Origin of the sequence: Cryobacterium sp. TMT2-4 (genome assembly GCF_004402575.1) — a bacterium.
Taxonomy (GTDB): Bacteria; Actinomycetota; Actinomycetes; order Actinomycetales; family Microbacteriaceae; genus Cryobacterium; species Cryobacterium sandaracinum.
On record NZ_SOGE01000030.1, the window covers coordinates 113,331 to 170,059 of the forward strand.

Consider the following 56,729-nt stretch of genomic DNA (forward strand, 5'->3'; position numbering starts at 1 on the left):
GGGGCTCGGAACTCCCAGTCCGACCCCTTCATCGCCCACGGCTGGCAGGACCCGGGCAGCTAGTCGGCGGTGGCGGCCCGTTCCTCGGCGAGCTCCGCGAGGGCGCGGGGCCAATCCGCAGCGAACATGGCCGTGAATTCCTCGTCAGTGTCGACGGTCACCACGAGTGTGGTCACCCCGTCGGACTCGCTGAAGGAGTAGTCCTCGTGCGCGCCCGCGAACCGCCGCGCGTGAGCGCTCGTGGTGTCGTCGATGCCCCGGGAGACAGCACCGTGGATTTCCAATGAGATGAACTCGTCCGGCCGGTTTTCGACGACCGTGGCCACCAGCCCGCTGTGGGAAGCATCCTCGCCGGGGGCGAGGAAGCGGATCGTGCTGCCCTCCGCCCAGCTTCCGACGTAGTGGGAACCCTCATGGAACGCCCGGGTCCAGTCCCGGTAGGTCGACGCGTCCAGCATCGTGCTCCAGACGGCGTGTACCGGAGCGTCGATCCGAATCGTGAAGTGCAGCTGTTCCATGCGGGGATCGTACTCCGCTCCGGCAGATCGATCAGCTGGGGAAGGGCGCACCCTTGCGGGCGTAGTAGAACCAGGCGAGCCAGGTGCAGAACACGCAGAACACGGCGCAGCCGGCGAAGAACGCGGTCGGGCTGATCATGGTGAGCGAGATGCCCACGACGAACGGTCCGAAGGCCGCGATGGCGGAGGTCCAGGCGATGGCTCCGCCGGCCTGACGCTTCGGGAAGATCATCGGCATCTGCTTGAACGTGCCGGCGTTGGCCAGCCCGGCGAAGAAGAAGATGATCAACATGCCGGTGAGGAAGCCCCAGAACTCGTCCACGCTGGTCGGCGTGAGGAAGAAGGCGGTGAGGGCAGTTCCCGCCACCATGCCGAGGCCACCGATGAACGTGAAGATCGCGCCGCCCCACCTGTCGCAGAACGGGCCGCTCGCCGCCCGCACCAGGGCGCCGAGGACGGGGCCGATGAATGCGAAGGCCAGCGGGTTCGGGGCATCCGGGAAGTCGCCGTAGACGTTGAGGATGATCAGGCCCATCTGGGCGGCGAGGCCACTGTAGGCGCCGAAGCTCATCAGGTAGATGGCGGTCATGATCCAGGTGTGCTTGACCTGGAAGATGTCCATCTGCTGGCGGAAGTTCGCCGTGATCGGCACCCGGCGCAGGTACATCACCGACAGGACGATGGCAAGCAGAGCCCACGGGATGAGCACCAGCCCACCGTTGTGCAGCCAGACGAGGTCACCGTCGGCACTGCTCTGGGGGGTGAGGGCGGCGGTGCCGAGCAGACCGAATCCGACGACCCAGGGCAGGATCAGCTGCATCAGGCCGATGCCGAAGTTGCCGAGGCCTGCCTGCAGGCCCAGAGCCGTACCGGCGAGGCGTTTGGGGAAGAAGTAGCTGGTCGATGCCATGAAACCGGAGAAGGTTCCGCCGCCGATGCCGGCCGCGAACGCCAGGGAGAGCAGCACCCAGTACGGCGTAGACGTGTCCCGGGCGGCGAGGGTCCAGCCGAGCATCGGGATCATGAGCAGGGCCGACGACATGGCGACGAGGTTGCGGGTGCCCATCATCGGCGGCAGGAACATGAAGACCAGGCGCAGCAGGCCGCCGGCGAGCCCGGGGAGGGCGACGAGCCAGTACAGCTGGCTGGGTGCGAGGGAGTAGCCGATGTCGTTCAGACGCGGGGCGATCGCGCTGACGAGGTACCAGGCCGCGAAGCTCAGAGTCAGGCTGAAGGTGGTGATCCACAGGGTGCGCCAGGCGAGCCCCGGATCCCAGGTCTCGTCATTCTCCGGGTCCCAGTTGGACAGATCCGGTTTGAGTTTCGAGGCGAACTGCGGGGACGTTGCGACTGACATGGACTTCCTCGGCTGGTTGCTGCCGGGCACCAGGCCCGCGTAGCTTCCACCCTCGCGGTACAGCGGAAATGCGACAACGCGTGAACGCCGTGAAAAATGATTCGGTCGAACAGAACCGAAATCGGCGGGCGTCAGCCGCCGGCGAAGGGCGGCAGCACGTCGACGGTGTCGCTCCCGGAGAGCGGCACCGTGTCATCCGTCGCCCGCGTGCCGTTCACGAGCAGGGAGCACCGGCCGAGGATGCGCTCGAACTCGTCGCCGTAGAGGCTGGTGAGCTGGGCGCGCAAGTCGCCGATGGTGGCGGCATCGATCGCGGCCGCGTCGGCGGCGGCGGCTTCGGCTGCCGCGGCGAAGAAACGGATGGTCGCCATCAGCGTGTCGCCTCCGGCTGGTCCGGCGGCCAGGTGAGGGCGAGCCGGGTGGCCAGCGCACTGGCGGCCTCGATGGCGGCGGGTGTGCCGCCGTTCCGGGCGGCGGCCAGACCGACCAGGAACGTGCTCAGCGGGGCGGCGGGCCGGGCCACGTTGTGGGCCACGTCGCGGGCCACGTCGAGCAGCGTGCCCACGGGGATGTCGGCCGGATCCAGGCCGAGTGCGGCGGCGAGGGCCACCAGCCACTCGTCGAGAGCCTCAGGGGGAAGCGGGGTCGAGGCGCTCATTGGGTATCACTCCTCATCGGATTGCTCCGCGGTCGGATTGCTCCGCGGTCGGATTGCTCCGCGGTGGGGTGCTGGTCAGCAGTGCGGAACTCCTCTCCACATCCTGCCATGTGTCCACGTCGCTCCCCTTGCCGTTCTGGTCGCGGACGCCCCGCAGCTCGAGCGGGGCCAGCAGTCCGCGCATGCTGGCGCCGTGGGCGTCGGCGCCGAGCCGGTGCGCGGCCGCCCGCAGCGGCGCCAGGCGGTAGATCCCCGCGAGCCACTGCGCGCGGCCGCCCGCGTCGACCAGGTGCAGGCCGTGAACGGATGCCGGCAGCCCCGGGTCGGACGCCGCCGGCACCAGTAGGCGGGCGGCATCCGCTGCCCACGGCAGGTCGCAGGCCAGCAGGAGCACCCAGTCCGCAGGCCCGGACGCGGTCGCGTGCTCGAGCGCCGCGAGTCCCGCCACGATGCCGGCGACCGGGCCGCCGAACGGGGGATCTTCGAGCGTCCAGGTCAGCTCGGACGTGTCGTCGTCCGGGACGGCCGCACGGGCCTCCTCCGGCCCGACCACGACAACGTTCCGGGCGAGACCGCGGGCGTCCAGCACCCGGGAGAGCAGCGTGCGCCCGGCCACCTCGACCGCGGGCTTGACCGCGCCGTCGAGGCGCCGGGCGCGCCCGCCCGCCAGCACAATCAGGTCGACGCTCATGGCTGCTCGGGTCATCGCTACTCGTTCGGGCGGTGCCAGTCGCCGGACTTCCCTCCGGTCTTCGTGATGAGGCGCACGTTCTCGATCCAAACGGACTTGTCGAGGCCTTTGACCATATCGACCACGGCGAGGGCGGCGACCGACACGGCGGTCAGCGCCTCCATCTCGACGCCGGTGCGGTCGGCCGTGCGCACGGTGGCCGTGACGCGCACCCCGGTGTTTTCGATGACGAGGTCGACGGCGGCGCCGTGCACCCCGATCACATGCGCGAGGGGGAGCAGGTCGGCGCACTTCTTGGCACCCTGGATGCCGGCGATGCGGGCCACGGCGAGCACATCGCCCTTGGGGGTGCTGCCGTCGCGAAGGGCCGCGATGACCGTCGGTCCGCAGGCCACGAAGCCGGCGGCGGTGGCGCTGCGCACGGTGGGCTGCTTCTCGGTGACGTCGACCATGCGGGCCTGGCCGGAAGAGTCGAGATGCGTGAAGGGGTGTGCGGACAGGTCGCGGATGCTCATGTCAACAGCATGACAGTGACGCGGTCGCCCTCGGCAATCCGCGTCACGTTTTCCGGCACGATGGCCAGCCCGACGGCCTGAGCAAGCCCGGCGACGAGGTGGGATCCCGACCCACCCGCGGCGGACCGGCGGACCACTCTGCGGATTCCCACGCCCTCGAGGGTCACCGGCATGTACTGGGCACGGCCGGGCGGGGAGTCCCAGCTCTCCCCGGCGGTCGCCGAGATCGTGGGGCGAAAGAGGTCGATGTGCCCGCCGAGGCGGCGCAGGGCCGGCCGCACGAACACCTCGAACGACACGAAGGCGCTGACCGGGTTGCCGGGGAGGGCGAAGATGAGCGGTCCCTCGACTGCATTGTCGTCGGCCGGCCAGCGGCCGAAACCCTGAGGCTTGCCCGGCTGCATCTTGACCGGCCCGAACCGTACGGTGCCGAGCGGCGCGAGCACGGCCTTGACGATGTCGTAGGCGCCGACGCTCACCCCGCCGGAGAGCACGATGGCGTCGACCGTGCCGGCGAGGCTGGCCAGCAGGCTGCGGAGCGTGTTCTCGTCGTCGGGAACCGCGCCGAGCCGGATCGGCACCCCACCGGCGGCGGTGACGGCCGACGCGAGGAGGTAGGAGTTGGAGTCGGGGATCTGGCCGCGCCGGGCGGGTTCGCCGGGGGTGACGAGCTCGCTCCCGGTGGAGATCACGGCCACGCGCGGAGCCGGGTGCGCCCGGAGCGACGAGGTTCCGGCGCTGGCGGCCGCGGCAACCCGGGTCGGCCAGAGCACCGAGCCGCGGGTGAGCACGGTGTCGCCGGCGTGGGCGTCTTCGCCGGCGCGACGGATGTGCGCTGCCGGCTGCGGCGCCCGCACGACGGTGACCGTGTCGATGCCCTGATCGGTGTCTTCGATCGGAACCACGGCATCCGCCCCGTCCGGGAGCGGCGCCCCCGTCATGATCCGGGCCACCTGCCCGGTCTCCAGGTGCGGGTTCTGGCTGGTTCCGGCCGCGAGGTCGGCGACCACCGGCAGCGTCACCGGGTGCTCGGCGGAGGCCTGCAGCAGGTCGGCGCGCCGGACGGCATAGCCGTCCATGGCCGAGTTGTCGAAGGGAGGTGTGTCCGTGGCGCTCCGAACATCCTCGGCCAGCATCAGGCCCAGCGCCTCGTCAAGCGAGACCAGCACGGGCGGCAGCGGGGCGACCGCGGCGAGCACGAAGGAGAGCTGGTCGGCGACGCTGCGGGCCGAGACCGGTACGGCGCAAGCATCGGCGTCGTGCTCGTGGGTGTGCTCGTGCGTGTTCCCCGTCATGGTCAGTTCCCCGCTGTGGTCGTCGATTCGTTGGACACGGCGTCGCCGGCCCACTTGCTGCCCCGGCCGGGAGCCGTGCGTGCGGCGACGGCAACGTCCCAGGCGACGATCCCGCCGGCGAGCAGGGTGAGGCCGGTGAAGCCGGCCGCGTCCAGGGCCATCGCGGCGCGTTCGGCCCGCGGCCCCAGATGGCAGTGCAGCACCAGCGGCACGTCCCGCGGCAGGGTGGCCATTCCGGCCTCGGTGAGCAGGTCGCCGAGAGGCAGCAGGACGGCATCCGGGATGGCGCTCTCGGCGTGCTCGTCGGGCTCGCGCACGTCGACCAGCACGAACGGGTCGGTTCCCTCGGCGCGGGCAGTGAGCCGGGCCACGAGCTCCACCGGGGTGAGCGTCGACCAGGCCCCAGCGGTGGCGGCCCGAGCGGAGCCGCGGGCGGCGGCGAGGGTCGCTGCCGGGTTCGGGTCGGCGGCGGCGATGCCGGTGCCGATCAGGGGCACTTCGGTGAAACGGCCCGAGAGCGCGTCGATCACGAGCACGCGCCCGATCAGCGGAGCGCCGATACCGGCGATCAGCTTGATCGCCTCGGTGGCCATCAGCGAGCCCACCTGGCCGCAGAGCGCGCCGAGCACGCCGGCTTCGGCGCAGTTGGGCACCTCACCCTCTGTGGGCGGGGTCGGGAACAGGTCGCGCAGATGCACCCCGGTGAGGCCGCTCTCGGCCGGTGGGGTGGCCCAGAACACCGACAGCTGGGCGTCGAAACGGAGCACGGATGCCCAGACCAGTGGCAGGCCCAGGGCCGCGCAGGTGTCGTTGACCAGGAAACGGGTGGGGAAGTTGTCGGTGCCGTCGATGACCACGTCGTAACCGCCGATGATCGCGGCGGCGTTGCCGGCGTCGAGCCGTTCGGCGTGCTGCACGACCACGGCCTCCGGCGCGATCTGGGCGATCGATTCGGCGGCGCTGGCCACCTTGGGGCGTCCGACATCCGCCTGGCCGTGCACGATCTGGCGTTGCAGGTTGCTGGGTTCGACGTCGTCGCCGTCGACGATGCCGATCGTTCCCACGCCGGCCGCAGCCAGGTAGATGAGCGCGGGGGACCCCAGCCCGCCGGCGCCGAGCACGAGCACCCGGGCGTTGGCGAGGCGGCGCTGGCCGAGCTCGTTGAGCTGGGGCAGACGGCGTTGGCGGGCGGTGCGAACGGATTCGGCGCCGCTCAGGCGGGCGATCGGCTCGACAAGGGGGGGAATGGCCATGCTTCCACGGTAGGCGTTGGCAGCGCCCGATGTGTACCCAAAACAGTCATCTGAGCACACCCCTTGAATTTCAGGCCGCAATGTAGTCCTCTAGATGTGAAACAGGCACCAACTAGAAATTTCGATGCAGTCTCGCGCGGCCCGACGGGTCTCGCTGTGAGGGAAGCAAACAGGAACTAGGAAGGTACTTCATGACTGGGAACAGAGCAGTTGCCTACAAGAGCCCGGGCGTCGTCGAGGTCATCGACATCGACTACCCGACCTTCGAGCTGAAAGACGGACCGGGTGTCAACCCGGCGAACGTGGGCCGCAAGGTGCCGCACGGGGTCATCCTCCGCACGGTCACCACCAACATCTGCGGCTCGGACCAGCACATGGTTCGCGGGCGCACGACCGCGCCGTCGGACCTCGTCCTCGGCCACGAGATCACCGGCGAGGTGGTCGAATGCGGACCCGACGTCGAGTTCATCAAGGTCGGCGACATCGTCTCGGTGCCGTTCAACATCTCTTGCGGCCGGTGCCGCAACTGTAAGGAGCGCAAAACCGGAATCTGTCTCAACGTCAACCCCGACCGCCCGGGCAGCGCCTACGGCTACGTCGACATGGGCGGTTGGGTCGGCGGCCAGGCCGAGTACGTGCTGGTGCCGTACGCGGACTGGAACCTCCTGAAGTTCCCGGACCGGGACCAGGCGCTGGAGAAGATCATGGACCTCACCATGCTCTCGGACATCTTCCCGACCGGCTTCCACGGAGCGTTCAGCGCGGGCGTCGGGGTCGGATCGACCGTATACATCGCCGGAGCGGGCCCGGTGGGTCTGGCCGCGGCGGCATCCGCTCAGCTGCTCGGGGCCGCCGTCGTCATCGTCGCCGACCTCAATGAGGAGCGGCTGGCGCAGGCCCGCAGCTTCGGCTGCGAGACCATCGACCTGCGGAAGGGCGAACCGCAGGATCAGATCGAGCAGATCCTGGGTGTGCCCGAGGTCGACTGCGGCGTGGACGCGGTCGGCTTCGAGGCCCGCGGCCACGGCAAGGATGCCGGAACGGAGCGTCCGGCCACGGTGCTGAACTCGCTGATGACGGTCACGGCCGCCGGTGGTGGCCTGGGCATCCCGGGCCTCTACGTCACGGGTGACCCGGGCGGGGTCGACGAGGCGGCGAAGGTCGGCTCGCTGTCCATCCGGCTGGGCCTCGGCTGGGCCAAGTCCCTGTCCTTCGCTACCGGTCAGACCCCGGTGATGAAGTACAACCGGTCGCTGATGATGGCGATCCTGCACGACAAGGTGCAGATCGCGAAGGCCGTCAACGCTCAGGCGATCAGCCTGGACGATGCCCCGCGCGGCTACGCCGAGTTCGACGCCGGCAAGTCGATCAAATACGTGCTGAACCCGAACCAGTACATCAAGTAAGCGCGTTCGACCGGTAACAGGACATCCGGCCCGCGGTTCGCCCGGGCCGGATGCCCTGTTCTGCTGAGGCCGGGCATTTGTCACCGTCCCGAAGGACTGTTGCCGCGGAGGGCGGCGGTTAGTGTGGAGACATGATTGATCAGTTCCAACGCCCGCTGCACGATCTGCGCATCTCGGTCACCGACCGTTGCAACTTCCGCTGCGTGTACTGCATGCCCAAAGAGGTCTTCGGCAAGGACTTTGCTTTCATGGAACGCGACGAACTGCTCTCCTTCGAAGAGATGACCCGGCTGGCGCGGATCAGCGTGGCGCACGGGGTCGAGAAGATCCGCCTCACCGGCGGTGAGCCGCTGCTGCGCAAAGGGATCGAGGAACTGGTGGCGATGCTGGCGGCGCTCCGCACCCCGGACGGCCGCCCGATCGACATCGCGATGACCACCAACGGTTCGGTGCTGGCGCTGAAGGCCCGGGCTCTGAAGGACGCCGGGCTGAAGCGCGTCACGGTGTCGTTGGATTCGCTCGACGACGCCACGTTCCGGGCCATGAACGACGTGAAGTTCCCGGTCGCCAAGGTGTTGAACAGCCTGGACGTGGCCCACTCGGTCGGGCTCGGCCCGATCAAGATCAACATGGTGCTCAAGCGCGGGCAGAACGATCAGGACATCGTTGCCATGGCGCGCCACTTCAAAGGCACCCCGTACATCCTCCGGTTCATCGAGTTCATGGACGTGGGCTCGAGCAACGGCTGGGAGATGGGTGACGTGGTGCCCTCGGCCGAGGTCGTGGCCCGCATCAACGCTGAACTGCCTCTCGAGGAGGTGGCCCCCAACAAGACCGGTGAGACCAGCCGCCGGTGGCGCTACCGCGACGGCGAGGGGGAGATCGGCGTGATCTCCAGTGTCACCCAGTCGTTCTGCCATTCCTGCTCGCGGGCGCGGGTCTCCACCGACGGCAAGCTGTTCACCTGCCTGTTCGCGACCGAGGGGCACGACCTGCGTGCCCTGATGCGCGGCGGTTGCACCGATGAGCAGCTGACCGAGGTGCTGAAGCAGATCTGGCGCGAGCGCACGGACCGCTATTCGGAGCTGCGCAGCGCCGAGACCGGCCGGCTGCGCGCATCCGGCAAGAAGAGAATCGAAATGTCGTACATCGGTGGGTGAATCCAGATGAGCAGGATCACGGCCAGGCGCAAGGTCGTGCGACTGACGGCGGGCGAGAATCCCACCAGCCGGGAAGACGTGCTGGCGGTCGAAGAGCCACTCGAGATCCGCGTGAACGGCCGCTCCCTCGCCGTCACGATGCGAACCCCCGGCAACGATTTCGACCTCGCCGCCGGGTTCCTGGTGTCGGAGGGCGTCATCACCCGGAACGAGCACTTTTCCACGGCCCGGTACTGCGCCGGCGCCACCGTCGAGGGCGTTAACACCTACAACGTGCTCGACGTGTCGCTCGCGCCCGGGGTCACACCGCCCGACCCGAGCCTGGAGCGATCGTTCCTGACGACCAGTTCCTGCGGGCTCTGCGGCAAGGCCAGCATCGACGCCGTGCGAACGAAGTCGGCGTTCCCGGTGACGGCTGACCCGCTTCAGGTCGACGCAGAGCTCCTGACGAGCTTCCCCGAGGTCTTGCGTGCCGCCCAGGACGTTTTCGAGAAGACCGGCGGCATCCATGCGGCCGCCCTCTTCGACGGGACCACCGGGCGGATGCTGGTGCTGCGCGAAGACGTCGGCCGCCACAACGCGGTCGACAAGGTCATCGGCTGGGCGCTGAAGGAAGACCTGCTTCCGCTCACCGGCACGGTGCTGATGGTGTCGAGCCGGGCGAGCTTCGAACTGGCGCAGAAGGCGCTGATGGCCGGGATTCCGGTGCTCGCCGCCGTGTCGGCGCCGTCGTCGCTGGCCGCCGAGTTCGCGGACGAGGTAGGCATGACGGTGGTCGGGTTCCTGCGCGGCGACTCCATGGTGATCTACGCCGGGGCGGAACGCATCACGAGCGGCGAGCGGACGCCGCAGAGCGTCCCCGGCTAGCCGCGCTCCGCGGGTTCGACCACCCGCCCGGTGCGCCAGGTGTCGACCGTGATCACGCAGCCCACCACTATCAGGGAGATCGAAACGGAGGCCAGGGCATCCGTGGTCCAGTGGTAGCCGAGGTACAGGCGGCTGAGGGCCGCCAGCACGGTGCCGACCACGGCGATGCTGAGACCGAGGGTGGTGGCCCGCATGCTGCAACGGCGCGAGAGCAGAAGGTAGGCGGTCACCAGCAGGAAGTCGGATGCACCCAGCACGTGGCCGGAGGGGAACGAGAACGTGAGATCCGTGCCGTACAGCATCAGGTCGATCGGCGGCCGCTCGCGGCCGACCGTGCGTCCGATGACCTGGGCCAGCACCACGCCGGTTGCCATGGCACCGGCGAGCAGCAGGGGGCGCCAGGCGTGCCGGGTGAGAAGACCCCAGCCGACGCACACGACCAGCACGATCAGGGGCAGCGCGACCGGCCCGAATACGACCGCCAGCACCACCATCACGGTCGTCAGAACGGGGGACCGGGCTTCCAGCAGCCACTCCTGCACGGGGAGGTCGATGGCGGTGACGCCGCCGCCGCTCAGCACACTCAGCAGCGTGAGCGTGAAGACGACGGCGCCGAAACCCAGGCAGGCGATCGCGGTGACTTGGAGCATGCGGCGGGACCGGGCATTGCGTTCCCACGTCTCGACGACGTACCGGTCGTGGAACGTGCGCCACGGATGCGACGCGCGGCTGCGTCGGCGTTCGCGATCGAGTGTCACGGCCAGGGGAGCCCAGACCGCCACCGCGATCCCGATGCCGAGCAGTGCCGCCCCGACGGTGTCGGTCAGCCAGTGAGCGCCCAGGTAGGTGCGGCTGAGCATCATCAGCGCCGTGTACAGCGCCCCGGCCAGCCACACCCACCAGAACCGGAAGAGCAGCGCCAGGATTATCGCCAGCGTCGCCGCATTGGCGACATGGCCGGAGGGGAACGACCCGAAATCGACGCTGACCAACAGATCGTCGAGCTCGACCGGGCGGGCCCGGCCGAACAGCCACTTGAGGAGGTGCACGGCGGCACCGGAGACCACGGTTACCGCGAGGGCGAAGCCCGCGGCCCACGGGCGCTTGAAGAACAGGAGCAGGCCGATGAGCAGACCGGGCACGACGACGGAGGCGGTGAGACCGCCGCCCAGGCTGTTCATCACGAGGGCGAGGGAATCCCACACCGGTGCCCGATTGCCGGACACCGCGATCATCCACTCCGTGTCCAGGGCGAACGGCTTGCCGTTCCGGGAGATGACCAGGCCCAGACCCACCGCCAGCGCGACGGTGACCAGCCCGGAGAGCAGCGGCCACCAGTGGGTGACGCGCTGTGCCCCAGCGCCCGTGTTCACGCCTCGGCTCACGTCAGCGGTGCTGAATTCGCTGCCTCGTGGGCGATGAATCGCACGGACATGGCCTTGTAACCGGGGGTGTTCGACTCCCGGGCCACGAGCTCGCGGTGCATCAGGGCGTTCGCCTCGGGGAAATACGCGGCCGCGCAGCCCCGCGGGGTGGGGTAGACCACCAGGCGGAACTCGTTGGCGCGCCGCTCCTCGCCCCGGAAAGTGCTGATCACGTCGACCATGTCGCGGTCCGCAAAGCCCAGCTCGGTGACGTCGTCCTGGTGGATCAGGATGACCCGGCGGCCGCCGGAGATTCCGCGGTAGCGGTCATCCAGGCCGTAGAACGTGGTGTTGTACTGGTCGTGGCTGCGCATGGTCTGCAGGATCAGGTGGCCGGCCGGCGGGGTGAGGTACTCGAGCGGGCTGACCGTGAACCGGGCCCGGCCGATGTCGGTGGCGAAGCTGCGGGTGTCGCGGGGTGGGTTGGGCAGTACGAAACCGTTCTTCGTCTTGAGGCGCGCGTTGAAATCGGTGAAGCCCGGGAGAACCCGCGAGATGCGGTCACGGATGACGTCGTAGTCGTCGGCCATCGCCTTCCAGTCGATCACGTGGTCGTCGCCGAGGGTGGCGCTGGCCATCCGGGCGACGATGACGGGCTCGGCGAGCAAGTGCTCGGAGACCGGGTCCAGACGCCCCTGCGTGGTGCGCACGACCGACATGGAGTCCTCGACCGAGAGCACCTGGCGACCACCCGGGTGCTTGTCGTCCGTGTCGGTGCGCCCCAGCGTCGGCAGGATCAGCGAGGTCGTGCCGTGCATGATGTGCGACCGGTTGGGCTTGGTCGACACGTGCACGGTCAGGCCCACGCGCTGCATTGCCGCCTCGAGGGCCACTGTGTCGGAGCAGGCGAGGGCGAAGTTGCCGCCCATCGACACGAACACGTCGACGTCGTCGTTCTCGAAGGCCGCGACGGTGTCCACCGAGTCGAGGCCGTGCTTGCGAGGGGACTCGATGCCGAATTCCTTGTCCAGCGCGGCGAGCATCGATTCCTTGGGCTTCTCCCAGACGCCCATGGTGCGGTCGCCCTGCACGTTGGAGTGGCCGCGAACCGGGCAGGCGCCGGCGCCCGGCTTGCCGAAGTTGCCCTGCAGCAGGAGCAGGTTGATGATCTCCTTGAGTGTGTTGACCGAGTGCGGCTGCTGAGTGAGTCCGAGCGCCCAGCAGATGATCGTGGCCGTGGAGTCGATCATCATCTGCGCGACGGTGGAGATCTCCACCGCGGTGAGCCCGGTGGCCTTCTCCGTCTCGGCCCAGTCGATGGTCGTGCGGGCGGCGCGGTACTCGTCGAGGCCCTGGGTGTTCGCCGCGACGAACTCCGCGTCGACGACGGAGCCGGGAACGCGCTCCTCCGCTTCGAGCAGCAGGTGGCCGAGGGCCTGGAACAGGGCCAGGTCGCCGCCGACCTTGATCTGCAGGTACTCGTCGGCGAGTGCTGTGCCATCGCCGATCAGGCCGGAGACCGACTGGGGATCCTTGAAATTGAACAACCCGGCCTCGGGCAGCGGGTTGACGGCGACGACCCGGCCACCGTTGTCCTTGCACTCCTTGAGGGCCGACAGCATCCGCGGGTGGTTGGTGCCCGGGTTCTGGCCGACGACGAGGATCAGCTCGGCATGGTGGATGTCTTCGAGCGAAACGGTGCCCTTGCCGATGCCGATGGTGGCGTTCATGGCGCTTCCGGAGGACTCGTGGCACATGTTCGAGCAGTCGGGCAGGTTGTTCGTGCCGATCGAGCGGGCGAACAGCTGGTAGAGGAACGCCGCCTCGTTGGCGGTGCGTCCCGAGGTGTAGAAGACCGTACGGTCGGGAACGGTGGCTCGGATCCGCTCGCCGATGAGCTCGAAGGCTTCGTTCCAGGAGATCTGGGAGTAGTGCGTGTCGCCGGGACGGATGACCACCGGATGCGTGATGCGGCCCTGGTTGCCGAGCCAGTACTCGGTCTTCGTGGCGAGCTCCTCGATCGAGTGCTCGGCCCAGAACGCCGGCGTCACGGTGCGCAGGGTGCTCTCCTCGGCGACGGCCTTGGCGCCGTTCTCACAGAACTCCGCGGTCTTGCGGTGGCCCTGCGACTCCGGCCACGCGCAGCCCGGGCAGTCGGTGCCGTCGCGCTGGTTGAGGCGCAGCAGCGCCTTCGCCGTGCGGGGAACGCCGGCCTGCGCGAACCCGCGATCGAGCGCCACCAGAACCGCTTCCACTCCGGCCGCGGACTTCTTCGGCTTCGTGACGACCAGATTGTCTTCGTTGATGTCTTCGATCGGAGCGCGTCGTGTCATGTGACCATTTTGCTCCATTTCACAGGGCGTTCCGACATCGGCTACGTGTATGTTCGGATCGGACTGCTTGAAGCAGGAGACAGGGGGGCACCGTGGGAACTCACACGACGCTGGACACGATGCGGCAGACCCGGTCAATCCTGGACGGCATTCGCTGCGCCGACGACCTGACCATCGCAGCGAGCCGGGACGGCGGCATCCGCGCCGTGCGCCTGCTCGCGCAGGCGGCGACCGACCCTGGCGACCAGCTGACCGCGATCGCGGCCATTCACTCGCTCGGCCAGGTGTTCGACGAGTCCGCGGATGACGTGCTCGTGTCGCTGCTCACCCACGACTCCCTCTTCATCCGCGAACACACGGCCTGGGCGTTCGGCGCCCGGCTGCCCCGGTTCGAGGCGATCTCCGGACTGCTGAGCATGGTGGTCGACGGCGGCTTCTCCGGCATGATCGCCCAGCGCACGCTGGAGCAGTGGAGCTCGTCGGTGCCGGTGCATGTGGCGCTCGCCCTCGAGGGCACCCTGATCGGCGTGCATGAGTGCGGCGCCCGCGCCCGCCTGGTCGAAACGATGGGTCTCATCGCCGGGCGCATCCCCGAACGTCTGCTGCGCCGGGTCGCAGTCGACGGCTCCGAGCCGAACGCGGTGCGTGCGGCGGCGATCGCGGCCATCGGCGACCTCGGTCCGAACGAGGCCAACATCCGTATCGTGAGCGACCTGTCGCAGGGCAGCGGCGTGCTTGCCGACGTGGCCCGGCTCGCCCTGATCGACTTGACCGTGCCGGCCTACCCGCGCCCGCCGTGGAGCCGGGGGCTGACGGTGGCCCAACTCTTCCTGCACGCCGACATCGACCGCGAACTCAGCCAGGTGGGAGCCGGCGATAACGGCGGCATCGCCACGCTGCTCGTGCGCCTGGGCGACGCGCTCGTCTCCGGCGGCAGCGGCAGCGGCGGCAGTGAGCGCGGCGGCTCCGTGGAACGGGTGCTCACCCTCTCCCGCGGCAGCTTCGCCGGCGCGCTCACCTCTCTCTCCGAGGTCGGGTCTTCCCTCGCGGAGCACGCCTTCGCGACCGTGCCCTTCCTGGGCGAACCCGTCGCCTCGGTCGATGCCTGGCCGCGGCGGATTGCGACGCAGCGCGGCATCCGTCGCATTCTGCGCGCCGCCGGCACCGTCGACGCGATCCACCTGCGAATGGCCGACATCGGCACGCTGGCCGCCTCCACCGTCGCCCGCGAGCTCGACATTCCGATCGTGTTCACGGTGGCCCCCGACCCGCACAGCGTCATCCACTCCCTCGACAGTTCCGGGGTGCTCACCCGGGCGAACTTCGGCACGGTCGACGAGACCGAGCACTTCTGGTTCCGGGCCCGGCTCGTTCAGCGGCTGGCCGCGGATGCCGCGCACACCGTTCTCTTCCCGAGGCCCGAGCTGCGGCGTGACATGCGCGACCTTGTGGGAATCGATATCCGGCAGCATCCGGAACGCCACTCCGTGATCGCGGAGGGCATCGACCTCGCCGTGATCGAGCGTGCCCTGGCGGATGCCCGACTCGCGGCCGACCCGCCCGCCGCGCACGCGACCGGCGCGACCGGCGTGACCAGCGCGGCGGGCGCGGCGGGCGCAGCGGCGCTAGCCGAACTGGACGACCTGCTCACCACCCTCCCGCCGAGCCGGCGCGGGCTTCCGCTCGCCGTCACCGTCGGACGCCTGCACCGCGTCAAGGGCATGGCTGCCCTGGTTCAGGCGTGGGCTGCGGATGCCGACCTGCGCGCCCGCTGCAACCTGCTCATCCTCGGCGGGGACCTGAATTCTCCCTCCCTCGACGAGAAAAGCCAGCTGGACCAGATGGCCGCGGTCGTCGACCTCGCCAATGCGGCCGACCAGGGCCTACTGCTCGCCGGGCACCGCACCAACGACACCGTGGCGCACTGGCTGGCCGCGGCCCGGTACGGCCGGCCCGGACTGGCGGCCCCCAATGGGGCGTATGTCTGCGCGAGCATGAAGGAAGAATTCGGCATCGCCCTGCTTGAGGCCATGGCGACCGGGCTCACCGTCGTCGCCCCGAATTCCGGCGGCCCGGCCACCTATGTGGAGCACGCAGTGACGGGTTTCCTCGTCGACACCGGCAACCAAACGGCCCTGGCGGGCGGGATCATCGCTGCACTCGAGTTGGCTGCCGGCCCTCTCGGACCTGAGTACGCGGACCGGGCCGGGGAAATGGTGTCGCGTTCCTTCACGATCCAGGCCATGGCTGAGACGCTGACCCGGGTCTACCGCGACGTCGCCGACACGAACGAGTCGGGCGCGTACCTGGTGAGCGTTTCATGACGCTGCTGATCATCAGCCCGGACTACGCCTCCCACCTGTTCCCGCTGGCCACTCTGGGCTCCGCGTGGCTGGAGGCCGGCGAACGCGTCGTGGTGGCCAGCGGTTCGGCCACTGCCGACATCGTGGCCGCGTTCGGATTCGAGCGCATACCCCTGCAACTGGGCCGCGGCTCGAACCCCGGCACGATCCGCGCCGAGGAACAGCCGACGGGCGAGGACGACGCGCTCCGCGGGTTCTTCGACGCCACCCGGCTCGGAATGGTGGAAACGCTCTGTTTCCAGGCCAAGGCACGCAGCAGCGACCTGCTCTGGAACCCGGTGGAGGTGGCCCGCGCGGTACAGCTCATCGTGGCCGAGGTGCAACCCGACCACGTGATCGTCGATCACCTGGCGTTCAGTGCGCGCCTCGCTTTGGTGAGTGCGGGCATCCGTCACGCCGATGTGGTGCTCGGTCACCCGTCGGCGCTGCCCGTGGGCGCGGAGGTCTACGGTTTCCCGCCGGAGTGGCCGCTCGCCTTCGCGCCCGACAGCGACGACCTCGGCGCACTCCTGACGATCTGCGAGAGCGTGCGGGATGCGTTCACCACCCAGTGGAACGACGCCCTGCGGGTTCTCGACCCGGCCGCGCCGCCGAGCCCGGATGCGTTCATGGAGTCCGGAGACATCCTGCTGCTCAATTATCCGGCCGAGCTGCACGACGCCGCACGTGGCGAGTTGCTGCCGGCGCACGCGTTCCTCGGCTCCGCCGTGCGCAACGAGGCCGCCGACGACGAGGTGAACGCCTGGCTCGCCGCCGACAGTGACCGGCCCATCGTCTATGTCAGTTTCGGCAGCTTCCTGTCGGTGCGCGGGGATGTTCTCGCCCGGGTGGCCGAGGCGCTTGCCGCACTCGACGTGCGGGTGGCCGTCGCCACCGGTGCCACCGACCCCGCGGAACTCGGGCCGATCCCCGACTCCTGGCTCGTGCGCGCGTTCCTGCCGCAGGTCACCGTGCTGGCGCGCTCGGCTCTGGCGGTGTCGCACGGCGGCAACAACAGCGTCACCGAGGCGATGACCTCGGGGGTGCCACTGCTGCTGCTGCCCTTCTCCACCGACCAGTTCGCCGGGGCCGCCGCGGTCGAAGCGGCCGGATTCGGGCTGTCCCTCGCGCCCAACACGGCTACGGTTGAGGAGCTTCGGGCCGGAATAGCCGAACTGCTCGCGCTCGACGGGGACGCCCGGCGAAGCCTGGATCGGTTGAGTTCCTCGCTGCAGGGCGGGGCCGGGCCCAAGCGCGCGTACGCGGCGCTGCTGGCGGTGCCGGTCGAGCTGTAGGTTGCGAGTATCCGGGGGGTCAGACGTCGATCGCGTAGACCAGGGATTCCTGCACCATACCGAACCAGTCGTAGATGTCGTTCAGGAACGGTGCCGCGTCGGCGCTCCGCGCCGGCACCCCGTCGGGCCCGATCTCAAGGCGTTCGGCAAGGGTGAGGCGCAGGTCGGTGAGCGTGCGCAGCCAGGACTGCACGTCGTCGGCGTCGAGGTCGATAATCACGGGCGCCTCGGCGGATGCGGCCGCGTCGGCGGTCGCAGGTGGCTCGGCGTCGTTCGGTTCGTCGGCGATGTCGGCGAGCGGTTCCTCGCCGAGCGTCGCAAGCATGCACCGGGCGTTCCGCACCTTGCGCTCGAGCAGGTCATCGGCGGTGAACCGGCGGAATTCCGCGGCGGCCTCGGGGTCATCGGCGTAGGCATCCGGCAGCAGCCGACGCAGGGCCGGGTCACCGGATGTGCCGAGTGCGTGGGTTTCGGCGCCCTCCAGCAGGTCAATCAGCTGGCTCGCGGCCAGGCGCAACAGGCCGATCTCGACGGGTTCGAACCGGGCGGTCACGCTGCCGGCGTTCTCGCTGCCCGTCATGAACTGCATCACGCGTCGGCCTTGGCGAGGGTGGCCCACAGCCCGTAGCCGTGCATGGCTTCGACGTGGCGTTCCATTGCTTCCCGGTTGCCGGAAGCGACGACGGCCTTCCCGTCGTTGTGCACCTGCAGCATGAGGCGCTCGGACTCCAAGGCGGAGATGCCGAAGTAGCTGCGGAACACGTAGGAGACGTAGGACATCAGGTTCACCGGGTCGTCCCAGACGATGGTGATCCAGGGGCGATCGAGGGACACGGCGTCTCGCAGATCGAGTCGTTCGTCAGTCTTCGGCACGGGTTAAGCCTCACACGGAGGGGGGGGCAATTCCAACCCGGTGTGGCCGGTGTCCGGGGGCGTGGTGCGGTGCGGTTTCGGTGCTCAATCGCGCGTGTCGACGTCGAGCCCGGTCTCGAGGTCGGCGCAATCGACCAGCCGGGTGTTGTGAGACTGCAGGTAGGGACGTGCGCCGGTGTCGCCGGTGGCGGAGTCGATGAGCGCGCCCCAGTGTGCTCGCCCGATCACCACCGGGTGTCCCGGACGGGCGTCGAAGCCTGCCTGCCGGAGCGTGAGCGGGCCGACGGGGTTCGCGTCGGCATCCGTGGCACCGGGCACGGTGTCACCGGGCAGGGTGTCGATGGGCAGGGTGCCGATCAGTCGTGCGACCGTGCCGGGCAGCAGACCCGGGATATCGACCGGGACGATCGCCACGGCGACCGGAGCAGGCAGGAGCTCGGTGGCCTGCAGCTCGGTGGCTTGTCGCAGGCCCGCCCGCAGGGACGCGGAGAGTCCCTCTGCCCAGTCTTCAGCCTGCGTGAGGACGACCGACGGGGTCATGCCGAATTGGTGGAGCAGTGCCCGGACTTCTGCGGTTTCGGCGCCGAGCACGACGATCACCGGTGAGCAGCCGGCATCCGTGAGCGTGCGGATCGTGCGCACCAGCCAGGGGATGCCGTCGTCGCCTCGCGCAAGTGCCTTCGGCATGCCGTAACGGGAGCCGGCGCCGGCTGCGAGCACGAGGCCGGCGATTGGTGCGGAGGAAGTGGCCATGCCTGCCATCGTAGGGCGGTGCGGGTGTGGGCACGGGTGTGAAGGTCGGTCGGGCACGGCCCGCACGATTCTCACCTTTTAGTCCATCAACCCCTGACGAATTCGACGGAGATTTTACCGATTTCGCGCCCAAATGGATGCTCGGGGCCGGTTCTAAGCAAAATCTCCGTCGAATTCGTTCGGCCAGGGCGGGATTGAGGGCGGGACTGGAAGGCGGGAGGGCGGCTCAATCGCCGGGCGGCTCAACCACCGGTCGGGGCGAGCACCCGGCGGCCGCGCACGAAGACGCCGGCGATCGCGGGCTGGCGGAGGGCCAGCAGAAGCGCGAAGAGGGTCTGGTCGGTGGCCATCTCCTCGTCGTCGGCCCGGATGCCGCGCTCGAGCACCGTGGCAAGGGGCTCCCAGCGGTCCGGCTCGATCAGGAGGAAGTCGGCGTCCTTGCCCACGTCGAAGTTGCCGAACCGGGCCTCCATGTCGAGTGCGCGCGCGCCGGCCAGGGTGCCGGTGAAGAGCAGGGCGGCCGGATCCAGCGACAGGCCCGCCTCTCCGGGCTCGGAGAGGTGCACCTTGAAACAGTCGTTGAGCACCCGGGAGATAAGCCATTCGTCGCCCGCGCCGACATCCGACCCGATCGCCACATTCACGCCGAACGACGTCGTGCGCAGCCACGGCATGGTGCCCGATCCCAGGAACTGCTGCGACGTGGGGCAGTGCGCCACGCTCGTTCCCGTCTCGGCCAGGCGAGCCAGCTCGCTGTTCTCGCAGTGCACGGCGTGGGCGAGGATGCTGCGCCGCCCCAGCAGGCTCGACCCGCCTCGCGCCGAACCCGGCAGGAAGCGGCCGTCGTAGGTGTCGAGGTAGGTGTCGACCTGGTAGACCGACTTCACGGCCTCGATCTCGCCCGTGCCGGGCCGGTTGTTCTCGTTCAGGTGGCTGTGGAAGTAGACCCCCTGGCCGCGCACCGCGTCGTAGAGCTCGCCGAGCCCCGCCAGGGTCGTGGGGGTGACGGAGAGGCTGAATCGCGGCACCACCGCCACCTGAAGCAGCGCGGTGGCGGCGTCGCCGGTGTCGACCGCGTGCCAGCGGGCGATCTCATCCGTCACAAGCTCCAGGGCCCTGGCCTCGCTCGTGAGCAGCGCCTGCGAGGGCTTCGAACCGACCGTCTGGATTCCGCGTCCGCTGACCAGGCGCAGTCCGGCCCGGTGCGACTCCTCGAACAGGGCGTCCTGCGCGGGAGGGAACGCGGAGCCGAAGACCAGGGCGCTGGTCGTGCCCGCGGCGACGCGGCGACGGGTGAAGTCCCGGGCGATCTGCTCGCCGAACCCGGGGTCGGCCAGGCGAGCCTCGGCCGGGAAGACGCAGTTGTCCAGCCACTCGAGCAGCTGGCCGCCGCCATAGGAATCCGTGGAATAGGTCTGCGGGAAGTGCACGTGGGTGTCGACGAAGCCGGGCAGGATGAAACCGCCCCGGTTGTCGGTGACCGCCAGGGTTTCGTAGACGGCAGGGAGGTCGACGAATGAGCCCACCCAGGCGATCCGGCCCGTGTCGGTGGTCACCAGGACGCCGTCGGGCAGGGACACGAGGTGCCGGTGCGCGGCGGCCACGGTGGGGGAGCCGGCAATGTGGAAGATGTGGCCGCGGTAGACCCGGCTGGACGGTGTCACGTGAGAGCCCGTTCTCTGTTCGTCGTTCTCTTCCACTGGACTCGTTTCCACCGGACTCGTTCAGTGTATTGGGGGTCGTCAGGCTCGACCGCCGCGCGATCAAGTAAACGCTTGCAGCAAACGCTTGCATGAGCGGTACGCGACGGAGTAGCGTCACATCTGTTGTTCTCAGCGCCACCGGGCGCGAGACAGGGGGAGTCACTGTTGACGAAACGCACCGCTACACGCCGCCCGGCCATCCGCCGCATTGTGGCCACGATCGGAGCCGGCGCGATCGTTCTCTCCGGTCTCGCCTTCTCCGAGGTGTCCGCGGCCGCCGCCACCCCGACGGTCGCCCTGGTCGGCAGCCTGCAGAGCGAGTTGGGCTGCACGGAGGACTGGCAGCCGGCCTGCGAGTCCACCGAGCTGGCCCCGACGGGCGTCGACGGGGTCTGGTCCGCCGAGTTCACGGTGCCGGCCGGCAGCTACGACTACAAGGTCGCCCTCAACGACGCGTGGGACGAGACCTACGGGCTGGTCGGTGGCGCCGACAACATCCCGCTGACCATCGCCGGTGAAAGCCGAATGAGCTTCACCTTCGACCTCGGCCGGAAGCGCGTCGGCCTCGAGGTACTCTCCCTGGCCGGTGCCTACTCCGCGGAGGACGAGGCCGTGGCGGCCGCGCCCATCCGCCAGCCCGGCAGCGACGAGCAGTTCTACTTCGTGATGACCGACCGGTTCAAGGACGCCGACCCGGCCAACAACACCGCCGGCCTCGGCGACGACCCACTGGTATCCGGCTACGACCCCGCGAACAAGGGCTTCTACAACGGCGGCGACCTCGCCGGGCTCCGTTCCCAGCTCGACTACATCGAGGGTCTCGGCACGAGCGCCCTCTGGCTCACGCCGTCCTTCAAGAACCGGGCCGTGCAGGGCGAGGGCGCGAACGCGTCCGCGGGCTACCACGGCTACTGGATCACCGACTTCACCCAGATCGACCCGCACCTCGGCACCAACGCCGAGCTCAAGGCGCTCATCGACGACGCGCACGCCCGCGGCATCAAGGTGTACTTCGACATCATCACCAACCACACCGCCGACGTCATCGACAACGAGGAGAAGCAGTACTCCTACATCGACAAGGCGACGTCGCCCTACACGACCGCGGCCGGCGAGCCCTTCGACCCGGCCGACTACGCGGGGACCGACGAATTCCCGACCCTCGACGGGACATCCTTCCCCTACACGCCGTTCGTCGCGGCCGCCGACGCCACGGCCAAGGTGCCGGCCTGGCTGAACGACCCGACGCTTTACCACAACCGGGGAGATTCGACCTTCGAGGGTGAGAGCAACCTCGACGGCGACTTCTCCGGCCTCGACGACCTGATGACCGAGAACCCGGCCGTCGTGAACGGCTTCGTCGACGTATACACGGACTGGGTCGACCTCGGTATCGACGGCTTCCGCATCGACACGGTCAAGCACGTCAACCTGGAGTTCTGGGACACGTGGTCCACGCAGGTGCTCGACTACGCGCACGCCGCGGGCAAGCCCGACTTCTTCATGTTCGGTGAGGTCTACGACGCGGATGCCGCGAAGACGTCCCCGTACGTGCGCAAGACCGACCTCAACTCGGTGCTCGACTTCGGATTCCAGTCGCAGGCGACCAGCTTCGCCGCCGGCAACTCCGCGAAGGGGCTCAGCCAGCTGTTCGCCTCCGACGACCTCTACACGACTCCCGACTCCAACGCCTCCGCGCTGCCGACCTTCCTCGGCAACCACGACATGGGCCGGATCGGCTACTTCCTAAAGAACACCGATGACCCGGTTGCCCGCGACGTGCTCGCCCACGAGCTCATGTTCCTGACCCGCGGCCAGCCGGTGGTCTACTACGGCGACGAGCAGGGTTTCATGGGCGCGGGCGGCGACAAGGACGCCCGCCAGTCGCTGTTCGCCAGCCAGGTGCCCGAGTACGCGAACCAGCCGCTGATCACCGGCGAGACCGCCGGTTCGATCGACCGGTTCGGGACGGATGCGCCGCTCTACAGTCGGATCGCTGAGCTCTCCGCGCTGCGGAGCGACCACCCGGCCCTCGCGACGGGCGCCCAGATCGAGCGCTACGCCGACACCGGGGCCGGCGTCTACGCGTTCAGCCGGGTCGACCGCACGGAGAAGATCGAACACCTCGTCGCCGTCAACAACTCGGCCGCGGCGAAAACCGTGACGATCCCCACCCTCACCACGGGTGCGTCCTACTCGGTGCTGTTCGGCGACACCGCTTCCGCGGTATCCGGCGACACCGGGGATCTGGCCGTCACCGTGCCGGCCCGCGGCTCGGTCGTGCTCGTGGCCGACCGACCCGTCAGCGCTCCGGCCGCGGCCGCCGCGATCACGGTCGCCGCCCCGGCAGCCGGAGCCGGCGTCACCGGCGTCTCACCCGTCGGGGCCACCGTCGACGACGGGACCTGGCAGGAGACCGGCTTCGCCTGGCGGGTCGTGGGTGACACTGCGTGGACCAGCCTCGGCACCGCCGAAGACACCACTCCGCGGGTCTTCCACGACACCGCCGGCCTCGCCACGGGCACCCTGGTCGAATACCGCGCCGTCTCCACGGATGCCGCCGGACAGCGGGCCGCCGCGTCCAGCTTCGCCTCCGTGGGCAACACGGTTTCGCTCGCCGATACCGGCACGCCCGACGCCGCGATCGACCTGGTCACGGTGGCCGGTAGTCACAACTCCGAGATGGGTTGTGCCGGGGACTGGCAGCCCGGCTGTGAGGCCGCGAAACTGACCCTCCGGGCCGACGGCATCTACGCCGGCACCTTCGACCTTCCGGCCGGCGACTACGAGTACAAGATCGCCGTCAACGGCTCCTGGGACCTCAACTACGGTTCCGGCGGGGTTCCCGGCGGCGACAACGTGAGCTACACGACCGACGGCGGCCCGGTCACGTTCTACTTCGACCCGCGCAACAACTTCTTTCAGGGCACGGCCGAGGGCGATATCGTCGTCGCGGCCGGTTCCTTCCAGGAGGAGGCCGGTTGCCCCGGAGATTGGAAACCGGACTGCCTCGCAACCTGGCTGCAGGACGTGGACGGCGACGGCATCCTCACCCTGAGTTCGAACACCCTGCCGACCGGCTCGTACGAGGCGAAGGTCGCGCACAACCTCGGCTGGGACGAGAACTATGGCGCCGACGGCGTGCCGAACGGAGCGAACCTGTCGTTCACGGCCACCGAGGGCAAGGAAACCCTGTTCAGCTACGACCTCGCCGCCCACGTGCTCACGATCACGGTGACCGACCCGCCGCTGGCCGGCACCGGAGCGCAGCGCGCGCGCTGGGTGAGCGAGAAGACCCTCGCCTGGCCGCGTGACCTGTTGCCCGCGAATGCCGACCCGGCCGCGCTCGGTTACACGCTGCACTCCTCGTCGTCCGCCGACCTGGCGGTCGTCGACGGAGCGGTGACCGGCGGTGACACGGTCGCCCTCGAGTACGACCCGGCCGGTCTCTCCGACGCGGAGAAAGCGCGTTTCCCGGCCCTCGCCGGGTCCGTGGCCCTGCGCCCGGTCGGTGTGGACCGGGTGGAGCTGGAACGGCTGCTGACCACCCAGCTGGCGGTGGCCCAGTCCGGCACCGACACCGGCACCGACACCGACGACACCACAGGCATCCTCACCGCGTTCACGGGCGTGCAACTGCCCGGCGTGCTCGACGACCTCTACGCGGATGCCGCAGCGGACCGGACGCTCGGCGTCACCTGGTCCAAGAAGCGGCCCACGATCGCGGTCTGGGCTCCCACGGCGCAGAACGTCGACGCGCTCGTCTGGACGGCGGGCGACACGGCCGACCCGGAGCGCATCGCGTTGACGCGCCAGGATGACGGCACGTGGACCGCGACCGGCGCCAAGAACTGGACCGGTGCATCCTTCGTCTTCGAGGTCACGGTGTTCGCGCCGACGACGGGGAAGATCGAGGTGAACCAGGTCACCGACCCGTACTCGGTCGCCCTGACGCAGAACTCCACCCGGTCGGTGCTCATCGACCTGGCCGATAAGGCTTACCGCCCCAAGGCGTGGGAGAAAGCGAAGGCGCCGGTCATCGAGAAGGCCGTGGACCGGTCGATCTACGAACTGCACGTGCGCGACTTCTCGATCTCCGACGACACCGTGCCGGAAGAGCTCCGCGGCACCTACGGCGCGTTCGGGGTCGACAGCGCGGGAACCCGGCATCTGTCCGAGCTGGCGGCTGCCGGGCTCAACACCGTGCACCTGCTGCCGACCTTCGACATCGCCACGATCCAGGAAGACCGCGCCCTCCAGGCCGTTCCGGCCTGCGACCTGGCCTCCTTCGGACCGGCCTCGCCGGGCCAGCAGGCGTGCATCCAGGCGATCAGGGACCAGGATGGCTTCAACTGGGGCTACGACCCGTTCCACTTCTCGGCGCCGGAGGGGTCCTACGCGGTGAACGCCCACGGCGGCGCCCGGGTGGCCGAGTTCCGCGGCATGGTGGGGGCCCTGCACGAGGACGGCCTGCAGGTCGTACTCGACGAGGTGTTCAACCACACCGCGCAGAGCGGCCAGGGGGAGAAATCGGTGCTCGACCAGGTCGTGCCCGGTTACTACCACCGTCTCAACCCGCAAGGCTCCGTCGAGACCTCCACCTGCTGCCAGAACATCGCCACCGAGCACGAACTGGCCCAGAAGCTCATGGTCGACTCCGTCGTGCTCTGGGCGAAGGAGTACCGCGTGGACGGGTTCCGGTTCGACCTGATGGGCCACCACTCGAAGGCCAACCTGCTGGCCGTGCGGGATGCCCTTGACGCGCTCACCCTGAAAAAGGACGGCGTGAACGGCCAGGCGATCTACCTCTACGGTGAGGGCTGGAACTTCGGCGAGGTCGCGAACAACGCCCTGTTCGAGCAGGCGACGCAGGGCCAGCTGGGCGGAACCGGCATCGGCACGTTCAACGACCGGCTGCGCGACGCGGTGCATGGCGGCAGCCCCGTCGACGGCAGCACCGTGCAGCAGCAGGGCTTCGGCACCGGGCTCGGCACCGATCCCAACGGCGTGGCGATCAACGGCACCCCCGAGCAGGCGCTCGCCCGGCTCGGGCAGGCCAGCGACCTGGTGCGGCTCGGCCTGGCCGCGAACCTGCGCGACTTCAGCTTCGTCACCAGCGACGGCACGGTGAAGCGCGGCGACGAACTCGACTACAACGGGTCGCCGGCCGGGTATGCGGACCAGCCGGACGAGGTGATCAACTACGTCGACGCGCACGACAACGAGACGCTCTACGACCTGCTCGCCCTCAAGCTGCCGGCCGACACCGGGATGAGTGACCGGGTGCGCATGAACACCCTGTCTCTTGCCACCGCGACCCTGTCGCAGGCGCCATCGCTCTGGCACGCCGGAACCGACCTGCTGCGCTCGAAGTCGCTCGACCGCGACAGCTACAACTCGGGCGACTGGTTCAACCGCATCGACTGGACCGGCCAGACCAGCAACTTCGGCGTCGGTCTGCCGTCAGCGGCCGCCAACGAGGACAAGTGGGCCATCATGCGCCCGCTGCTCGAGGACCCGGCCCTCAAGCCGACGCCGGACGACATCAGCTTCGCGTCGGCCCAGGCCCAGGACCTGCTGCGCCTCAAGCAGTCGACCGAACTGTTCCGGCTCGGCGATGCGAAGCTGATCAACCAGAAGCTGACCTTCCCGGCCAGCGGACCGGACGCCACCCCCGGCGTCATCGCGATGAGCGTCGACGACACGGTGGGAGGCGACGTCGACAAGAAACTGGACGGCCTGCTGGTGCTCTTCAACGCCAGCCCCGAACCTCAGACGGTTCTGCTCAGCGAGTTGGCCCGGCGCGGCTACGCCCTCAGCGGCATCCAGGCCGCCGGGATGGATGCGCTCGTCAAGTCGACGACCTGGGACGCGGCGACCGGCACGGTAACGGTTCCCGCCCGCACGGTCGCGGTGCTCGTCGACGCGCAGGAGCGGACGGCGAAGAAGCGGTAACCCGCGGATCGCACCCCGTTCAGGAGCGAACGGGGTGCAGCAGCCGCCAGATCCGGTCGCGCGACATCGGCAGTTCGGTGGGACGGATGCCGATGGCGTCGCGCACCGCGTTCGCCAGGGCGGGTGCCACCGGGTTGTAGGGCGACTCGCTCATCGACTTCGCCCCGAACGGGCCGAGCACGTCGCTCGTGTCCGCGAAGTACACCTCGGTCACGGGCAGGTCGGCGAGCTGCGGGATGTGGTAATTCCGCAGCACGCTCGTGGTCACGGTGCCCGCCCCGTCGAGGATGACCTCCTCGTAGAGCGCGGTGCCGATCGCCTGCGCGACCCCACCCTCGATCTGGCCGCGGCACTGCTCCGGGTTCATCACGACCCCGGCATCCGCCGCCTGGATCGACTGCAGAATGCGCACCTCGCCGGTCTGCGTGTTCACGGCCACCCGGAACGCGTGCACGTTGAACGCCACCGAGCGGCGGGCGCCGTCTTCGGCGCCGACACCGCGGAGAGCGGAGGCCCCGGGCGCGGATGCCCCGGTTACGGATGCCTGCCCGGCCAGTTCGGCCAGCGTCACGAACACCGCTCCGCTGCGCAGCCCGTCGGGTTCCAGGGTCCAGGCGGCGGCGGGGATCTCCGGGTGCCTCTCCGTGGCGGCGGACCGCAGCGTGTCGGCCAGGTCGTTCGCCGCCGCGAGCACGGCCTTGCCGGCGATGACGACGCCCGCGGAGCCGAACGCGCCGGTGTCGTAGCCGATGGCATCCGTGTCGGACTGCAGGATCTCGATCCGGTCGGGAGTCGTGTGCAGGGCCGTGGCGGTGAGCTGCGCGTGCACCGTGGTGGTGCCGTTGCCGAACTCGGCCGTGCCGACGCGGACGGTGTAGCGGGTGGGGGATTCGAGGACCGCGTTTTCGAGGGTGACCGAGGCCTGCGCGTAGTGCCCGCGCGGCGGGGTGGTCGCAATCATGGCGGTGGCCATGCCCTCGCCGGTCTTCCAGTGCTCGCCGAGCGGCACGGTGGCGCCGTTGCCGCGGGCCAGGGCCGTCTGGGCCAGGTCGAAGCACTGGTCGAGTCCGTAGCTGCCGAAGATGAGGTCCTCGCCCTCCACGTGGGTGACCACGAGCGGGTCGTTCGGGCCGACCGAGTTTCGCCGGCGCAGGTCGAACGGGTTGATGCCGACGGTGCGGGCGAGCTCGTCGAGTGCGGACTCGACGCCGAAGATCACCTGGCCGAGGCCGTAGCCGCGGAAGGCGCCCGAGGGGAGATTGTTCGTGTAGACGCTTCGGGCATCCACCCGCTTGTTGGGCACCCGATAGAGGCTGACCGACTCGGAGCTGCCGTGGAACATCACCCCGGGGCCGTGGTTGCCATAGGCGCCGGTGTCGGCGAGCACACCCAGCTTCAGTGCGGTGAGGCGGCCGGCGTCGTCGGCGCCGAGGGTGACGTCGATGCGCATGGGGTGACGGGCCGGGGAGAGGGTGAACTCGTCGGAACGGCTGAACTCGTATTGCACGGGGCGCCCGGTCTTCAGCACCGCGAGCGCGACGATGTCCTCGGTCAAAATTTCCTGCTTGCCGCCGAAGCCGCCGCCGACCCGGGCTGTGAACACGCGCAGCCGCCCTGGGTCGAGGGCGAACAGGCGGCAGATCTCGCGGTGCACCAGGAACGGCACCTGGGAACTGGTGCGCAGGATGAGCCGGTCGCCGCCTGCCGATGCGTCTGCCGTGCCGGGCTCCAGCCAGCCGATGGTGGCGTGCGTCTCCAAATGGGTATGCGCCACCCGTTGGGTCTGCCAGGTTCCGCTCACGCTGTGGGCGGCGCCGGCCAGGCCGGCCGCGATGTCGCCGTATTCGCCGTGCAGCTCGGCCACCAGGTTGCGGGTCGGGTCGGCCAGCCGGCTCGCGGTGGCATCCTTGTCGCCGTGCACCAGGGGAGCGCCGGGCAGGAGAGCGGCGTGCGGGTCGAAGACGGCCGGGAGCGTCTCGTAGTCGATCTCGATCAGGCGGCAGGCGGCCTCGGCGATGGCGAGGGTGTCGGCGACGACGGCCGCGACGCGCTGGCCGCGGAACCGCACGACCGAATCGAGCACGAGGGTGTCGTCGGGGTCGTCGAGGCGGTCCTCGTGCCGGGCGGTGGAGAACAGGGTGGCCGGGGAGTCGGCGTGGGTGAGCACGGCGTGCACCCCGGGCAGGGCCGCGGCTGCCTCGGTTTGGATTGAACGGATGCGCGCGTGCGCCTGCGTGCTCTGCAGCACGCTGAGGTGCAGGAGGCCGGGCACCGTGACGTCGAGGGTGTACGGCTCCTGCCCGCTGACCACGCGTTCGCTGGCCGGGGCCGCCAGGGAGGTGCCGACCGTGCCGGGGCGCGGTCCGGTCTGGACGACCGGGCCCAGGCCGGTGCGTGCCGGTGCGTCGGTGCGACAGGAGCCGTCTGACCTGGCTGAGCCGTTGACGGGGGTGTGGCTGCCGCGGATGGCGTCCTCGATGGCGCGGTAGCCGGTACAGCGGCACAGGTTGCCCTTGAGCAGGCGGGGGAGGTCGTCAAGGTCGGTCTCGGTCAGGGCGGACGCGGTCACGATCATGCCGGCGGTGCAGAACCCGCATTGGAACCCGGCGGCGTCGACGAAGCGCTGCTGGATCGGGGCCAGATCACCGGGCAGGCCGAGCCCGGCCACGGTCGTGACCTCTGTGCCCTCGGCCCGGAACGCCGGGTAGATGCAGGAGTGCACCGGAGTGCCGTCGACCAGCACGGAGCAGGCGCCGCAGTCGCCGGTGTCGCAGCCCTTCTTGACTTCGAAGTGCTCCTGGTCGCGGATGAAGGAGCGTAGGCACTGCCCGGGGGCAGGGGAGGCGTCGACGGGTTCGCCGTTGATCTGGAATCTCATGAGCGGTCTCCGTCCCGGGGTGCCGCCTGGTCTCGCGCGGCCGGTTCGGGTTCTTGTCTCGGTTCGGGCTGCTGTTCCAGCTCTGCTCGGATCTCCTCGCCGAGCACGCCGCTCACGGCGCGGCGCCAGTCGGCGGCGCCGTGGGCATCCGTGAACCAGCAGTCGATGGCGGCGATGTCCTGGGCGAGTGTGCCCGCGTCGGGCAGGGAATCGTAGCGCAGTTGCACCGGACGCACAGTGCCGGCGGTGACGGTGAGCACGAAGCGGCCGGTGCCGTCGCTGGCGTCGCGGGCGGTCGTGTCGTCGCTGTCGGAGAGGTCGGCGCGGTCGAGCCGGCCGATCAGCACGGCGCCGGAGCGGCCGAGTGGGGAGAGGGCGATCTTGCGGTATGCGGTGCGGGCCGCCAGCGAAGAGGTCGGCACGTGGATGGACCGCAGCACATCGCCGGTGCGGAGCGCGTTGGTGGTGTTGCCGGTGACGAAGGACGCTGCGGGCATCCGTTCGTCGCTGCCGTCACGACGCCAGATCAGCACCTCCGCGTCGAGGGCGGCAGCCAGGCTGGTCATCGGGCCGGCCGGCAGGGAGGCGCAGAGGTTGCCGCCGACGGTGGCGACGTTCCAGATCTTGAATGAGCCGTAGAGGGCGGTGCAGCACTGGTAGATCAGCGGATGCGCGGTCCAGCCGGGGGCGGCCGCCAGCCGGGAGAGTTCGGCGATGGTGCAGGTGGCGGCGATGACGAGGCCGGGGGTGGTGCCGGTGGCGCGCTCGCCGGTGTGGGCATCCGTGCCGGTGACGGCACCTGGGCCGGTGTCCGGGGTGCCGGCATCCGTCGTCAGGGTCAGAGCGGGCCAGCCCAGGGTCTGCAGGTCGACCAGCCCGGTGAGGTGCGTCTGCGGGTCGGCGAACAGGTCGGAGCCGCCCGCGAGCGGGGCCACCTGGGCGTCGAGGAGCGCGAGATCGCCCCGGTGACGGGCGGGGGTGATCGTGAACACGGTGTTGAGGTCCATCGTTTCCCTCACTCGACCGCTCTGGTGCAGGTCGACACCCTGAATTATCCACTCGCCCGTGTCGCCTCGCGAGTCGACGCGCTCGCTCGCGGCATCCTCACGGCGAGCCACCCTGTTTTCGCGCAGGGCACGGGTGCGCGGAAGGGCGGGGGCGAACCAATTCGACGGAGATTTTGAGCCAAAAGCGGATTTTAGGCGCGTTTTGCGCCGATTTGACCAGAATCTCCGTCGAATACGTTCGGGCCGGAGCCAGTGGGGCTAGTGGAGCCAGAGGGGTTAGTGGGGCTACCAGAGGGGTTAGTGGGGCTAGTGGAGCCACAGGGTTAGTGGAGCCAGAGGGGCCAGTGGGGCCAGTGGGGCCAGTCCAGCTAGTGGTCCACACCGTGGAGCTGGTCGAGGATGTGGTCGAGCACGTCGGCGAGGAGACCCAGTCCATCCTTCACGCCGTTGGGGGAGCCGGGGAGGTTGATCACCAGGGTGCGCCCGCGGGCGATCCCGGCGTGACCGCGCGAGATGACGGCCAGAGGGGTGGATGCGGCGCCGCGGCGGCGGAATTCCTCCATCAGCCCGGGGAGCAGCCGGTCGAGGTGCGGGAGGGTCTGCTCGGGGGTGAGGTCGTGGGGGCTGACGCCCGTGCCGCCCGTGGTGATCACAAGGTCGATGCCAGCGTCGAGGGCCTCGATCAGGGCAGCGCCGACCGGGGCGCCGTCGGGCACGACGCGGCGCTCGCCGAGCGTGAAGCCGCGCTCTCGCAGCCAGGCATCGAGGACGGGGCCGGTGCGGTCCGGGTAGACCCCGGCCGCGGCGCGGGTGGAGGCGACGATGACCTGCGCGCGGCGCGGTGCGCGCGGTGCGCGTGGTTCGGTGGGTTCGGTGGGTTCGGACGGAGTCGACGGAAGGTTCGCTGTGGCGGTCACGCGCTCCATCCTGCCCCACTGCGGCAGCCGCGTTCACGCCCCTCCCGGTGTCTATTCCGCAGATGCGGTAATAAGATGCTCAATATGTCTCAGATACGGATTAAGGAAGCCGCCGGATACCTCGGGGTCAGCGACGACACCCTGCGGCGCTGGATCGACAATGGGGCGCTCGCCGCGAGCACCGACGACGCCGGACGCATGGTCGTCGACGGATCCGACCTGGCCCATCTGGCCCGGGAGACCGCGCTGGCCCGAGAGGACGCGCTGTCGCCCGCGGATCCGTCCACGACGGCGAGCTCGGCCCGCAACCGTTTCGTCGGGCTGGTCACCCGCGTGGTGAGCGATCCGGTGATGAGCCAGGTCGAGCTGCAGTGCGGCCCCCACCGGGTGGTGTCCCTGATGAGCACCGAGGCCGTGCGTGACCTCGGCCTGGTGCCGGGGTCGGTGGCCGTGGCCGTGGTCAAGGCCACCACCGTGATCGTCGAAACCCCGAAGGGCCAGTCGTGACCCGATTGTGGAGCGTGCGCGTCGCGGTCGGGCTGGCGGCGGCATCCGTCGTGCTGGCCGGCTGCGCAGGAACGGCCGGGGCCTCGTCGGGGGCAACCGGGGCGTCTACGGAGCAGGGCAAGACGCTCACCGTGTTCGCCGCGGCATCCCTCACCGAGACCTTCACCGAGCTGGCCGACCGGTTCGAGGCCGTCCATCCCGGTGTAACGGTCGCGCTCAACTTCGGGGGATCGGCCGACCTCGTTACCCAGATCCGGGAGGGCGCCCCTGCCGATGTGTTCGCGGCGGCGGACGCCAGGACCATGGCCAAGCTCAGCGGCGACGGCCTCCTCGACGGCGTCCCGGTGGTCTTCGCCACCAACACCCTCATGATCGCCGTGCCCGCCGACAACCCGGCCGGCATCGATTCCTTCGCCGACCTCGCCGCGCCGAATGTGGACGTAGTGGTCTGCGCGCCGCAGGTGCCGTGCGGCACCGCGCTGCCGGCCCTCGAGGCGGCGGCCGGCGTCCGGCTCGCGCCGGTGAGCGAAGAGAACGCCGTCACCGGCGTGCTCGGCAAGGTCACATCGGGCGACGCGGATGCCGGGCTCGTCTATGTGACCGACGTCACCTCCGCCGGCGACGCGGTTCTCGGCATCCCGGTGCCGGAGGCAGATCAGGCCGTGAATGAATACCCGATCGCCGTCGTGGCGGGCAGTGAGCAGGCGCTGCTCGGGGCAGCCTTCACCCGGTTCGTGACCGGAGCGACCGGTCAGACCGTGCTTGGGGCGGCCGGTTTTGGCGCGCCGTGAGGTGGTGGTGAGTCGCTCCGACTCCCACACCGGCCCCCACGACGGCCGGGTCACCCTCGGCGTGCCCCGCTGGACCCTCCTCGTGGCTGCCCTCGGCGTCCTGTTCATCGTGCTGCCGATCGTGGGCATGACCCTGCGCGTTGACTGGTCCCGGTTCGGTGCGCTCGTGACCTCCGAAGCGGCGGTCGCGGCGCTGCTGCTCAGCCTGCGCACCGCCATGATGAGCACCGTGCTCTGCCTGCTGTTCGGCGTGCCGATGGCTCTCGGCCTGGCCCGCAGCCGGTTTCCCGGACAACGCCTCGTGCGCGCCGTCGTTCTGCTGCCGCTCGTGCTGCCGCCCGTTGTGGGCGGTATCGCCCTGCTGTCGACCTTCGGGCGCCGCGGCCTGCTCGGCGAGACTTTCGAGGTGCTCGGCATCCAGATCGCGTTCTCGACCACCGCCGTCGTGCTCGCGCAGACCTTCGTGGCGCTGCCGTTCCTGGTGCTGAGCGTGGAGGCGACCCTGCGGGCCTCCGGCGCGCGCTTCGAGGCGGTCGCCGCCACGCTCGGCGCCACCCCCGGCACGGTCTTCCGGCGGGTGACGCTACCGCTGGTGCTGCCCGGTCTGCTCTCCGGCGCGGTGCTCGCGTTCGCGCGCGCGCTCGGTGAGTTCGGGGCGACCCTCACGTTCGCCGGCAGCCTGCAGGGGGTCACCCGCACGCTGCCGCTCGAGATCTACCTACAGCGGGAAACGGATGCGGATGCGGCCGTCGCCCTGGCTCTCCTCCTCGTGGCCGTCGCCCTGATCGTGATGGTCGCCACCCACCGGCCGCGCGGACTCTCGTGACCTTCGAACTGGCCGCCGTGATGCGCCGGCGCGGACTGGAGGTCGCCTTCACCGTGTCGCCGGGCGAGACGGTGGCGCTGCTCGGCTCCAACGGGGCCGGCAAGTCCACCATCGTCGAGCTCTGCGCGGGTCTGCTGCGGCCCGATTCGGGTCGGGCCACCCTCGACGGGCAGGTCTTCTTCGATCTGGCGGCCGGCGGTGCAGACCGTGCCGGCGGTGCAGACCGTGCCGATGGTAGGCGGCCGGGCATCTTCACACCGCCGCACGCCCGACGCACGGTGCTGCTCGCCCAGGAGCCGCTGCTCTTCCCGCACCTGAACGTGCGCGACAATGTGGCGTTCGGGCCGCGCAGCGCGGGGGAATCCCGGGCTGCGTCACGACTTCTCGCCGACGAGTGGCTCGCCGCCGCCGAGGTGTCCGACTTCGCCGACCGGCGGCCCGGGATGCTGTCCGGCGGCCAGGCCCAGCGGGTCGCGGTGGCCCGGGCTCTCGCGGCCAGTCCGCGGCTGCTGCTGCTCGACGAGCCCATGACCGCGCTGGATGTGGCGGCGGTGCCCGCCCAGCGCCAGTTGCTGCACCGGGTACTGCTCGATCGGTCCGTCATCCTGGTCACCCACGACCCGCTCGACGCCCTCGCGCTGGCCGACCGGGTGATTGTGCTGCAGGGCGGGCGCATCATCGAGGAGGGGCCGACCCGTTCGGTGTTCGCGCACCCGCAGGCCGAGTTCACCCGGGCCCTGACGTTCGGGCTCGACCTGTCTGCCTCGCCGTGACACCCCTGTCAGAGTTCGGTGTGCATTGCCCGGGGGAGGGAATACGCTGGATGATATGACGTCTTCCGCTTCACCGTCCACCCGTGCGATGGCTCGCCCGCTGACGGACGAGGAAGTCGACCGCATCCGCAACGACTTCCCGATCCTCGATCAACTGGTCAATGGGCATCCGCTCAATTACCTCGACTCGGGCGCTACCTCGCAGAACCCGCTCAGCGTCATGGAGGCCGAGCAGGAGTTCTACGAGCAGCGCAATGCAGCCGTGCACCGCGGGGCCCACACGCTCGCGTTCGGAGCCACCGAGACGTTCGAGGCAGCCCGGGCGACCGTGGCCGCGTTCATCGGGGCGAAGGCCGACGAGATCGTCTGGACGTCGAACGCGACCGAGGGCATCAACCTCGTCGCCTACGCCTTTTCCAACGCGTCGCTCGGCCTCGGCGGCCCCGCGGCGACACGATTCTCACTCGGCGCCGGCGACGAGATCGTCGTCACCGAGATGGAGCACCACGCCAACCTGATTCCGTGGCAGCAGCTCGCGTTGCGTACTGGCGCGACCCTGCGGTTCATCCCGGTTCTAGATGACGGCACGCTCGACCTGGCCGCGGCGGCGGGAGTCATCGGAGCCCGCACCCGCCTGCTCGCGCTCACGCACGCCTCCAACGTGGTGGGCACGATCAACCCGGTCGCCGAGCTCGTAGCTCTGTCCCGCTCGGTGGGCGCGCTGGTGCTGCTGGACGCCTGCCAGTCGGTGCCGCATCTTCCTGTGGATGTCGCCGCCCTCGACGTGGACTTCGCCGTCTTCTCCGGGCACAAGATGCTCGGCCCGACCGGCATCGGTGTGCTCTACGGCAAGGCCGAGCTGCTCGCGGGCATGCCGCCGTTCCTCACCGGCGGATCCATGATCACCACCGTGGACATGCACACCGCCGAGTTCCTCGCCCCGCCGCAGCGGTTCGAGGCCGGTACCCAGCGCATCTCCCAGGCGATCGCCCTGGCCGCCGCGGTGGAGTACCTGACCGAGACCGGGATGGAACGCATCGCCGCGCGCGAGGCCGAACTGGGGCAGCGCCTCGTGGCTGGGCTCGTCGGCATCCCCGGGGTGCGTCTGCTCGGGCCGCCGGCCGGAGTCGACCGCATTGGTCTGGCCAGTTTCGACCTGGCCGGGGTGCACGCCCACGATGTCGGTCAGTACCTCGACGAGGCCGGTATCGCGGTGCGCGTCGGGCACCATTGCGCCCAGCCGCTGCACCGCCGGCTCGGCGTGACCGCGTCGACGCGGGCGAGCACCTACCTGTACACGACCACCGACGAGGTGGACCGGTTCCTGGCGACCCTGGCCGAGGTTGCCCCGTTCTTCGGAGTGAAGTCATGACCCAAAGTGCCATGCAGCAGCTCTACCAGCAGATCATCCTCGACCACGCCAAGTCCCGGAACGGTGCCTCGGCGGAGGGGCTGCCACCGCTCGAGGCAGCCGGGACTGCTGCCGGTGCTTCTCTTGGCGCTGCTTCTCCTGCCGGTGCGGGTTCCGGGTCGCGCGTGACGGAGTCGCACCAGGTGAACACGACCTGCGGGGACGAGGTAACCGTGCGCATCGGCCTGCGTGCCGGTGAATCCGGCGGCTCGCCCGCGTCGGCCGGCGAGCCTGCCGACGATGTCGTGATCGAGGAGTTCGCCTGGGCCGGCGACGGATGCTCGATTTCGATGGCCTCGGCATCCGTGCTGCACGACATCGTGCGGGGCGAGAACGTCGCCACCGCGCGGGCCGTGCTGAATACCTTCCGCGAGATGCTGCGCTCGCGCGGCACGATCGAGCCCGACGAGGAGGTGCTCGGTGACGCTGCCGCCTTCGCCGGCGTCTCCCGCTACCCGGCCCGCGTCAAGTGCGCGATGCTGCCGTGGGTGGCGTTCGAGGCGGCTCTGCTCGCGGGGTAGGGCTCGTGTAGGGCTTGTGTAGGGCTTGTGTAGGTCTGCGCAGGGATCGCGCAGGCTCGGAGGCTAGGGTGGTCGGAGGCCGCGCGACGCGGCTCCGGACGACGGTTCAGTACCCGGCACGCGACAAGACTGGCCACGGGAGCTGTTGTCATGTCGTGGATCATCCTTATTGTGTCCGGGGTTCTGGAAGCCGTTTGGGCCACGGCGCTCGGTAAGTCGGACGGGTTCACCCGACTGTGGCCATCCGTCGTGTTCGCGGTGGCACTCGTGCTCAGCATGGGCGGGCTGGCCTTTGCCATGCGGGACATCTCGACCGGGACCGCGTATGCCGTCTGGGTCGGGATCGGCGCGGCGCTCACCGTGCTCTACGCCATGGTCTTCGGCGCCGAGCCGGCCTCCCTGCTGAAGATTGTGCTCATCCTCGGCCTGGTGGGGTGCGTCGTCGGGTTGAAATTCGTCGACGCCGCGCACTGAGTCGGTCGCTGAGCGCGTCCGACGCTGCGAGCATCAGGGCATCAAAACGGTGGAACATCAGAACGGTGGCGGCTCGTCCGCTTCGGGTGGCCGAGACCTCGCGTCAGATGAAGGCCTCGGCGGCGGCCCCGGATGCGGCCCCGGCTTCGGTCGACGCTCCGGCGCACGGATGATCGTGGCCGGCTCACTGATGAACGTGCGCCCGGTCGGCGATGTCCACTTCAGCGTGCCGTCCGACAGGTGCATGTAGGTCCACCGGGTCTCTGACTTCAGCGCATGGTCGGCCGGACACAGATGCGCCAGGTTGTCGTGCTCCGTCAGCCCGTCGAACTGCCAGTCGAGGGTGTGGTCGATGTCGCACTGTGTCGCCGCCCGGCGGCAGCCCGGCCACCGGCAGGTTTCGTCTCGCACCCGGAGGTACCGTCGCAGTTCCTTCGGCACCTTGTAGCGGGTGCGCCCGACCGAGAGCATCACTCCCGTCTCCGGGTGGATCAGGACTCGGATGAAGCCGGGTGCCCGAGCCGCGATCTCGCGTGCGGTGTCGGGGTCGATCGGTCCGTATCCCTCGAGGTGCCCGGGTTCCTCGGAGTGGCCGAGGAGCGTCATCACCGGAACGGTCACGTGCACCGAGCCCCGGATTCCCTTGCCCACCCCGGAGGCGGTGACCCCGTCGAGGATGAAATCTTCGAAGACGTCCGCCCGCAGCTGCGTCAACGCGCGGGTCTCGTTCGGGCCCTGCAGGCTCATCCCCATCACGGTGAGGCGGTCGTACCCGGCCTTCACCTTCTCCGCCGAGTCGAACCAGTACAGCGACGCCATCCCGTCAGGCTCCGGCTCGAAGACCACCTTGCGGTCGGCCACCGATTTCTGGTGCCGGGCTGTGATCGACTCCGGGTGCTGCCGTTCCCGCATGACGCGTGCCTTGTACTTCAGGTTGGCCACGGTCAGGTGCGGAGCGGATTTCAACAGCGCCTCTTCGAACCCGGCCAGTGCCTCGGCGGGGAGTGACCAGGCCTGGTTCATGATCGCCTGCGCGTGCCGGTACGTGATCGACCCGTCCTGCAGCGCGGCCCGGGTGGCGGGCAGCTCATTCATCAGGGTCTGGCTTTCGGCGATCAGGGTCTCGGTCGAGCGCACCGGCAGCCGCAGGGTGCACGCCAGCTCGGTGACGAACTCCCGTTTGGCGACCATGGCGGCATCCCACCGGGCACGAGGCACCCCGGCCGTGACCCCGGATATGGCCGGAGGACCTTCCCGAGCCTTGTCTTTGGCTGCCTGGACCGCGTCCAGGGCCAGTACCTCGGCGAACCGGCGGGCCTGATCGACCTGCTCGGCCAGGCGGGCGTCGACCCGGGCGGACTCCGCCTGCGTCTCCCGGATCGCATCGAAGTGACGACCCAGGCGTTCTAGCTGCTCACGGTAGGAGGGCTTCATGAGTCACACGTTACGGGCGGCCACTGACATTCGTGGGGCCAGATCGGCACCCGTCAGTACCCTGTGGATAACCTGATCGCACCCGTATTGTGGAGGAGTAGAGCAATGCGCCCAGGGCCCGCTGCGGGCATCCGCTACTGGGCCGGCGGCACGCATCCGTTGTCACGTAAACGCGGAGATTTCTGGCAAAACACCGGTTGTGGTCGCCGGTTGCCCGGCGTGTCGCGAGAATCTCCGAGGTCAGCGAATTCGACCGCGACGGATGCCCCGGCGAACCTCTGGAGGTCGACGCACCGGGTCTCGACAAGCTCGACCACCGGGCCGACCACCGGGCCGACCACCGGGCCGACCACCGGGCCGACCACCGGGCCGACCACCGGGGCTGGCCACCGAAAACGGCTCTTCACTCGGGCGGGCCTTCGGCGTATGTTTGAGGTGGAAAAAGCGAAAAGTCAACGCCCGCCGGGGTGGTCAACCTACCCCTGCTGGGCGAGGAGTTCCGGCCACGATTCGCGCTCACCGCTTCACCGACAGTCGGCTCTCCGCCTCGGAAGCACGCCCTGATCGACATCCAGTGCGGCGCGGGATGCCCGATACGCGGCGGCTTCAACGTCTACCCCTCCACACGCGCCACGAATCACCTGCACCACCAAGGAGGCGTTTCACAATGATGAAAGAACTGCACACCGTGTTACCGGCGGCGGAACTCAAACGAGCCCAGTCGTTCTACCACGACGCGCTTGTCCTCGACCCCGACGAAACCAACGAGGGAGTCCTCGTGTATCACGTCGGGTCGGGATCGGTCTTCGAGATCTACGAGACCAGTAACGCCGGCACGGCCCAGAACGCCCAGATGGGCTGGATCACGGATGACCTCGACACCGAGATGAGCACGCTCCGCGAACGCGGAGTCGTCTTCGAGGAATTCGACATCCCCGGCATGAAGACGGTGAACGGGGTCGTCACGGCCGAAGACATAAAATCGGCCTGGTTCCGCGACACCGAAGGCAACTTCATCTGCATCTCGCAGACGATCTAGCCACCCCAGTCACCCCACTCACCGATCCCGGGCGGCGCGGAGGCGCCGCCCGGTCCCTCGCTTGGCCGTCATGCTCGGCGCGTGCTCGGCGCGTGCTCAGTGCGTGCCCGGCGCATGCTCGGCGCGTGCCCGGTGCGTGCTCGGCGCGTGCCCGGTGCGTGCCCGGCGCGTGCCCGGTGCGTGCTCGGCGCGTGCTTAGTGCGCGCCCAGCCGGTGTGCCAACTCGCGAAGAACCACGGCCAGGCGGTCGCCGAAACCCTGCGGGACCTGCTGCGGCAGGGCATCCGTCGGCCACCAGGCGACGTCTTCGCTCTCGTGGCTCGTCACGGGCATCGCATCGGCCCGTGCGACAGCCGCGAAACCGATGTCCCAGTGCGTGGTGCAGCGCCCGAACCGCGAACTGAGCGCGTGCCGGTGCACGTCGACCGGCAACGGGTCGCCGGTCCCGGCGACGAGTCGGCCGTCGAGAGGACTGAGTTCGGCGATGCCGCCCTCTTCGCGGGCCTCGCGCAGGGCGGCCGCGGCCACGGAGAGGTCGGATGCCTCGATGTGCCCGCCGAGTTGCACCCAGAACCGGCCCTTTTTGTGGAAGCAGAGGAGCACGCGACTCAGGTCCGGAGTGAAGACGAAGCAACTCGCGGTCAGATGCTCGGCGCCGCTGTCGCGGTCGAGCGCAGAACCGCGGCCCGCCCGCACGAAGTCGATATATTCGCTTCGCAACCGGGCCTGGGCCGGGTCGACCGGCATCCAGCCGGCCAGGAGCGTCTCAACGTCGAGTGCTGCGGGGAGGTGGTCTGCGCCGGAATGCAGATCGATGCCCTGGGTCATATCCGAAGGCTATCCGCCGGGCGACACCCAGCGGTGCAGCCACTCGGTCGTCAAGCCGGCAGGGTGAGCCGTCCGCTCAGGCCGAGTGGGCGCCCAGCTCGGCGCGGAGCGGCCAGTCCTGGCCATCGAGGATGATCTGCGCCGAGCGACCGGTGGCGGCATTGACGACGATCGGCGCCATCAGGTTCACGGTCGTTCCGTCCTCGCCGGGGTTCGTCACCACGAGCAGCAGCGCGTCATCCGGCCCGGTCAGGTCGAGCGATGCCGCGTGCTCGTCGCTGATCACGGGGGAGTAGTCGGGCAAGTAGACGGATGCGTCGAGCACGAACAGACGGGTTCGCTGGTCCTCTGCGGACTGCAGCGAGAACAGGCCGTCGGCGCCGGGAATCTCGGTCAGGCTGAACTCGGTCAGCGGGTCCAGCCCGGGCGGCGGGGACACGAAGCTCAGGGCGGCGGTCACGGTGCCGGCGGTCGAAACGGCGCTCATCGGAGGAAGTCCATCAGCGTCGGCTGGAGCACCCGGGCGGTGACCGACAGGGCCGCCTGGTAGGTGACCTCCTGCAGTTTCAGGTCGAGGATGGCCTGGCCGAGGTCGACATCCTCGATTCCGGCCCGCTGGGCCTCGAGATTTCCCTTGTGCTGCACGAGTGCTTCCCCGGCTTTCTGGATCTGGGCCTGACGCACACCGACATCGGTCTGCGCCGTGAGCACGGTCTTCATTGCCAAGTCTATGGCTGTGAGGTGGGCACCCACGTTCGTGCCGGTGCGCAAGTCGTCGGCGATGGTGCCGATCAGAGCAAAAATCGAATTCGAAGCCGTGCCGAAGATGGCGGCGCCGTCGGCGTCGACCCTCACGGTGGTGTCCGCGCCGATGCGGCGGTCGACGCTCGCGGTCGCGGTGCCCGTGAAGGTGAAGTCGGGGTCGTCCCGGAAGGCGAGCCCGGCATCCGAATTTCCGGCGAAGACGCTGCGGCCCAGGTAGTCGGCGTTCGCCTGCGCGAGCAGGTTCTGGGTGAGGCCGTCGAGGCGGGCCGCGATGGCCTCCTTCGCGGCGGGGGAGAGAGCGCCGTCGTTGGCACCCTGCACGGTCAGGTCGCGCACCTGGTTCAGCAGGTTCGTGGCCTCGGCCAGTGCCATGCTGGCGGTGGTGAGCCAGCCGTCGCCGTTGTCGGCGTTGCGGGCGTACTGCGTGACCGCGCGCTGCTCGGTGCGCACGGTGAGGGAATCGGCTGCCCGAGCGGGGTCGTCGGAGGGGCGGGCGATGGCCTTGAGCGTGGTGGCCTGCTCCTGCAACTGCGCCATCCGGGCGAGGTTGGCCTGCAGATTGGTCTGCGCGGAGCGCATCTGGGTCTGGGAGGTGACGCGGGCGATCATGGGTTACCTTCCCACCAATCCGGTGCGATTGATCAGGGTGTCGAGCATTTCGTCCACGGCGGTCAGCACCCGGGCGGCGCCCTGGTACGCGTGCTGGAACATAAGCAGGTTGACGTTTTCCTCGTCGAGATCGACGGAGGAGTTCGACAGCTGAGCGCCCACCGCGGCGGTCGAGGTGAGGTCGGCGAGGGATGCCTGGCGCAGCGCGTTCTTCGTGGTCACGGCCAGCGAGGTGACAATGTTCGACCAGTCGGTGCTGGGGGACCGCACCGGGTTTCCCGCGGCGTCCACGACCGTGCCGGCGCCGAGCTGGGCGATCCTGTCGGCGATGGAGCCGTCGAGGGCGCCGTTCGCGGTGAGCCCGGTTGAGAGCTCGGCGGCGTTCGTCGGCAGGACGGACAGGCCGAGCGCGGCCGGTCCCGTGCCCGCCGAGCCGAAGAAGGGGCCGGGGCGGGTCGAGTTGTCGCCGGTGGAATAGATCGCGTTGACCTTCGCGGCCAGGCCCGTGGCGAAGGAGTTGTACGCCGCGGCGGCTTCGGCGAGGGCGCCGCCGGTGCCGGCGGCATCCGTTTTCGTGAGCAGGGAGAGCGCGCCGGCGAGCTCGCCGCCGTCGACGGGGATCGCGCCGGTGCGGTCGGCCCACTCCACGCGCACGGGCCCGGCGGTGCCGACCGGGTCGGTGAGGCCGTTCGGACCGTCGAGGGTGCGGGCACCGAGCGCAACGAGTGGGCGGGCGGTGTCGCCGGTGACCAGCGCATTGCCGCCCACGAGCACGTCGACGGTGCCGTCGGGGCGGTTGACGACGGTGCCGCCGGTGAGGGCGGCCAGGGTCGTGGTGAGACCGCTGCGCTGGTCGATCAGCTCGTTGGCGTTTCCGCCGCCAGCAATCGACTGACGGATGCGCGCGTTCAGCTCGGCCACCTGGGCGGCCGCGCCGTTGATCTCGGCGACCATGGTGTCCACGCTTCCGCGTTCCGACGACCACTTCGCGGCGACCGCCTGGTACCCCTGCCTGATCTGGGTGGTGACGGCGCCGGCCTGGCCCAGCAGCACCCCGGCGGGCGCGGTCTCACCGGCGGCGTTGGCCACGTCGTGCCAGCCCGCCCAGAACTCCTGCAGCTGGGCGGAGAGCCCGTTCTCGCCGGGCTCCTTCAGTGAGGCCTCGACGGCGCTCAGCGCGTTCGCCCGCACCGCGGAGTAGCCGGCGACCGCGGCGGTGCCGCGCACCTGGGCGTCCAGCGACGCGCTGCCGAGGCGGGCGATTCCGTCGACGCTGACACCCTGGCCGGGGCGCACCCCGGAATTCATCAGGCCCGCACGGGTCGACGCGTCTACCGCGGAGGTCGTCACCCGCTGCCGGGTGTACCCCTCCGTGTTCGCGTTGGCGATGTTCTGGCCCACGACGTCGAGACCCTGCCGGGCGGCGACCAGGCCGGTGTAGGCGGTGTTGAGTCCACCGAAGGTGCTCATCGCGGCACCCTCACAGAATCTGGTCGAAAAGTCGGGAGCCGGTGGGGCGCGCACCGGCGGCCCCGGTGGCGTCATACGTCTGAGTGTTCGCGCGCACGTCGGCCAGGGTCTCCTGGCTGGAGCGGACGGCGGAGCGCAGCAGCTGCTCGTTGGCGTCGCGCAGTTCCTTGATCTGGGTGGTCAGTTCACCCATCGCCTTGAGGTGCGCGGCCATGATCTCGGACCACGGGCCGGCGGGGGCGTGAGCCACGAGCTCGCGCAGGGTGGCGTCTTCGGCCGTTCCCCAATCGAGGGCGACGGCGGCAACCTCGACCGAGCGGGCGAGGCCGGCATCCCGAACGTGGCCGAGCACCTGCTCCACCTCACGGGTGCCCTGCTGCAGCCAGCGGGTCTTGCCGTTGGTCAGCAGCAGCTGTTCCTCGTCGAGTTTGAAGACGAGCAGTTCGAGGAGCTCCCGCTCGCGCCACAGCAACGCTGATAGTTCATTGGCGCCCACGTCTCCTCCAACTGCCTGTCGTCTGGTGCGGCCGGTCCGCGCAAAATCGCGCAGGTCAACGGCTTGTTACTACGACTATCGGCAGGTGACGGCCCCCGGTTAGCCACGGTGTGGATTCAGACTGCCAGCCGAGACTGAAGGTGTCCACTAAAGGGAGGACACGATTCCGGCAGACACCGGATGCCTGGCCCCCGTTGCGGGGTGATCCGCCCCGATGTGGGGGTGCCTGGCCCCGTTGTGGGGGCACCGTTGCGCATTCGGCCACCGACCGCGCCTTTACGTTTTAATCATGGCCGCGAAGTTCTGTGGCCTGGGCCCCGAACCCCTGCGTCACATCCCCGCTTTCTCGCAACGTCCCCGTGCCTACCCGGCCACTCGTTCGACCAGGCCCTTGCCTGATCGATCGGGACAATTCAGGTGTCAAGCACTCAGGGAGTTCCGTGTGAATCGTGCAGAACGCAACCAGTTGGTGATCGACAACCTCCCGCTCGTCGGCTACCTCGTTTCCGAAACCTGGGCCAAGGCCCGGCACCTCTCCCGCGACGACCTGGCCTCGGCCGGAGCTCTCGCCCTGATCACCTCGGCGGATGCCTTCAACGCCGACCTCGGCGTTCCGTTCGGAGCGTTCGCACGGCGCCGCATCATCGGCGCCTTCGCCGACGAGATGCGCTCCAATGACTGGGCCACTCGGATGGCCCGCCGCCGCATCAAGGAGACCCGTGCCGTTCAGCAGACGCTGGCCGGCGCCCTCGGCCGCGCGGCATCCGTCGACGAGGTTGCCGCCGCTCTCGGCGTCGACCGGGAGACCGCGATCGCCGGCCTGTCCGACTCCGAGCGCACCGTCTCGACCCTCGATGACGCCACCGCCGAGTTCCTGGTTTCCGGAACCGAACTCCCCGGCGACTCGCTGCTCTCCGCCGAGCGCCTGGCCTACCTGCACGCCGCCATCGCGGCACTGCCGGATAAGATGCGCGTGATCGTGCAGCAGGTCTACTTCGACGACCGCTCGGTCAAGGAGATCGCGGTCGAGCTCGGAATCACCCACTCGGCGGTGTCTCAGCAGCGGGCGGAGGCCATCCGTCTGCTCCGCGACGGCCTGGGCACGCACTACTCCGACGACGCCGAGGTGGAATACGTTCCCGAGTCCCGCATTGCGCCGGCCCGCCGCAGCGCCTACCTCGCCCGCCTCGCCGACCAGGCCATGCTCGGCCTCGCCACCGCGAGCGGGGTGGCGTACGCCGCCGGGTCGACGGATGCTGCCGATCCTGCCGGTTCAGACACCCGGGAAGTTTTTTCGATCAACGGCTAACGCGGTCTCAGCAGAGGCCGATAGCTCACAGTGTCAGGCCATGGATGGCCTGGCGTTCACCACCCAATCACGGAGGATTTCATCATGGGTATGCAGATCAACACCAACCTCGCGGCCAACAACACGTACCGCAACCTGGCCGCCACGCAGAACGACATGTCCAAGTCCCTGGAGAAGCTCTCCAGCGGCCTCCGCATCAACCGCGCAGCGGATGACGCGGCCGGCCTGGCCATCTCCGAGGGCCTCAAGTCGCAGGTCGGTGGCCTCACGGTCGCCAGCCGCAACGCCCAGGACGGCATCTCGGTCATCCAGACCGCTGAGGGCTCCTTGAACGAGGTCACCTCGATCCTGCAGCGCGTTCGTGACCTCGCAGTCCAGGCCGGCAACGACTCGAACAACACCGATTCGCGTACCGCGATCACGACCGAGGTTCTTGCCCTGGGCAAGGAACTTACCCGTATCGGTGCCTCGACCAACTTCAACGGTACGGCCCTGCTCGACGGCGTCAAGGCGTCGCTGACCTTCCAGGTCGGCGCTGGCAGCGTCGCTGCAACCGACCAGATTGTCGTGAATCTCACGAACGTGTCTACTATCGGTGCCGCCATTGAGGTGCTGGGAACTGCAGCGACTGACGGTTTCAAGGACGCAGCAACGGCCCTGTCCACCATCGCCGCACTGGACCTGAACATCAAGGCCGTGTCCACGTCACGCGCCGAGCTTGGCGCGAACCAGAACCGGTTCGAGAGCGTCATCAAGAACCTGGCCGTCTCCAAGGAGAACCTCACCGCTGCCGGCTCGCGCATCCGCGACACCGACATGGCCGAGGAAATGGTCAAGTACACCCGTTCCAGCATCCTCTCGCAGGCCGGTACCGCCATGCTCGCGCAGGCCAACCAGTCCGCTCAGGGCGTGCTGTCGCTGCTCCGCTAACCCTGAGTAGCTGAACCTTTCGGGAAACCGCACGGTGAACTATGGCTGGTGGTGACCTAAGAGATGAACTGGACCTCATCCCTCGGTCGCCGCCAGCCATTCACGTTTACACCCGCACCATCCAGCTTGATCGCAGAAACGTAAGGAGGGGAAGACATGACGAACGCCATCGACGGACTCGTCTCCGGGCTCGACACCACCTCCCTGATCAACTCCCTGATGCAGGTCGAAGCCGTTCCGCAGACGCTGCTGAAGGCCAAGGTCTCCTCGTCGCAGAACCTGATCTCGGCGCTGCAGGGCCTCAACACCCAGATCGCCGGCCTGGCCGATCTGGCCGGCAAGGCCGCGAAGCCGGCCGCACTCGACCTCTATTCGGCCACCAGTACCTCTCCCACCGTCACGACGGCGGTCTCGGCCAACGCCAGTGCCGGGCAACTCGACGTCGTCGTCACCAACCTCGCTCGCAGCCAGGTCGGCGTCTCCGCGGCCATGACCGCCTGGCCCGCCGACCCGGCCGTGCTGACTATCGTCTCCGGCGGTGTCACGACCGAGATCTCCGTCAGCTCGACCTCTCTCGACGCCGTCGCCACGGCCATCAACGCCGCCAACACCGGAGTTACCGCCACGAAGGTCGCGTCCGGAGTGGATGCCGGCGGCGTCGCTCAGTACCGGCTCCAGTTCACCGGGAATGACTCCGGTGCGGCCAAGGCCTTCAGTGTCTATCAGGGCACCGCCGCCGAGGTCACGGCGAACAGCGCGCCCGATTTGCTGGCCGCCGCGGGTGCCGCCGTCATCCGCACCGCCCAGGACGCCAGCGTCACCCTGTGGGCCGGTAGCACCGCCGCCCAGACGATCACCTCGGCCACCAACACGTTCGCGAACCTGCTGCCCGGCGTCGCGATCACGGTATCCGCCGTCTCCGTTGACCCCGTCACCATCAAGGTCGCTCGTGACGACGCGCAGATCGGCTCCCTGGCCTCGGGTCTGGTCAGCTCCCTGAACGGCGTCTTCGCGCTGATCTCCACCAAGTCCGCGGTCGTCAACAGCACCAACGCGTCGGGGGCCGCCGTGTTGTCGGCTGGCATCTTCACCAGCGACAGCACCGTGCGCGACGTTAAGCAGCGCATTCTCACGGCCGCCTCGGCACCGATCAACGGGCACTCGCCGTCGGAGTACGGCATCAGCATCACCCGATCCGGCACCATGGAGTTCGACCCGGCCAAGTTCGCCGCGGCCCTCGCCAAGGACCCGGTAACCGTCAAAGCAGCAGTGCAGGAGATCGCGACCCGCGTCGCAGCAGCGGCGTCATCGGCCTCGGACAAATACGACGGTCAGATCACCGCGAAGATCACCGGTCAGCAGTCCACGGTCAAGAACTTAGGCGACCGCATCGCCGACTGGGACCGCAGCCTGGCCACCCGCCGGGCGACCCTGCAGAGCACTTACACCGCACTGGAAACCCAGCTCAGCGCCCTGAAAGCACAGTCCTCGTGGCTGAGTGCCCAGGTTGCCGGGCTCCCGACCTCGAGCACAGGATGATGATGGCTGTTATGAGCATGATGGGTGGGGCACAGGCCCGGCGCGCACAGTTGAACCGCGAAGCGGTGCTCTCGGCCACGCCGGTGCGCCTGCTCACGATGCTCTACGACCGGTTGCTGCTCGATCTCGGCCGCGCCGAGATCGCCCAGAATATCGAGGACTGGGCCGTCGCCTCGGAGCACCTCCTGCACGCCCAGGCGATCGTCTCCGAACTGTCGACCTCGCTCAACGTGGAGGCCTGGGAGGGCGGCGAGGGTCTGTTCGCCCTGTACACCTACGTGTCCAACGCGTTGATGAGCGCCAACATCCATCGGGATGTCGCCCGTACCCGGGAGGCCATCGCCCTGCTCGAGCCGCTGCGGCAGACCTGGCACGAAGCGGCCGAGCTGCTGCCGGCCCAGAGCGCGGCGCGTGCGGGCGGGGAGTACGGTCTTGCCTAGGGTTCTGCTCGACACCCACGAATCTGCGAACGACCGCCAGGAGTGGCTGGATGTGCTCGACCAGCTCGAGTCGAGCCTCGGCTCGGGCGCGCGCGACGCCGTGCTGGCCGGCCCGGGGGAGCGCTTCTCTACCGGCGTGCAGTGGCGTGCGCCCGCACACCTGGGCCAGCTGCCCGCCGACCTCGAGACGCGCGCCCGGCGCCTGCTCTCCGGCCAGCTCGAACTGATCAGCGAGATCGAGGATGCCCGGCGCTCCGCCGGCGTGCACCTCGCCGCCGTGCGCACCATCATCTCGGCCCAGCACACCGACCAGGCCGTCTACCTCGACATAGCCGGCTGACTGCCCGCCCACCTCGCGCCCGTTGCCGGCTACCGCCGCTGCGGGCCAACTGTTGCCCGCTCGGACATTTGTTGCCCGTGCGCGGGCAACAGTTGTCCGTTTCGACGACAGTTGCGGGGTTCCGCTCGAAAACGTGAGGAAAGAAGTTCCGCGACAACTCCTTACGCGCCTCGGCCACCGGCCGATAGCTAGGAGCGAGCAGGGATTGCTCGACCACAGGCCACGGATCGGCCGCCCTCGTTTTGCCGACGAATCGGGTATCCGTGTTTGAATCCGTGACCATGACGGCGCTCTCCAGCGCGCTGGACGGGCTGGCCCTGCGCCAGCGCACCATCGCGAACAACATCGCGAACGTGAACACGCCGAACTACCACGCCAAGCGTGTGGCGTTCGAGGATGCCCTGGCGCAGTCTGTGCAGGCCGGCAGCGGCAGCACTGTCGCCACCACCGCCAGTTCCCTCGAGCCCACCCGCCTCGACGGCAACAACGTCAACCTCGACACCGAGACCCTCTCCAACATCGACACCGTGCTGCGGTACCAGTTCGCGGCGCAGGCCGTCAACGGACCGTTCACGGCCATGCGCTCCGCGATGCGAACCAGCTGATGACCCTCGACGCCATCGGGATTGCCGGCAGCGGCCTCACCCTGCACCGCAAATGGCTCGACGCCGTCGCGGACAACATCGCCAACGCCAACACGGTCACCGCCACCGACGGTGACGCCTTCCAGGCGCGCTACATCGTCGCCCAGGCCGGCCAAGGCACCACCGGAGCCTATGCGGCCGGGACGGCACTCGGCGACGCCGAGGGAATTCTGACCTTCGACCCGAGCAACCCACTCGCCGACGAGGCCGGCTACGTGCGCCGCCCGGACGTCGACATGGCCGAGCAGATGGGCGCGCTGATCATGGCGCAGCGCGGCTACCAGGCCAACGCCGCCGTCGTCGACCGTGCCAAGACGACCTACGAAGCCGCACTCCAGATTGGACGCTCCTGATGACCATCGGTTCGATCAACCCGATCCAGTCCGTGACCGGCACGGGATACCTCTCCGGCGTGCAGGGCCTGCAGGGTGTGCAGGGAACCCCGGGGAGCCAGGGCGCCGACGGTTCGGCCTTCGGCAGCGCCCTGGTCGGCGCCGTCGACAATCTGCAGCAGCTGCAGGCCACCTCCAACACCCTCACGGTGCAGGCCATAACCGGAAACCTGACCGACATCCACTCGGCCACCCTGGCCTCGACTCGCGCCCAGGTCACCCTCGAACTCGTGGCCGCCGTGCGCAATAAGGGTGTCGACGCGTTCAACGAGATCATGAGGATGCAGGCCTGATGCCGCGCCCGATCACGTCGGCCTTCGCACGCCTCGGCCAGAGCATCCGGTCCTTCTCCGTCGCCCAGCGCACGGTCGCCATCATCGGCGTCGCCGTGCTTGCCCTGGGCATCGCCGCCCTGAGCATGTGGGCCACCAAGCCGGCCTTCACGCCCCTGTTCTCCGGGCTGAGCGGTTCCGACGCGAATACCATCGTCGAGCAGCTTCGCACCGACGGCGTCGCCTACGAGCTCAGCGACGGTGGCGCGACGATCCTGGTGCCGCAGCAGAACGTCTACGACGAGCGCCTCAAGGCCGCCGCAGCCGGCCTGCCGTCCTCCAGCACGGGCGGCTACGGGCTGCTCGACACCATGGGTGTCACTTCCAGCGAGTTCCAGCAGTCGGTCACCTACAAGCGGGCGCTCGAGGGCGAACTCGCCAACACCGTCAAGGCCATGAAGGGCGTCAAGAACGCCTCGGTGCGCCTGGCGATCCCCGAAGAGACCGTGTTCGCGTCGGAGCAGAGCGACCCCACGGCATCCGTCTTCGTGGAGACGGCCACCGGCAGCACCCTGAACGCCGACCAAGTGCAGTCCATCGTGCACCTCACCTCGGCCTCCATCGCCGGGATGGCACCCACCGACGTGGCCGTCATCGACTCCACGGGTGTCGTGCTCTCGGCGGTCGGCGTGGGAGCGACCGGATCCGCCGACCAGCAGGCCGGCGCCTACGAGGACCGCGTGCGGGGGGCCGTGCAGGCCATGCTGGACAAGGTCGTCGGGCCCGGCAACGCCACCGTCGTCGTGGCCGCCGACATGAGCTACCAGTCGGCCCAGCGGGTCGAGGAATCGTTCACCACCCCGACGGATGCCCCGGCCCTCAACGAGGCCGTCAAAACCGAGTCGTACACGGGCTCCGGCGGCTCCGCGGCCGGCGTCCTCGGCCCGGACAACATCGCCGTCCCGGCGGGCACCGAGGGCGATGGAACCTTCACCTCCGAGGACACCACCAAGAACAACGCGGTCAACAAGGTCACCGAGACCCGCACCATCCCGGCCGGGGAGATCAACCGGCAGACGGTCTCGGTGGCCGTGAACGCCGACGTCGTGGGTCAGCTCAACGTCGCCGACGTCACCTCGCTGGTGGCCTCGGCCGCCGGCATCGACGTGCAGCGCGGCGACGCGGTCACCGTGGAGGTAGTCAGCTTCAACGGCGGCGCGGCAGAGGATGCCGCCGCGGCCCTCGCGGCGACCGAAGCGGCGGCCGCCGCCGACCGGTTCGCAGAGATCATGCGCATCGCCATCATCACCGCGGGGATTGTCATCACTTTCGTGCTGGGGCTCATCCTCTACGCGCGTCGTTCGCGCCGCCAGAGCCGCGAGTCCATCGAGCTTGACGAAATGATGGAGGTCCGGCCCGCGCTGTCCGTGCCGGAGGTGCCGTTCCCGCTGAGCGCCCCGATCGCGCCGATCATGATCGACCCCACCCCGACCGTGGCCTATCTGCCGCCGGCCTCCGACCGGATGCGGGTGGAGATCGACGCACTCGCTCAGCGTGACCCTGCGAAGACCGCGGAATACCTCCGCGGCCTGATGGATGACCGGCAGCCCGCATGATCGACGCCCAGCCGGCCCTGACCGGCACGCAGAAGGTCGCCGTGGTGCTGATGAGCATGGAGCACCAGCGCGCCACCGAAGTGATGAAGCAGTTCACCGAGGCCGAGGCGGCCGATATCGCCGCGGAGATGGTGCAGTTGCGCCGGGTCGACCCGGAGGTGACCGAAACCACCGTTCTGGAGTTCCACGAACTCACGGTCAAGGGTGCCCATACCCGGCGCGGCGGTCACGCCTACGCGATCGGCCTGCTTGAGGCATCCTTCGGCGCGGAACGAGCGGCCGGCGTCATGGTCAAGGTGGCCTCGTCGATGGCCGGCAAGGCCTTCGAGTTTCTCGACGCCGCCGAGCCGTTGCAGATCCTCACCCTGCTTGACGGCGAATTGCCCCAGACCATCGCGCTCGTGCTCGCGCACCTGCGCCCCGGGCACGCCTCCGCCGTGCTCGGCGGCCTCGACGCCGACCTGCGCGCGGAGGTGGCGCAGTGCATCGCCGGCATGGGTACGGCCACCCCCGAGGCCGTGCGCGTGGTCACCGAGACCCTCAAGGCCCGGGTCGGCGCCGTCGCCTCCTCCCGCGACTCGGTGGAGATCGTCGGCGGCATCCAGCCGCTCGTCGAGATCATCAACCGGGCCGATGTGGCCACCGAACGCGCCCTTCTCGAAGCCCTCGATGCGCGCGATCCGGCCCTGGCCGAAGAGGTCCGGTCACGGATGCTGACCTTCGCCGACATCGTCAAGCTCGAAAACCGAGACGTACAGCAGGTGCTCCGCGGCATCGACGCGGGCATCCTCGCCATCGCCATGAAGGGCTCCGCGGACGCTGTGGTCTCGATCATTCGCACCAACCTGTCCGAGCGCAACCGGGAGATCCTCGACGACGAGGTCAAAGCCATGGCGCCCGTGCGGGTGTCGCAGGTCGAGGAAGCGCGCGCCACGATCGTGCGGGCCATCCGCGACCTCGAGGCGCAGGGGAGCATCACCGTGCAACGTGCCGAGGAGGACGACTATGTTGTTTGACGCAGCGACCGCCCGGTCGAACTTCTCCGCCGTGACCTTCCCCAGCCTGCAGGGCGAGCGGGACGCAGGCGGCGACGCCTCCCGGGCCCGGGGGCACGCCGCCGGCTACACCGCGGGACTCCGGGCGGCCGCCGCCGAGGTGGATGCCCGGATCGCGCGGCTCGACGCCGAGCAGGCCGCCGCCGGTGCCATCGGCCAGGCGCGGATCGACCGGGCGGTCGCGCTGCTGGGTGCCGCCGCCGCCGCGCTGCACGAGCGCACCGTTCCGGTGATCCAGGAGGCGGAGGACACCCTTGTCGCGACCGCGCTGGAACTGGCCGAAGCGATCCTCGGCTACTCACTCGGCGACGCCGACGCCTCGGCGCGGGCCGCACTGGGCCGCGCCCTCGCGACCGGAGCGACCGGAGTGACCGGTGCGACCGTCACCACCGGCGCACTCGGTACCATTCGCCCGCACTCCGTGCGGATGAACCCCGCCGACCTTGCTCTGATCGACCTGATCACCCGCGCGGATGCCGGCGTGGACTTCACGGCGGACGCCGACCTCGCCCGTGGCGACGCGATCGCCGAGTTCCCCGATGGATTCCTTGACGCCCGGATCGGCACCGCGCTTACCCGCGCGAAGGCCGCCCTCACCGGAGCCCGGTCGTGACCCTGGCGCAGGCCCCCGCCTGGCGTCCGCGCGCGGGAAAGATCCGCTCCGCCCTCGACGCCGCGCGGCCCCAGCGGGTGGGCGTCGTCTCTTCGATCGTCGGTCTCGGTCTGGAGGTGCGCGGGCTCAATTCCGCGATCGGCGATCTGGTCACGGTCGGCGACGGCGGGGAGATCGACGCTGAGGTGGTCGCCACGACGCAGGGCGGCATCCGGTGCATGCCGCTCGGCCGGATGACCGGTATTCGGATCGGCGCGCCCGTGCGCTCGGACGGAACCCCGCACCTCGTGCCCACCGGCGCCGGCCTGTTCGGGCGCGTCATCGACGGCCTCGGCCGGCCCATCGACGGCAAAGGCCCTCTCTCCGGTGCCCGGTTCGTCGGCCTCGATCACGACAGCCCCTCCGCGATGGCCCGCTCCCGCATCCAGACGCCGCTCCAGTTGGGTGTGCGCGTGCTCGACACCCTCACCACCGTCGGGAAGGGACAGCGGATGGGCCTGTTCGCCGGCTCCGGCGTCGGCAAGTCCTCGCTGCTTTCGATGATCGCCCGCGGCACCGACGCGGAGGTCTCGGTCATCGCCCTGGTGGGGGAGCGCGGCCGCGAGGTGCGCGAATTCCTTGAAGACGACCTCGGACCCGAGGGGCTCGCCCGTTCGATCGTGGTCGTGTCCACCTCCGACGAACCGGCCATGATGCGGCTGCGCGCCGCCTTCCTGGCCACCCGGATCGCCGAGTCGTTCCGTGACGAGGGAGCCGACGTGATGCTGATGATGGATTCACTCACCCGGGTGGCGATGGCCCAGCGCGAGATCGGCCTCTCGGTCGGCGAACCCCCCGCCACCCGCGGTTATCCGCCCTCGACCTTCTCCCTGCTCGCCCGCCTACTCGAGCGGGCCGGCACCGACGAAACCGGGTCGATCACGGGCGTCTACACGGTGCTCGTCGACGGCGACGACCACAATGAACCGATTGCGGATGCCGCCCGCTCGATCCTCGACGGACACGTCGTACTCGACCGCAAACTGGCTGTCCTCGGCCATTTCCCCGCTGTCGACGCGCTCTCCTCGATCTCCCGTGTCGCCTCCCGGGTCAACAGCTCCGAGCAGAACCAGGTCGCCGGCCTGTTGCGCCGGGTGCTCGCCGCACGCCGCACCGCGCAGGACCTGCTCGACGTCGGCGCGTACCGGCGGGGCACGAACCCGCTGGTCGACGCCGCCGTCGACAACGAGGGCGCCATCAACGCGTTCCTCCAGCAGCGCATGGACGACCAGACCTCGGCCCCGCTCGCTTGGGACCAACTCACGACACTTACTCGAACGCTGGGGGCGCTCTGATGAAACGCACTTTCGCTTTGGCCGGGCTCCTCCGGCTACGGCACCTGCAGCAGGACCAGGCCGCCGGCGACCTGGCCCAGGCCAACGCCGTCGTTCAGGCGAACGCGGCTCGCCGGGCCGCGACCAGGGCCACCCTGCGGCACGCGCCGAGTCTGGCCAGCGGGGCTGACACGCTGTCGGCGATCGCCTCCGCCCGCGCCTCGGCGCACAGCATGTTGGCCGACATGGAGGCCCTCGGCCGCAACTACCAGGTTGCCGTCGGCGAGGCGCAGGTCGCCTTCGAAGCGACCCGTGCCGATACGGTGCGGTTGGAGAAGCTCGAGGGCCGGCACGGAGCCCTGGTCGCGGCCGACGACCTGCACCGCGAACAGACCATCCTCGACGAGATTGCGTCGACCGGCTGGCACCGCAACCGGGGCGCGGGCGGTGACCCGCGATGACCATGATCGCGGCGATGAGCCGGGTCAGCGAGATCCAGGCGACACTCGTACAGCTCTCGGCCGGGGCGAACGCCCAGAAGGCGCAGGCTACTGCCGCAGCCGGCAGCGCCACCGCCGGTGCGGGCGCGAGCACCTCGGCGAACACCTTCGCCGACGCCCTCGCGTCGGCGTCGGGCGCCGCCGCGGTCGGCCCGGCCGCACCGAACCCGGGTGGGGCCACCGGCGCCGACGTGGTCGACGCCGCGAAGAAGTACCTGGGCGTGCCCTACGTCTTCGGCGGTGAAGACGCCAGCGGCATGGACTGTTCCGGGTTGGTGCAAACCGTGTATGCCGAAATGGGCATAGACGTGCCGCGCCTCGTGTCGGGTCAGATGAAGATCGGCACCGAGGTCGGCTCCCTCGCCGAGGCCAAGCCCGGTGACCTGATCGTCACCGGCGGCGGCGAGCACATCCTGATCTACGCCGGCGACAACAAGGTCATCCACGCGCCCTACGAGGGCCGCACGGTCTCACTGGTCGAGGCCTACATGGACGACTCCGAGATCGACACCATCCGCCGTGTGATTCCGGATGCCCCGGCCGCCACCGCGAGCCCGGCGTCCTCGAGCACGGCCTCCGCTTCGTCAGCCGCCGGCAGCCAGCTCAGCGCCGCACTGGCCTCATTCATAAACGGAGCCTCCCGATGAGCGCCACGTCCGTCCGGCTGGCGCCGGCGCCCCACACCGCGGCGCAGGCGCTGGCATCCGCGTCCTCATCCGCTGCCGCGTCCTCATCCGCCTCCTCCGCCGCCGCCTCCCCCTCGGCTTCGCGTGGCCCGCTGGGTGCCCGCCCGGGTGCCGGCTCATTCGCGTCCGTGCTGCAGGGCACCCTCGCGGGCCCGCGCACCTCCGCGATCGCGTCTCCGCCGGGTTCCGCGTCAACCTCATCCCGGGCTCCCGAGCCGACCTCGGAGCGCACCGCCGAACCGGCCTCCGGACCGAGCACTGATCTGAGGAACGCCCTGACCGGCGCGGCGCCGGCCCCGGAGCACCAGCAGCCGAGCGCCATCCCGACCGCCGCCGGGTTCAGCCTCTCGCCACTGCCGACCGGGGCGATAGCCACCGGAGCCGACAGTGCTGCCCTCGCCGACTCCGTCGGGACCGAGGCCGTGACCATCCCGACCGCCGCCGCCGGCACCGCCGGCACCGCCGAGACTTCCACCATCGCCGCCACCGAATCCGAAGCCGACTCAGACTCCACGGAGACGTCCGCCGCAGACTCCAACACTTTCACCGCAGCGAACGCCGCTGGCGGTACCGCGCTTCCGGCCGGGACTCTCGCTGCCCCGATGCCGGTGCCACCGGCACCCGCCGCCGTAGCACCCGCCGCCGTAGCGCCCGTCACCGCCGCGCCCGTCACCTCCGCCGCGCCCGTCACCGCCGCCGCGCCCGTCACCGCCGCAGGGCCCGGTGCCGCCGCAGGGCCCGTAGCCGGGACGGCATCTTCCGCCGGAGCGACTGTCGCGGGCACGGCGCCCACGGGCCTCACGGCGCCCACCGGCCTCGGCGCGGCCGCAGGGACATCCGTCGCCGGTGACCGCGCGGCCACCGTGAACCTGAAGCAGGCCGAAGCCTCGGCGCCCGCCGCCCTGCTCGTGCCGCTCGGCACGCCGGCCACGGCGGCCACCCCGGCCACCGCCCCCCTTGTGCCGTCCGGCGCCCCGGCCTCGGCCCCGGCAGCACCGCCCGCGCCACTGGCCGGCCAGGTGTCCCGACCCCTGTTCACCCTGGTGGGCGCCGCCAACGGCGACCACGTGCTGACCATCAGCGTGAGTCCCGACAATCTGGGCCCGGTCACCGTGCGGGCTCACGTGCGCGGGGAGCACATTCGGGTCGAGCTGTTCGCGCCCACGGACCTGGCCCGAGAGGCGCTTCGGGCCATCCTGCCCGACCTGCGCCGGGACCTGTCGGGCGGCGGGCTGAACGCGCAGCTCACCCTGTCGGCCGACGCCCGCGCCTCGGACCCCTCGGCCTCCCGACAGGGCGGACCCGACGCCCGCCAGGAGTGGCCGGCCGAAGACGACAGGGCGACCCGAGGCGACCGTGCGGCCGGCCCTGCCGCCGACCGTGCCGCCGACCGTGCCGCCGACCGTGCCGCCGACCGTGCCGCCGACCTCAGACTGTCTTCCCTGCGCGCCGCCGGCTCACACACCACCATCGACGTTCTCGCCTGACCTGCTGCCACCTCAGACCCCACCGACACAGACCCCACCATCCCAGAAAAGAGACCCTTTGACCATCGACGCAGTGGCAGCAGCCGCCCCGGCCGGGATGTACTCGACCGCCCCCGTGCGCGCCCCGAAACAGACCCTGGATTCCGAGGCGTTCATGTCGTTGCTGGTCACTCAGCTGCGCAACCAGGATCCCAGTTCGCCCATGGACACCAACCAGATGATCTCTCAGACCACGCAGCTGGCCATGATGGAGAAGCTCGCGGCGCTCTCAACGACCGCTGACGAGAACTTCTCCCTGCAGATGCGCGTCGCCGCAGCGGCCCTGGTCGGACAGGACGTCACCTTCACGCGGGCCGACGGCACCGTGGGCACCGGTACCGCCTCGAGCGTCTCCTACGCCGGGGCCGTTCCCCAGGTCACCGTCGACGGGAACCTCGTCGCCCTCGACCTGGTGACCGGCGTCACCTCGGGCGCGAGCGCCGCCGCCGGCACCACTCCCGGCCTCTCCG

Annotated in this window: 53 protein-coding genes and 1 riboswitch (1 of these 54 only partly in view); of the genes, 30 read left to right on the forward strand and 23 right to left on the reverse strand. The window is 69.6% G+C overall.

Going from position 1 to position 56,729, the window contains the following annotated elements; all coding sequences use genetic code 11:
• Positions 1-59: 59 nt before the first annotated feature.
• The 8 genes from E3O54_RS09640 to E3O54_RS09675 form a co-directional block, all read right to left on the reverse strand.
• A complete protein-coding gene (locus E3O54_RS09640; protein WP_134401482.1) occupies positions 60-518 on the reverse strand; it encodes an SRPBCC domain-containing protein in 459 nt (152 codons plus the stop codon).
• A gap of 31 nt (positions 519-549) precedes the next feature.
• Positions 550-1,875 (reverse strand): MFS transporter, encoded by a 1,326-nt coding sequence (locus E3O54_RS09645; protein ID WP_134401483.1) that lies wholly within the window; start codon positions 1,873-1,875, stop codon positions 550-552.
• Between the two features lie 131 nt (positions 1,876-2,006).
• Positions 2,007-2,246 carry a MoaD/ThiS family protein gene (locus E3O54_RS09650; RefSeq protein ID WP_134401484.1) on the reverse strand — a complete coding sequence of 80 codons (240 nt, stop codon included), beginning with the start codon at positions 2,244-2,246 and terminating at the stop codon, positions 2,007-2,009.
• Complete coding sequence (locus E3O54_RS09655; protein WP_174720208.1) at positions 2,246-2,533, reverse strand: DUF6457 domain-containing protein; 288 nt, start codon at positions 2,531-2,533, stop codon at positions 2,246-2,248. The genes E3O54_RS09650 and E3O54_RS09655 overlap by 1 nt, the downstream gene beginning before the upstream one ends.
• A gap of 13 nt (positions 2,534-2,546) precedes the next feature.
• Positions 2,547-3,239, reverse strand: a complete 693-nt coding sequence (locus tag E3O54_RS09660) for a molybdenum cofactor guanylyltransferase (RefSeq protein ID WP_198411466.1) — start codon at positions 3,237-3,239, stop codon at positions 2,547-2,549.
• Positions 3,240-3,241: 2 nt separating this feature from the next.
• Positions 3,242-3,739: a cyclic pyranopterin monophosphate synthase MoaC gene (moaC, locus tag E3O54_RS09665; protein WP_104170175.1), complete on the reverse strand. Its 498-nt coding sequence runs from the start codon at positions 3,737-3,739 to the stop codon at positions 3,242-3,244.
• Positions 3,736-5,034 (reverse strand): gephyrin-like molybdotransferase Glp, encoded by a 1,299-nt coding sequence (glp, locus tag E3O54_RS09670; RefSeq protein WP_104101334.1) that lies wholly within the window; start codon positions 5,032-5,034, stop codon positions 3,736-3,738. Before glp ends, moaC begins: the two co-directional genes overlap by 4 nt.
• Positions 5,035-5,036: 2 nt before the next feature.
• On the reverse strand, positions 5,037-6,287 hold the full coding sequence (locus E3O54_RS09675; RefSeq protein ID WP_104101331.1) for a ThiF family adenylyltransferase: 1,251 nt from the start codon (positions 6,285-6,287) through the stop codon (positions 5,037-5,039).
• A gap of 191 nt (positions 6,288-6,478) precedes the next feature.
• On the opposite strand from E3O54_RS09675, the gene fdhA reads away from it, so the two are divergent.
• The 3 genes from fdhA to fdhD all read left to right on the forward strand — a co-directional run bounded on the left by fdhA (position 6,479) and on the right by fdhD (position 9,720).
• Positions 6,479-7,693, forward strand: coding sequence for a formaldehyde dehydrogenase, glutathione-independent (gene fdhA / locus E3O54_RS09680; protein ID WP_104101328.1), 1,215 nt, complete (start codon positions 6,479-6,481; stop codon positions 7,691-7,693).
• A 131-nt stretch (positions 7,694-7,824) separates the two neighbouring features.
• Complete coding sequence (moaA, locus tag E3O54_RS09685) at positions 7,825-8,853, forward strand: GTP 3',8-cyclase MoaA (protein ID WP_134342182.1); 1,029 nt, start codon at positions 7,825-7,827, stop codon at positions 8,851-8,853.
• 6 nt (positions 8,854-8,859) lie between these two features.
• Positions 8,860-9,720 carry a formate dehydrogenase accessory sulfurtransferase FdhD gene (fdhD, locus tag E3O54_RS09690; protein WP_134401485.1) on the forward strand — a complete coding sequence of 287 codons (861 nt, stop codon included), beginning with the start codon at positions 8,860-8,862 and terminating at the stop codon, positions 9,718-9,720.
• On the opposite strand, the gene E3O54_RS09695 is transcribed toward fdhD, so the two are convergent.
• Both E3O54_RS09695 and E3O54_RS09700 read right to left on the reverse strand, forming a co-directional pair.
• Positions 9,717-11,105 carry a phosphatase PAP2 family protein gene (locus E3O54_RS09695; RefSeq protein WP_174720209.1) on the reverse strand — a complete coding sequence of 463 codons (1,389 nt, stop codon included), beginning with the start codon at positions 11,103-11,105 and terminating at the stop codon, positions 9,717-9,719. The genes fdhD and E3O54_RS09695 overlap by 4 nt on opposite strands.
• Positions 11,102-13,417, reverse strand: a complete 2,316-nt coding sequence (locus tag E3O54_RS09700; protein ID WP_104101320.1) for an FdhF/YdeP family oxidoreductase — start codon at positions 13,415-13,417, stop codon at positions 11,102-11,104. The genes E3O54_RS09695 and E3O54_RS09700 overlap by 4 nt, the downstream gene beginning before the upstream one ends.
• A gap of 92 nt (positions 13,418-13,509) precedes the next feature.
• On the opposite strand from E3O54_RS09700, the gene E3O54_RS09705 reads away from it, so the two are divergent.
• Positions 13,510-15,741, forward strand: coding sequence for a glycosyltransferase (locus E3O54_RS09705; protein ID WP_134401486.1), 2,232 nt, complete (start codon positions 13,510-13,512; stop codon positions 15,739-15,741).
• Positions 15,738-17,054 (forward strand): glycosyltransferase, encoded by a 1,317-nt coding sequence (locus E3O54_RS09710; RefSeq protein ID WP_134401487.1) that lies wholly within the window; start codon positions 15,738-15,740, stop codon positions 17,052-17,054. Before E3O54_RS09705 ends, E3O54_RS09710 begins: the two co-directional genes overlap by 4 nt.
• Positions 17,055-17,073: 19 nt before the next feature.
• Here the strand turns inward: E3O54_RS09710 and E3O54_RS09715 are convergent, their stop codons facing one another.
• The 4 genes from E3O54_RS09715 to E3O54_RS09730 form a co-directional block, all read right to left on the reverse strand.
• Positions 17,074-17,643, reverse strand: coding sequence for a DUF2017 family protein (locus E3O54_RS09715; protein ID WP_241976847.1), 570 nt, complete (start codon positions 17,641-17,643; stop codon positions 17,074-17,076).
• Positions 17,643-17,927 carry an ATP-dependent Clp protease adapter ClpS gene (gene clpS, locus E3O54_RS09720; protein WP_233191428.1) on the reverse strand — a complete coding sequence of 95 codons (285 nt, stop codon included), beginning with the start codon at positions 17,925-17,927 and terminating at the stop codon, positions 17,643-17,645. Before clpS ends, E3O54_RS09715 begins: the two co-directional genes overlap by 1 nt.
• A gap of 84 nt (positions 17,928-18,011) precedes the next feature.
• Positions 18,012-18,680, reverse strand: coding sequence for an NTP transferase domain-containing protein (locus E3O54_RS09725; RefSeq protein WP_134401489.1), 669 nt, complete (start codon positions 18,678-18,680; stop codon positions 18,012-18,014).
• 242 nt (positions 18,681-18,922) lie between these two features.
• Positions 18,923-20,344, reverse strand: coding sequence for an amidohydrolase family protein (locus tag E3O54_RS09730; protein WP_104099389.1), 1,422 nt, complete (start codon positions 20,342-20,344; stop codon positions 18,923-18,925).
• 204 nt (positions 20,345-20,548) lie between these two features.
• Here E3O54_RS09730 and pulA point away from each other — a divergent pair, with 204 nt between their 5' ends.
• Entirely contained in the window at positions 20,549-26,338 is a 5,790-nt protein-coding gene (pulA, locus tag E3O54_RS09735; protein WP_134401490.1) for a pullulanase-type alpha-1,6-glucosidase, read from the forward strand.
• A gap of 19 nt (positions 26,339-26,357) precedes the next feature.
• On the opposite strand, the gene E3O54_RS09740 is transcribed toward pulA, so the two are convergent.
• From E3O54_RS09740 to E3O54_RS09750, 3 genes are all read right to left on the reverse strand, one after another.
• Positions 26,358-29,216 carry a molybdopterin-dependent oxidoreductase gene (locus E3O54_RS09740; RefSeq protein ID WP_134401491.1) on the reverse strand — a complete coding sequence of 953 codons (2,859 nt, stop codon included), beginning with the start codon at positions 29,214-29,216 and terminating at the stop codon, positions 26,358-26,360.
• Positions 29,213-30,223 carry an FAD binding domain-containing protein gene (locus tag E3O54_RS09745; protein ID WP_134342043.1) on the reverse strand — a complete coding sequence of 337 codons (1,011 nt, stop codon included), beginning with the start codon at positions 30,221-30,223 and terminating at the stop codon, positions 29,213-29,215. Before E3O54_RS09745 ends, E3O54_RS09740 begins: the two co-directional genes overlap by 4 nt.
• Before the next feature lie 368 nt (positions 30,224-30,591).
• Positions 30,592-31,149 (reverse strand): molybdenum cofactor biosynthesis protein B, encoded by a 558-nt coding sequence (locus E3O54_RS09750; protein ID WP_134342042.1) that lies wholly within the window; start codon positions 31,147-31,149, stop codon positions 30,592-30,594.
• A gap of 75 nt (positions 31,150-31,224) precedes the next feature.
• Here E3O54_RS09750 and E3O54_RS09755 point away from each other — a divergent pair, with 75 nt between their 5' ends.
• The 7 genes from E3O54_RS09755 to E3O54_RS09785 all read left to right on the forward strand — a co-directional run bounded on the left by E3O54_RS09755 (position 31,225) and on the right by E3O54_RS09785 (position 36,443).
• Complete coding sequence (locus tag E3O54_RS09755; RefSeq protein ID WP_104171331.1) at positions 31,225-31,647, forward strand: molybdopterin-binding protein; 423 nt, start codon at positions 31,225-31,227, stop codon at positions 31,645-31,647.
• The gene (gene modA, locus E3O54_RS09760; protein WP_198411467.1) at positions 31,644-32,438 is read left to right on the forward strand and encodes a molybdate ABC transporter substrate-binding protein; all 795 of its coding nucleotides are present in this window, start codon (positions 31,644-31,646) and stop codon (positions 32,436-32,438) included. Before E3O54_RS09755 ends, modA begins: the two co-directional genes overlap by 4 nt.
• A gap of 7 nt (positions 32,439-32,445) precedes the next feature.
• Positions 32,446-33,264, forward strand: coding sequence for an ABC transporter permease (locus E3O54_RS09765; protein ID WP_241972988.1), 819 nt, complete (start codon positions 32,446-32,448; stop codon positions 33,262-33,264).
• Complete coding sequence (locus E3O54_RS09770) at positions 33,261-34,037, forward strand: sulfate/molybdate ABC transporter ATP-binding protein (RefSeq protein WP_134342041.1); 777 nt, start codon at positions 33,261-33,263, stop codon at positions 34,035-34,037. The genes E3O54_RS09765 and E3O54_RS09770 overlap by 4 nt, the downstream gene beginning before the upstream one ends.
• Before the next feature lie 55 nt (positions 34,038-34,092).
• Positions 34,093-35,409 (forward strand): cysteine desulfurase, encoded by a 1,317-nt coding sequence (locus tag E3O54_RS09775; RefSeq protein ID WP_134401492.1) that lies wholly within the window; start codon positions 34,093-34,095, stop codon positions 35,407-35,409.
• The gene (sufU, locus tag E3O54_RS09780) at positions 35,406-35,969 is read left to right on the forward strand and encodes a Fe-S cluster assembly sulfur transfer protein SufU (protein WP_134401493.1); all 564 of its coding nucleotides are present in this window, start codon (positions 35,406-35,408) and stop codon (positions 35,967-35,969) included. The genes E3O54_RS09775 and sufU overlap by 4 nt, the downstream gene beginning before the upstream one ends.
• Positions 35,970-36,043: 74 nt before the next feature.
• Positions 36,044-36,107, forward strand: a riboswitch (guanidine-III (ykkC-III) riboswitch).
• A 12-nt stretch (positions 36,108-36,119) separates the two neighbouring features.
• Positions 36,120-36,443: a multidrug efflux SMR transporter gene (locus tag E3O54_RS09785; RefSeq protein ID WP_104099376.1), complete on the forward strand. Its 324-nt coding sequence runs from the start codon at positions 36,120-36,122 to the stop codon at positions 36,441-36,443.
• A gap of 57 nt (positions 36,444-36,500) precedes the next feature.
• Here the strand turns inward: E3O54_RS09785 and E3O54_RS09790 are convergent, their stop codons facing one another.
• Complete coding sequence (locus tag E3O54_RS09790) at positions 36,501-37,877, reverse strand: HNH endonuclease signature motif containing protein (RefSeq protein ID WP_134401494.1); 1,377 nt, start codon at positions 37,875-37,877, stop codon at positions 36,501-36,503.
• A 667-nt stretch (positions 37,878-38,544) separates the two neighbouring features.
• Here E3O54_RS09790 and E3O54_RS09795 point away from each other — a divergent pair.
• A complete protein-coding gene (locus tag E3O54_RS09795; RefSeq protein WP_134401495.1) occupies positions 38,545-38,916 on the forward strand; it encodes a VOC family protein in 372 nt (123 codons plus the stop codon).
• A gap of 195 nt (positions 38,917-39,111) precedes the next feature.
• On the opposite strand, the gene E3O54_RS09800 is transcribed toward E3O54_RS09795, so the two are convergent.
• The 5 genes from E3O54_RS09800 to E3O54_RS09820 all read right to left on the reverse strand — a co-directional run bounded on the left by E3O54_RS09800 (position 39,112) and on the right by E3O54_RS09820 (position 43,084).
• Positions 39,112-39,744: an NUDIX domain-containing protein gene (locus E3O54_RS09800; protein ID WP_241976843.1), complete on the reverse strand. Its 633-nt coding sequence runs from the start codon at positions 39,742-39,744 to the stop codon at positions 39,112-39,114.
• Between the two features lie 76 nt (positions 39,745-39,820).
• A complete protein-coding gene (locus E3O54_RS09805; RefSeq protein WP_134342035.1) occupies positions 39,821-40,231 on the reverse strand; it encodes a flagellar assembly protein FliW in 411 nt (136 codons plus the stop codon).
• On the reverse strand, positions 40,228-41,118 hold the full coding sequence (gene flgL / locus E3O54_RS09810; protein ID WP_134401496.1) for a flagellar hook-associated protein FlgL: 891 nt from the start codon (positions 41,116-41,118) through the stop codon (positions 40,228-40,230). The genes E3O54_RS09805 and flgL overlap by 4 nt, the downstream gene beginning before the upstream one ends.
• 3 nt (positions 41,119-41,121) lie before the next feature.
• The gene (flgK, locus tag E3O54_RS09815) at positions 41,122-42,588 is read right to left on the reverse strand and encodes a flagellar hook-associated protein FlgK (RefSeq protein ID WP_134401497.1); all 1,467 of its coding nucleotides are present in this window, start codon (positions 42,586-42,588) and stop codon (positions 41,122-41,124) included.
• Positions 42,589-42,598: 10 nt separating this feature from the next.
• Entirely contained in the window at positions 42,599-43,084 is a 486-nt protein-coding gene (locus E3O54_RS09820; protein WP_104099369.1) for a flagellar protein FlgN, read from the reverse strand.
• Positions 43,085-43,526: 442 nt separating this feature from the next.
• Between E3O54_RS09820 and E3O54_RS09825 the strand changes: the two genes are divergently transcribed.
• The 16 genes from E3O54_RS09825 to E3O54_RS09900 all read left to right on the forward strand — a co-directional run.
• Complete coding sequence (locus E3O54_RS09825) at positions 43,527-44,393, forward strand: sigma-70 family RNA polymerase sigma factor (protein WP_104099368.1); 867 nt, start codon at positions 43,527-43,529, stop codon at positions 44,391-44,393.
• 84 nt (positions 44,394-44,477) lie between these two features.
• Positions 44,478-45,323: a flagellin gene (locus E3O54_RS09830; RefSeq protein WP_194085914.1), complete on the forward strand. Its 846-nt coding sequence runs from the start codon at positions 44,478-44,480 to the stop codon at positions 45,321-45,323.
• Between the two features lie 156 nt (positions 45,324-45,479).
• Complete coding sequence (fliD, locus tag E3O54_RS09835; RefSeq protein ID WP_134401498.1) at positions 45,480-46,862, forward strand: flagellar filament capping protein FliD; 1,383 nt, start codon at positions 45,480-45,482, stop codon at positions 46,860-46,862.
• An 11-nt stretch (positions 46,863-46,873) separates the two neighbouring features.
• Positions 46,874-47,302 (forward strand): flagellar export chaperone FliS, encoded by a 429-nt coding sequence (gene fliS, locus E3O54_RS09840; RefSeq protein ID WP_104171316.1) that lies wholly within the window; start codon positions 46,874-46,876, stop codon positions 47,300-47,302.
• Positions 47,295-47,642 carry a hypothetical protein gene (locus E3O54_RS09845; protein ID WP_134401499.1) on the forward strand — a complete coding sequence of 116 codons (348 nt, stop codon included), beginning with the start codon at positions 47,295-47,297 and terminating at the stop codon, positions 47,640-47,642. Before fliS ends, E3O54_RS09845 begins: the two co-directional genes overlap by 8 nt.
• 263 nt (positions 47,643-47,905) lie before the next feature.
• Positions 47,906-48,247 (forward strand): flagellar basal body protein, encoded by a 342-nt coding sequence (locus tag E3O54_RS09850; protein WP_104099364.1) that lies wholly within the window; start codon positions 47,906-47,908, stop codon positions 48,245-48,247.
• Complete coding sequence (locus E3O54_RS09855; RefSeq protein ID WP_104099363.1) at positions 48,247-48,639, forward strand: flagellar basal body rod protein FlgC; 393 nt, start codon at positions 48,247-48,249, stop codon at positions 48,637-48,639. The genes E3O54_RS09850 and E3O54_RS09855 overlap by 1 nt, the downstream gene beginning before the upstream one ends.
• The gene (gene fliE, locus E3O54_RS09860) at positions 48,639-48,971 is read left to right on the forward strand and encodes a flagellar hook-basal body complex protein FliE (RefSeq protein ID WP_134401500.1); all 333 of its coding nucleotides are present in this window, start codon (positions 48,639-48,641) and stop codon (positions 48,969-48,971) included. Before E3O54_RS09855 ends, fliE begins: the two co-directional genes overlap by 1 nt.
• Positions 48,971-50,566 carry a flagellar basal-body MS-ring/collar protein FliF gene (fliF, locus tag E3O54_RS09865; protein ID WP_134342029.1) on the forward strand — a complete coding sequence of 532 codons (1,596 nt, stop codon included), beginning with the start codon at positions 48,971-48,973 and terminating at the stop codon, positions 50,564-50,566. The genes fliE and fliF overlap by 1 nt, the downstream gene beginning before the upstream one ends.
• Positions 50,563-51,582, forward strand: coding sequence for a flagellar motor switch protein FliG (fliG, locus tag E3O54_RS09870; RefSeq protein ID WP_104099360.1), 1,020 nt, complete (start codon positions 50,563-50,565; stop codon positions 51,580-51,582). The genes fliF and fliG overlap by 4 nt, the downstream gene beginning before the upstream one ends.
• Positions 51,572-52,234 carry a hypothetical protein gene (locus tag E3O54_RS09875; RefSeq protein ID WP_134401501.1) on the forward strand — a complete coding sequence of 221 codons (663 nt, stop codon included), beginning with the start codon at positions 51,572-51,574 and terminating at the stop codon, positions 52,232-52,234. The genes fliG and E3O54_RS09875 overlap by 11 nt, the downstream gene beginning before the upstream one ends.
• Entirely contained in the window at positions 52,231-53,568 is a 1,338-nt protein-coding gene (locus E3O54_RS09880) for a FliI/YscN family ATPase (protein ID WP_370247699.1), read from the forward strand. Before E3O54_RS09875 ends, E3O54_RS09880 begins: the two co-directional genes overlap by 4 nt.
• Entirely contained in the window at positions 53,568-54,008 is a 441-nt protein-coding gene (locus E3O54_RS09885; protein WP_134342027.1) for a hypothetical protein, read from the forward strand. Before E3O54_RS09880 ends, E3O54_RS09885 begins: the two co-directional genes overlap by 1 nt.
• On the forward strand, positions 54,005-54,694 hold the full coding sequence (locus E3O54_RS09890; protein ID WP_134342026.1) for a C40 family peptidase: 690 nt from the start codon (positions 54,005-54,007) through the stop codon (positions 54,692-54,694). The genes E3O54_RS09885 and E3O54_RS09890 overlap by 4 nt, the downstream gene beginning before the upstream one ends.
• Positions 54,691-56,220 (forward strand): flagellar hook-length control protein FliK, encoded by a 1,530-nt coding sequence (locus E3O54_RS09895; RefSeq protein ID WP_134401502.1) that lies wholly within the window; start codon positions 54,691-54,693, stop codon positions 56,218-56,220. The genes E3O54_RS09890 and E3O54_RS09895 overlap by 4 nt, the downstream gene beginning before the upstream one ends.
• 58 nt (positions 56,221-56,278) lie before the next feature.
• Positions 56,279-56,729, forward strand: the 5' portion of a protein-coding gene (locus E3O54_RS09900; protein ID WP_370247702.1) for a flagellar hook capping FlgD N-terminal domain-containing protein. 5 nt of this gene lie beyond the right edge of the window; only the first 451 of its 456 coding nucleotides appear in the window; its start codon is at positions 56,279-56,281; the stop codon falls past the right edge of the window.

Coding starts and splice junctions, on each gene's coding strand:
- E3O54_RS09795 (WP_134401495.1), top strand. CDS start 38,545: ATGATGAAAGAACTGCACACCGTGTTACCGGCGGCGGAACTCAAACGA.
- moaA (WP_134342182.1), top strand. CDS start 7,825: ATGATTGATCAGTTCCAACGCCCGCTGCACGATCTGCGCATCTCGGTC.
- E3O54_RS09890 (WP_134342026.1), top strand. CDS start 54,005: ATGACCATGATCGCGGCGATGAGCCGGGTCAGCGAGATCCAGGCGACA.
- E3O54_RS09830 (WP_194085914.1), top strand. CDS start 44,478: ATGGGTATGCAGATCAACACCAACCTCGCGGCCAACAACACGTACCGC.
- fliS (WP_104171316.1), top strand. CDS start 46,874: ATGAGCATGATGGGTGGGGCACAGGCCCGGCGCGCACAGTTGAACCGC.
- fliG (WP_104099360.1), top strand. CDS start 50,563: ATGATCGACGCCCAGCCGGCCCTGACCGGCACGCAGAAGGTCGCCGTG.
- E3O54_RS09785 (WP_104099376.1), top strand. CDS start 36,120: ATGTCGTGGATCATCCTTATTGTGTCCGGGGTTCTGGAAGCCGTTTGG.
- fliF (WP_134342029.1), top strand. CDS start 48,971: ATGCCGCGCCCGATCACGTCGGCCTTCGCACGCCTCGGCCAGAGCATC.
- E3O54_RS09805 (WP_134342035.1), bottom strand. CDS start 40,231: ATGAGCGCCGTTTCGACCGCCGGCACCGTGACCGCCGCCCTGAGCTTC.
- E3O54_RS09755 (WP_104171331.1), top strand. CDS start 31,225: ATGTCTCAGATACGGATTAAGGAAGCCGCCGGATACCTCGGGGTCAGC.
- moaC (WP_104170175.1), bottom strand. CDS start 3,739: ATGAGCATCCGCGACCTGTCCGCACACCCCTTCACGCATCTCGACTCT.
- fliD (WP_134401498.1), top strand. CDS start 45,480: ATGACGAACGCCATCGACGGACTCGTCTCCGGGCTCGACACCACCTCC.
- E3O54_RS09895 (WP_134401502.1), top strand. CDS start 54,691: ATGAGCGCCACGTCCGTCCGGCTGGCGCCGGCGCCCCACACCGCGGCG.
- E3O54_RS09790 (WP_134401494.1), bottom strand. CDS start 37,877: ATGAAGCCCTCCTACCGTGAGCAGCTAGAACGCCTGGGTCGTCACTTC.
- E3O54_RS09885 (WP_134342027.1), top strand. CDS start 53,568: ATGAAACGCACTTTCGCTTTGGCCGGGCTCCTCCGGCTACGGCACCTG.
- E3O54_RS09855 (WP_104099363.1), top strand. CDS start 48,247: ATGACCCTCGACGCCATCGGGATTGCCGGCAGCGGCCTCACCCTGCAC.
- E3O54_RS09775 (WP_134401492.1), top strand. CDS start 34,093: ATGACGTCTTCCGCTTCACCGTCCACCCGTGCGATGGCTCGCCCGCTG.
- flgL (WP_134401496.1), bottom strand. CDS start 41,118: ATGATCGCCCGCGTCACCTCCCAGACCCAGATGCGCTCCGCGCAGACC.
- E3O54_RS09645 (WP_134401483.1), bottom strand. CDS start 1,875: ATGTCAGTCGCAACGTCCCCGCAGTTCGCCTCGAAACTCAAACCGGAT.
- E3O54_RS09725 (WP_134401489.1), bottom strand. CDS start 18,680: ATGGCCACTTCCTCCGCACCAATCGCCGGCCTCGTGCTCGCAGCCGGC.
- flgK (WP_134401497.1), bottom strand. CDS start 42,588: ATGAGCACCTTCGGTGGACTCAACACCGCCTACACCGGCCTGGTCGCC.
- fdhA (WP_104101328.1), top strand. CDS start 6,479: ATGACTGGGAACAGAGCAGTTGCCTACAAGAGCCCGGGCGTCGTCGAG.
- E3O54_RS09710 (WP_134401487.1), top strand. CDS start 15,738: ATGACGCTGCTGATCATCAGCCCGGACTACGCCTCCCACCTGTTCCCG.
- fliE (WP_134401500.1), top strand. CDS start 48,639: ATGACCATCGGTTCGATCAACCCGATCCAGTCCGTGACCGGCACGGGA.
- glp (WP_104101334.1), bottom strand. CDS start 5,034: ATGACGGGGAACACGCACGAGCACACCCACGAGCACGACGCCGATGCT.
- E3O54_RS09715 (WP_241976847.1), bottom strand. CDS start 17,643: ATGCAGTTCATGACGGGCAGCGAGAACGCCGGCAGCGTGACCGCCCGG.
- E3O54_RS09700 (WP_104101320.1), bottom strand. CDS start 13,417: ATGACACGACGCGCTCCGATCGAAGACATCAACGAAGACAATCTGGTC.
- E3O54_RS09740 (WP_134401491.1), bottom strand. CDS start 29,216: ATGAGATTCCAGATCAACGGCGAACCCGTCGACGCCTCCCCTGCCCCC.
- E3O54_RS09660 (WP_198411466.1), bottom strand. CDS start 3,239: ATGACCCGAGCAGCCATGAGCGTCGACCTGATTGTGCTGGCGGGCGGG.
- E3O54_RS09650 (WP_134401484.1), bottom strand. CDS start 2,246: ATGGCGACCATCCGTTTCTTCGCCGCGGCAGCCGAAGCCGCCGCCGCC.
- E3O54_RS09800 (WP_241976843.1), bottom strand. CDS start 39,744: ATGACCCAGGGCATCGATCTGCATTCCGGCGCAGACCACCTCCCCGCA.
- E3O54_RS09655 (WP_174720208.1), bottom strand. CDS start 2,533: ATGAGCGCCTCGACCCCGCTTCCCCCTGAGGCTCTCGACGAGTGGCTG.
- sufU (WP_134401493.1), top strand. CDS start 35,406: ATGACCCAAAGTGCCATGCAGCAGCTCTACCAGCAGATCATCCTCGAC.
- E3O54_RS09675 (WP_104101331.1), bottom strand. CDS start 6,287: ATGGCCATTCCCCCCCTTGTCGAGCCGATCGCCCGCCTGAGCGGCGCC.
- E3O54_RS09750 (WP_134342042.1), bottom strand. CDS start 31,149: ATGGAGCGCGTGACCGCCACAGCGAACCTTCCGTCGACTCCGTCCGAA.
- fdhD (WP_134401485.1), top strand. CDS start 8,860: ATGAGCAGGATCACGGCCAGGCGCAAGGTCGTGCGACTGACGGCGGGC.
- E3O54_RS09745 (WP_134342043.1), bottom strand. CDS start 30,223: ATGGACCTCAACACCGTGTTCACGATCACCCCCGCCCGTCACCGGGGC.
- E3O54_RS09875 (WP_134401501.1), top strand. CDS start 51,572: ATGTTGTTTGACGCAGCGACCGCCCGGTCGAACTTCTCCGCCGTGACC.
- E3O54_RS09640 (WP_134401482.1), bottom strand. CDS start 518: ATGGAACAGCTGCACTTCACGATTCGGATCGACGCTCCGGTACACGCC.